37 protein-coding genes and 1 pseudogene (1 of these 38 running past the window's edge) are annotated in these 57,671 nt (G+C 49.7%); 13 read left to right on the forward strand and 25 right to left on the reverse strand.

The features are described 5' to 3' along the window. Positions 1–456: 456 nt before the first annotated feature. From ACYVF1_RS25515 to ACYVF1_RS25525, 3 genes are all read left to right on the forward strand, one after another. Positions 457–1,683 (forward strand): metallophosphoesterase family protein, encoded by a 1,227-nt coding sequence (locus tag ACYVF1_RS25515; protein ID WP_461084286.1) that lies wholly within the window; start codon positions 457–459, stop codon positions 1,681–1,683. After that, positions 1,680–4,769 (forward strand): SbcC/MukB-like Walker B domain-containing protein, encoded by a 3,090-nt coding sequence (locus ACYVF1_RS25520; protein ID WP_461084288.1) that lies wholly within the window; start codon positions 1,680–1,682, stop codon positions 4,767–4,769. The genes ACYVF1_RS25515 and ACYVF1_RS25520 overlap by 4 nt, the downstream gene beginning before the upstream one ends. 185 nt (positions 4,770–4,954) lie before the next feature. Continuing rightward, positions 4,955–5,890 (forward strand): sugar phosphate isomerase/epimerase family protein, encoded by a 936-nt coding sequence (locus tag ACYVF1_RS25525; protein ID WP_461084290.1) that lies wholly within the window; start codon positions 4,955–4,957, stop codon positions 5,888–5,890. Positions 5,891–5,896: 6 nt separating this feature from the next. Here the strand turns inward: ACYVF1_RS25525 and ACYVF1_RS25530 are convergent, their stop codons facing one another. The 3 genes from ACYVF1_RS25530 to ACYVF1_RS25540 form a co-directional block, all read right to left on the reverse strand. Further along, positions 5,897–6,424: an ABC transporter permease gene (locus ACYVF1_RS25530; RefSeq protein WP_461084292.1), complete on the reverse strand. Its 528-nt coding sequence runs from the start codon at positions 6,422–6,424 to the stop codon at positions 5,897–5,899. Between the two features lie 126 nt (positions 6,425–6,550). Continuing rightward, entirely contained in the window at positions 6,551–7,483 is a 933-nt protein-coding gene (locus ACYVF1_RS25535) for a sugar phosphate isomerase/epimerase family protein (protein WP_461084294.1), read from the reverse strand. Positions 7,484–7,624: 141 nt separating this feature from the next. Then, positions 7,625–8,476, reverse strand: coding sequence for a M23 family metallopeptidase (locus tag ACYVF1_RS25540; protein ID WP_461084296.1), 852 nt, complete (start codon positions 8,474–8,476; stop codon positions 7,625–7,627). Between the two features lie 171 nt (positions 8,477–8,647). Between ACYVF1_RS25540 and ACYVF1_RS25545 the strand changes: the two genes are divergently transcribed. After that, the gene (locus ACYVF1_RS25545) at positions 8,648–12,187 is read left to right on the forward strand and encodes a ThuA domain-containing protein (protein ID WP_461084298.1); all 3,540 of its coding nucleotides are present in this window, start codon (positions 8,648–8,650) and stop codon (positions 12,185–12,187) included. Between the two features lie 85 nt (positions 12,188–12,272). On the opposite strand, the gene ACYVF1_RS25550 is transcribed toward ACYVF1_RS25545, so the two are convergent. Then, positions 12,273–13,181: a Nif3-like dinuclear metal center hexameric protein gene (locus tag ACYVF1_RS25550; RefSeq protein ID WP_461084300.1), complete on the reverse strand. Its 909-nt coding sequence runs from the start codon at positions 13,179–13,181 to the stop codon at positions 12,273–12,275. 136 nt (positions 13,182–13,317) lie between these two features. On the opposite strand from ACYVF1_RS25550, the gene ACYVF1_RS25555 reads away from it, so the two are divergent. Further along, positions 13,318–15,213: a YgiQ family radical SAM protein gene (locus ACYVF1_RS25555; RefSeq protein ID WP_461084302.1), complete on the forward strand. Its 1,896-nt coding sequence runs from the start codon at positions 13,318–13,320 to the stop codon at positions 15,211–15,213. Positions 15,214–15,267: 54 nt separating this feature from the next. Here the strand turns inward: ACYVF1_RS25555 and ACYVF1_RS25560 are convergent, their stop codons facing one another. The 3 genes from ACYVF1_RS25560 to ACYVF1_RS25570 form a co-directional block, all read right to left on the reverse strand. Continuing rightward, complete coding sequence (locus tag ACYVF1_RS25560; protein ID WP_461084304.1) at positions 15,268–16,380, reverse strand: AAA family ATPase; 1,113 nt, start codon at positions 16,378–16,380, stop codon at positions 15,268–15,270. Then, entirely contained in the window at positions 16,377–17,075 is a 699-nt protein-coding gene (locus ACYVF1_RS25565) for an RNA ligase family protein (RefSeq protein WP_461084306.1), read from the reverse strand. Before ACYVF1_RS25565 ends, ACYVF1_RS25560 begins: the two co-directional genes overlap by 4 nt. Before the next feature lie 210 nt (positions 17,076–17,285). Next, on the reverse strand, positions 17,286–18,827 hold the full coding sequence (locus ACYVF1_RS25570) for a YifB family Mg chelatase-like AAA ATPase (protein ID WP_461084308.1): 1,542 nt from the start codon (positions 18,825–18,827) through the stop codon (positions 17,286–17,288). Positions 18,828–19,065: 238 nt separating this feature from the next. On the opposite strand from ACYVF1_RS25570, the gene ACYVF1_RS25575 reads away from it, so the two are divergent. Together ACYVF1_RS25575 and ACYVF1_RS25580 are read left to right on the forward strand one after the other, a co-directional pair. Beyond that, complete coding sequence (locus ACYVF1_RS25575) at positions 19,066–20,439, forward strand: PrsW family glutamic-type intramembrane protease (protein WP_461084310.1); 1,374 nt, start codon at positions 19,066–19,068, stop codon at positions 20,437–20,439. Positions 20,440–20,458: 19 nt separating this feature from the next. Continuing rightward, positions 20,459–22,114 carry an FAD-binding dehydrogenase gene (locus ACYVF1_RS25580; protein ID WP_461084312.1) on the forward strand — a complete coding sequence of 552 codons (1,656 nt, stop codon included), beginning with the start codon at positions 20,459–20,461 and terminating at the stop codon, positions 22,112–22,114. A 61-nt stretch (positions 22,115–22,175) separates the two neighbouring features. Here the strand turns inward: ACYVF1_RS25580 and ACYVF1_RS25585 are convergent, their stop codons facing one another. Next, positions 22,176–22,715: a nuclear transport factor 2 family protein gene (locus ACYVF1_RS25585; RefSeq protein WP_461084314.1), complete on the reverse strand. Its 540-nt coding sequence runs from the start codon at positions 22,713–22,715 to the stop codon at positions 22,176–22,178. Positions 22,716–22,866: 151 nt separating this feature from the next. Between ACYVF1_RS25585 and ACYVF1_RS25590 the strand changes: the two genes are divergently transcribed. Then, a complete protein-coding gene (locus ACYVF1_RS25590; protein WP_461084316.1) occupies positions 22,867–23,874 on the forward strand; it encodes an AraC family transcriptional regulator in 1,008 nt (335 codons plus the stop codon). Positions 23,875–23,882: 8 nt separating this feature from the next. Here ACYVF1_RS25590 and ACYVF1_RS25595 read toward each other — a convergent pair whose 3' ends face one another. Then, positions 23,883–24,722, reverse strand: a complete 840-nt coding sequence (locus ACYVF1_RS25595; RefSeq protein ID WP_461084317.1) for a ThuA domain-containing protein — start codon at positions 24,720–24,722, stop codon at positions 23,883–23,885. Positions 24,723–25,612: 890 nt separating this feature from the next. Between ACYVF1_RS25595 and ACYVF1_RS25600 the strand changes: the two genes are divergently transcribed. Together ACYVF1_RS25600 and ACYVF1_RS25605 are read left to right on the forward strand one after the other, a co-directional pair. After that, positions 25,613–26,005 carry a RidA family protein gene (locus ACYVF1_RS25600; RefSeq protein WP_461084319.1) on the forward strand — a complete coding sequence of 131 codons (393 nt, stop codon included), beginning with the start codon at positions 25,613–25,615 and terminating at the stop codon, positions 26,003–26,005. Positions 26,006–26,154: 149 nt separating this feature from the next. Next, positions 26,155–26,826 carry a hemerythrin domain-containing protein gene (locus tag ACYVF1_RS25605; RefSeq protein ID WP_461084321.1) on the forward strand — a complete coding sequence of 224 codons (672 nt, stop codon included), beginning with the start codon at positions 26,155–26,157 and terminating at the stop codon, positions 26,824–26,826. A gap of 228 nt (positions 26,827–27,054) precedes the next feature. Here the strand turns inward: ACYVF1_RS25605 and ACYVF1_RS25610 are convergent, their stop codons facing one another. Together ACYVF1_RS25610 and ACYVF1_RS25615 are read right to left on the reverse strand one after the other, a co-directional pair. Beyond that, positions 27,055–27,801: a LytR/AlgR family response regulator transcription factor gene (locus tag ACYVF1_RS25610; RefSeq protein ID WP_461084323.1), complete on the reverse strand. Its 747-nt coding sequence runs from the start codon at positions 27,799–27,801 to the stop codon at positions 27,055–27,057. 11 nt (positions 27,802–27,812) lie between these two features. Further along, positions 27,813–28,973 carry a sensor histidine kinase gene (locus ACYVF1_RS25615; RefSeq protein WP_461084325.1) on the reverse strand — a complete coding sequence of 387 codons (1,161 nt, stop codon included), beginning with the start codon at positions 28,971–28,973 and terminating at the stop codon, positions 27,813–27,815. A 251-nt stretch (positions 28,974–29,224) separates the two neighbouring features. On the opposite strand from ACYVF1_RS25615, the gene ACYVF1_RS25620 reads away from it, so the two are divergent. Then, entirely contained in the window at positions 29,225–29,566 is a 342-nt protein-coding gene (locus tag ACYVF1_RS25620) for an RING finger protein (protein ID WP_461084327.1), read from the forward strand. A gap of 80 nt (positions 29,567–29,646) precedes the next feature. On the opposite strand, the gene ACYVF1_RS25625 is transcribed toward ACYVF1_RS25620, so the two are convergent. After that, on the reverse strand, positions 29,647–32,301 hold the full coding sequence (locus ACYVF1_RS25625) for a S8 family peptidase (protein WP_461084329.1): 2,655 nt from the start codon (positions 32,299–32,301) through the stop codon (positions 29,647–29,649). A gap of 366 nt (positions 32,302–32,667) precedes the next feature. On the opposite strand from ACYVF1_RS25625, the gene ACYVF1_RS25630 reads away from it, so the two are divergent. Together ACYVF1_RS25630 and ACYVF1_RS25635 are read left to right on the forward strand one after the other, a co-directional pair. Beyond that, a complete protein-coding gene (locus tag ACYVF1_RS25630; RefSeq protein WP_461084331.1) occupies positions 32,668–34,128 on the forward strand; it encodes a Gfo/Idh/MocA family protein in 1,461 nt (486 codons plus the stop codon). A gap of 111 nt (positions 34,129–34,239) precedes the next feature. Next, positions 34,240–35,298, forward strand: a complete 1,059-nt coding sequence (locus ACYVF1_RS25635; protein WP_461084333.1) for a class I SAM-dependent methyltransferase — start codon at positions 34,240–34,242, stop codon at positions 35,296–35,298. Positions 35,299–35,324: 26 nt separating this feature from the next. Here the strand turns inward: ACYVF1_RS25635 and ACYVF1_RS25640 are convergent, their stop codons facing one another. From ACYVF1_RS25640 to ACYVF1_RS25700, 13 genes and pseudogenes are all read right to left on the reverse strand, one after another. Continuing rightward, positions 35,325–36,107 (reverse strand): DUF2490 domain-containing protein, encoded by a 783-nt coding sequence (locus tag ACYVF1_RS25640; RefSeq protein ID WP_461084335.1) that lies wholly within the window; start codon positions 36,105–36,107, stop codon positions 35,325–35,327. Between the two features lie 118 nt (positions 36,108–36,225). Continuing rightward, positions 36,226–36,666 carry a hypothetical protein gene (locus ACYVF1_RS25645; protein ID WP_461084337.1) on the reverse strand — a complete coding sequence of 147 codons (441 nt, stop codon included), beginning with the start codon at positions 36,664–36,666 and terminating at the stop codon, positions 36,226–36,228. Further along, positions 36,663–39,791: a fibronectin type III domain-containing protein gene (locus ACYVF1_RS25650; RefSeq protein ID WP_461084339.1), complete on the reverse strand. Its 3,129-nt coding sequence runs from the start codon at positions 39,789–39,791 to the stop codon at positions 36,663–36,665. The genes ACYVF1_RS25645 and ACYVF1_RS25650 overlap by 4 nt, the downstream gene beginning before the upstream one ends. Positions 39,792–39,809: 18 nt before the next feature. Beyond that, a complete protein-coding gene (locus ACYVF1_RS25655) occupies positions 39,810–41,807 on the reverse strand; it encodes a fibronectin type III domain-containing protein (protein ID WP_461084340.1) in 1,998 nt (665 codons plus the stop codon). Positions 41,808–41,838: 31 nt separating this feature from the next. Beyond that, positions 41,839–46,224 carry a hypothetical protein gene (locus ACYVF1_RS25660; protein ID WP_461084342.1) on the reverse strand — a complete coding sequence of 1,462 codons (4,386 nt, stop codon included), beginning with the start codon at positions 46,222–46,224 and terminating at the stop codon, positions 41,839–41,841. Beyond that, entirely contained in the window at positions 46,208–47,902 is a 1,695-nt protein-coding gene (locus ACYVF1_RS25665; protein ID WP_461084344.1) for a hypothetical protein, read from the reverse strand. Before ACYVF1_RS25665 ends, ACYVF1_RS25660 begins: the two co-directional genes overlap by 17 nt. 478 nt (positions 47,903–48,380) lie before the next feature. Further along, positions 48,381–49,106 (reverse strand): annotated as a pseudogene (locus tag ACYVF1_RS25670) (S8 family serine peptidase); the annotation flags it as partial. A gap of 12 nt (positions 49,107–49,118) precedes the next feature. Next, positions 49,119–50,000, reverse strand: a complete 882-nt coding sequence (locus tag ACYVF1_RS25675; RefSeq protein ID WP_461084346.1) for a hypothetical protein — start codon at positions 49,998–50,000, stop codon at positions 49,119–49,121. 112 nt (positions 50,001–50,112) lie between these two features. Further along, positions 50,113–52,782, reverse strand: coding sequence for a beta strand repeat-containing protein (locus ACYVF1_RS25680; RefSeq protein WP_461084348.1), 2,670 nt, complete (start codon positions 52,780–52,782; stop codon positions 50,113–50,115). A gap of 39 nt (positions 52,783–52,821) precedes the next feature. Beyond that, the gene (locus tag ACYVF1_RS25685; RefSeq protein ID WP_461084350.1) at positions 52,822–54,465 is read right to left on the reverse strand and encodes a tail fiber domain-containing protein; all 1,644 of its coding nucleotides are present in this window, start codon (positions 54,463–54,465) and stop codon (positions 52,822–52,824) included. Positions 54,466–54,590: 125 nt separating this feature from the next. After that, positions 54,591–56,789: a S41 family peptidase gene (locus ACYVF1_RS25690; RefSeq protein ID WP_461084352.1), complete on the reverse strand. Its 2,199-nt coding sequence runs from the start codon at positions 56,787–56,789 to the stop codon at positions 54,591–54,593. 107 nt (positions 56,790–56,896) lie between these two features. After that, on the reverse strand, positions 56,897–57,523 hold the full coding sequence (locus tag ACYVF1_RS25695) for a response regulator (protein WP_461084354.1): 627 nt from the start codon (positions 57,521–57,523) through the stop codon (positions 56,897–56,899). Between the two features lie 82 nt (positions 57,524–57,605). Beyond that, positions 57,606–57,671, reverse strand: the final stretch of a protein-coding gene (locus tag ACYVF1_RS25700) for a tetratricopeptide repeat-containing sensor histidine kinase (RefSeq protein WP_461084357.1). 1,845 nt of this gene lie beyond the right edge of the window; 66 of the gene's 1,911 nt are visible here — the last part of the coding sequence; its start codon lies beyond the right edge, outside the window; it ends in the stop codon at positions 57,606–57,608.

A 57,671-nucleotide genomic window follows, 5' to 3' on the forward strand; every position in this document is an offset into this window, starting at 1 on the left:
AACAAGTTGCCCGGCCCGTTGGCCTGCGGCAAGGTGAGAAAAGTAGAGCAAGAAACTTATCTTGCGGTGTCTTTCTCTGAATGCGGATGCAAAATTAGTAATTCTTTATCCGTTTGTCAAGTGAAAGTGAAAATATTTTTTCTGGTTCACTTGTCCCGCCTGACTGGTTAACTGCTTCACGCTGAGCGGGTTACCGCTGGTTTGTGAATTGTTTTAGTGAATTGGGACTGCAAAGGTAGGGGGCTGAGTTGGCTTTGTCAAGGGGTGGGTTGAAAATAGTTGGGGGGCCGCCAAAGAATATTTGGTAAGCCCCCCAACGTCAATCACTTACCGCATCAAAATATTTTAAACTTTTTTCAGGCAACTGATAATAGTCCAAATTGTTCGTGCGATGCGGAGGCAATGAGTTATATTGCATCTTTCTTTTGTCTCAATTTTGAGGCAACATATTCGACAATGAAAATTTTACATACCGCCGATTGGCATATCGGAAAACGGCTTCAGGATTTTCAGCGGCTTCAGGAACAACGCGACGTATTAGCAGAGATCGTCCAGCTTGCCAATCAGGAAGACGTTGATTTGGTTTTGGTCGCCGGTGATTTATTTGATACGTTCAATCCCGACCCGCTGGCTGAAGACTTATTATATAGTACGCTTAAAGATCTCACTGCTGGTGGGCGCCGAACCGTTGTAGCGATTGCCGGAAATCATGACAATCCAGACCGCATCGAAGCGCAGGACCACTTCGGGCGGGAGTGCGGGATTATTTTTGCTGGTTTCCCAAAGACGGAAGTCAAATCTCACGCGCTTAGCTGCGAAGCGAAATTACTTCATTCAGCACCGGGTTTTATTGAATTGAAACTACCCCGCCAAACAGCACCAGTACGTATTATTCTGACGCCTTACGCCAACGAAACCCGTATGCGTTCGTATTTCGGCACGACCAGTCTCGACGATGAGCTTCGGCAAAGTTTACGTGGGCACTGGGAAACGCTGGCCAATATATATATGGATAAGAAAGGCATCAATTTGCTGATGGCTCATTTGTTCGTGATGAAACGGGGTGGAGAACAGCCCGAAGAATCGGACGATGAACGTAGCATTTTGCAGGTTGGCGGGGCCTCAGTGATTTACACGGATATGATTCCGCCCCAGGTTCAATACGTAGCATTGGGCCATTTGCATCGCTATCAGGAAATGGCGGGCGGCCCTTGTCCAGTAATATATAGTAGCAGCCCGTTGGCATATAGTTTCGCGGAGGCCGACCAGCAGAAATACGCAATGCTGATTGACGCTCAGCCCCAAAAAGACGTAACGGTTACGCCAATTCCACTGAAAACGGGAAAACGGTTGTTACGTCCACGGTTTAAGCGCGTCGAAGAAGCTGTAGACTGGCTCTCTCAGAATCCGAACTGCTACGCTGAAATTACCATGCAAACTACTACGTATCTTACTAGCGAAGAACGGCGGCAGCTTCAGCAGGCGCACGAATCGCTGGTGACCATCATTCCCGACGTGCGGGATGTAGAAGCTGAAGTTGAAGAAACGGCGCCAACCATCGACCTCACCCAAAGTATGGAAACGCTGTTTACGAACTACTTCAAAAACCGGAACAAAGGACAGCAGCCCAACGAGCGGCTTCAGCAATTATTCAAAGAGATTTTAGCAACTGACCCCGAATGATACCCATTAAACTGTCGATTCAAGGGCTTTATTCGTACCAGGAATTACAGGAAATTGATTTCCAACGACTTATCGGTGCAAGCGTATTTGGTATTTTCGGGAAAGTGGGAAGCGGAAAAACTTCACTGCTCGAAGCGATTAGTTTTGCGCTTTATGGAAAGGTGGAGCGGCTCAACGACCGCGACAACCGACAGTACAACATGATGAACCTGAAATCGAAACAGTTACGTATTGATTTCGAGTTTCAGGCCGGTCCTGAGCAGCAACTTTACAAATTCATTTACGAAGCGAAGCGTCATCCTAAAAAACACCACGAAATAGCTACCGGTGAACGTCGGATGTTTATCCGGCAGGAAAACGATTGGCTTCCCATCGGTTCTGAAAAAGAAGATGTCGGCATCCTGTCAAAGCAGATTTTGGGGCTGGATTACGAAAATTTCAAACGGACGATTATCATTCCGCAGAATCAGTTCCGGGAATTTCTGGAGCTTAGCCCCGTCGAACGTACCAGAATGATGAATCAGCTTTTTAAGCTGGATCAGTACGATTTGGCCGCTCGCGTTGGTAAACTCAGTAAAATTAACGACGATCAACTGGCTGAGTTACGTGGGCTGTTATCTCCTCTCGCTAACGTAACGCCCGAAGCCATTGACGAGGCTAAGGCCAACCTCGAAGCTATCCATCAACAGGTGCTACGTACCGCTGATCAAATTGCCCAACTCGAACCGGCCGAGCAGCAGTTGCTTCATCTTCAAAAACAGCACAATTCGTTACTCTGGGCGCGCGAAGAGTTAACACAATGGCTGGAAAAGGAACCTCAGTTTCGTAAAATTCAACGCGACATCGATCAATACGAACAATGTCGGCTGGTTTTTCAGCAGGATTTTGCTACACTCGACAAATTAAAAAATCGACGTAATGAATTAGCAACTTCAACGTATCAGTCTAAGCGTAAGTTAGATACGCTCGTAGAGCAACTTCCTGTTCTTCTCAAAACATACAATACGGCCAAAGAAGCGTACGAGAATCGGGGGTTGATTTTGAAACAAATAGATGAGCTGGATACGGTTCAGAATATCAGGACGGTACAGGGTTCAGTAGAACAACTAAGCCGAAATAAGCTACTGCTGGAACAAAGAAGCCTACAGCAAAAATATCAAATCGACCAGCTCAGAGCAGAGCGCAGAACCCACCAGGCCGTGGTCGATACGTTGGCTAAAGAGGAGTCGAAACTGGAACGACTCTATAAGGTACAGACTTGGTTCGGTACCTATAAACCGCTGAAAAAACAGGCGGATGGCCTGCGTGAGCAACTTGAGCAGCATGATGTAAAAGTGGCTCAATTGAAACAACGTAAAGACGATGCTCTGGTTGGTTTTCCGTCTGAATGGGCGTCGCTTACGCTGAAAACACTACCTCCATACATCGAACAGGAACTAGGTCAATTAAAAACGATTCAGGAACAGCGACAGACCATCCATCAGGAAACTTTGTTGAAACACGAGCTGCAACGCTACGTTCAGAATCTGATCGAAGGAACACCCTGCCCGCTCTGTGGGTCGACTCATCACCCATCTAAACACAGCGACAATTCTGAAGAAATCGACGTAGTAAAAACTGAAGATTTACTGACTCAGGTTCGGCAACGTATCGACGAAACCACTACGTTACGTTTGACTATCAAAGGTTTAGAAGCCGAGTTACGTACCGTTCTGGAAAATGGCAAGCAGTTGACCAACGAACGTAGCGACGTAATACAGCAGCTTACTGCACATGAAGACCTGTTTGTGTGGCCAGAATTTTCGGTCGAACACGAAGAAAACGTAACAGATGCCATTCAACAGGAAAGTCAATCACAAAAACAGCTTCACGACGCCCGAAATGCGGTGCAGGAATATACTCGGCAAATTGACGATGCCGAAACGTCGCTAACCAAGCTGAGCGATACGCTAGCCAAAGCCAACACAGACATTGCCGGCCTCACTGCTCAACTGGAGGTACACGTATCGTCGCTTGAGCACTACAAACTGAATGACGTAACATCCTGGAAATTAGATCAGATTGACGAAGCCCGCGAACGGTTAAATCAGTCATTTTACCAAACCAAAGCTGATTTTGAGGAAGCCGAGAAGCAACGTAGCGACGCCGAAAAAGAACAGGTTGTTTTACAGGAGCAGATTCAGCAACATGAAAAACAGGCAGTCGGCCTCACCGACGATATAAACGCGCTGGAAACAACCATCGTCCAGCACCTGACAGACAATGCGTTGACGCGCGAACAAGTCGAGCAACTGTTACGTAGCAATCTGAACGTAGAGCAGGAAAAACAACGTATCAACGAATACCAGAACAAACTGCGCGATTTCCAAAAACTGGTGGCTGATTTAGAAGCAGAGCTAACGAATCAGTCGTTTGATGCTGATGCGCTGGTTGCCGTCCAGGAGCAACTTGAAATGCTTCGGACTCAGCGAGATGCACTGAACAAGGACGTCGGTAAAGCGGGCAACGTAGTAGCAACGCTAGAGCAGCAATACGTTGATAAACAGGCCCACCAGAAACGCCACGACGAACTTGATTTACGTCGGCAGGATTTGAAGAAAATGGACGAAATGTTTCGGGCACAGGGTTTCGTTAACTACGTATCGGCAGTTTATCTGAAAAATCTCTGCGAATCGGCTAATGAACGTTTTTTCAAATTGACCAACAATCAGTTAAAGCTAGAGCTGGATGATAAAAACAACTTTCTGGTACGTGATTACCTCAACGGTGGCGAAGTTCGGAGCGTGAAAACCTTGTCGGGAGGTCAGATGTTCCAGGCGGCTCTGTCACTGGCACTGGCCCTTTCCGACAACATCCAGCATCTGACCAAAGCCAAGCAAAACCTGTTTTTCCTGGACGAAGGTTTTGGCACGCTCGATAAAGATTCACTGCAGACGGTTTTTAAAACGCTGAAAGCGCTACGTTCCGAAAACCGTGTGGTGGGCATCATTTCGCACGTAGAAGAGTTGCAACAGGAAGTTGATACGTACATCCGCGCCGAAGCTTCCGAAAACGGCAGCCGCATTGTGGGAAGCTGGCAGGAGTGACAGCATCACCCCAACCTAAATTTTAAAAGAGAAGGTTATAGGGTGGGAATTAGCTTACCAGCATGCATTTTGGGCCAGTTTTGGGTTAGCAATAATGCCGCCCGTTAAGACCGGGTAATAATGGTTTTTATCCGCGAACTTCCGGTGAAGCAAATTGCTTTGCAGATCAGATTTACTACGTTTCCATGACTACGTTTTCTCGTCGCCGTTTTCTACAATCATCTGCTACGTTGGCGGGCAGTGCTTTTCTGTCGCCCGTTTTAGCAGCTTTCGACGTAGCGCAAAAGTCACTACGTTTGGGTGGACCTATTTTCCTGAAAAGTGATGATCCTGAAGAGCTAGCGCGTGAGCATCGCCGACTACGGTACAGTGCGGCCTACGTACCAACTGTAGAGCTAAAGGATACGACGAAAATTGATGCTATTGGAAAGGCATTTGCCGCTCAGAACGTACTGATTGCCGAAGTAGGCGCGTGGGTGAACATGCTGGATCAGGATGCCGAAAAGCGACGAAAAAATCTGGACTATGTAACTGAACGTTTAGCCCTGGCCGAAGCCGTTGGCGCTTTGACTTGCGTAAATATCGGTGGCTCTTATAACCCAACTCGCTGGGATGGACCCGACCCCCGCAACGTAACGCAGGAATACTTTGACGCCACTGTCGAAAATTGCCGTAAAGTGATCGATGCCGTAAAGCCCAAACGGACCAAATTTGCTCTGGAGATGATGGGCTGGAGCCTGCCCGACGGACCCGATTCATATCTGAAGTTCATCAAAGCCATTGACCGGCCTGCATTCGGTGCCCACATCGATATAGCCAATATTATCAACTCGCCAACGCGCTATTACAACAACACGGCGCTCATCAACGATACGTTCAAAAAGCTAGGCCGCTGGATTGTGTCGTCGCACGCGAAGGACGTAGTAGGGCGCGATGTTCACTTTGCCGAAACCATGCCCGGACGCGGTGGCATGGACTACGTAGCATACATCCGCAACGTAACGTCGCTGCCGCAGGAGGTGCCGCTATTGCTGGAGCACTTACGCACACCGGAAGAATATGACGAAGCCCGGCAATACGTTATCGGTCAGGCTGAAAAAGCGGGGGTGTCGTTGGCGTAATTAATACTACAATTCCGGAATTTCCCGTATTCTGACTTTCATAACGGGCTTTTCGCCATCGGGCACAATGGCAACGAACGTATTACTTACCGTTTCGCCGTTACGTAGCATGTGCCCCGCCTGCACGTAGGTTGTCGTATTTACTTCTTTACCCTCCGCATTTTTGATACGTTGCTGATAAGGCACGGTGAAGGGACGCGCCATGATTTTAGCCCCCTTGGATGTCAGGCGTTTGCCGGTGGCATTGACACAATCGAAAAAAGCGAGTTGGTTGAGGTCTTCCTGCCCTAAGAGGGTTTGTTTGGGCAGAAAAAGTCGAGTACAACTGCTCTTATTACTTACATAAATGGAAATTTCGTAACGCATAAACGGCTCTCCGCTAATGTCGATACGTCGTTCGTTATTGATCTCGTAGCCATAGTCCATACCGTTGAGTTGCACTGGCTTACCTGACTGGACATCCTGCGCCTGTTGGGCAAAAAGAGGAAAATGAAATAGTGCCAGTAATAGGCAACTGGCTAACAATTGCTTCATAATGACTGATTAACAGTTAGTAACCTAAAAAATACAAATTACGAAGAGTGAATATATTAACAATGTAAACTGAATAACGCCCGGCTTTAGCACATTATTCAGTTTACACTCTGCATTATTCATTAATTACGCCATCGCCTTTCGCATCAGGTCGAGGCTTTGGCGGACGCCAGATTCGGCGGCTTCTTTGCCCTCAAACTCCAGCGACACGTAGCCTTTGTAATTTGCTTTTTTCAGAATGTCAAAGATGCGTTTATAGTCGAGGTCGAGCGAGTACCATTCACCACCACCATAATAGGTTTTGGCCTGAACAAACGACGCATACGGCGCAACCTGTTCGAGCTTCTCGTATGGGTTTTCGAGGAAATTACCCGTGTCCATCAGTACGCCCATCCACGGTGAATCGATTGCTTTGCGGATACGTAGCAGCCCTTCCGGCGTTGACGACAAGCCCCAATGATTTTCGAGCGCCAGCATCACCCCACACTCAGCGGCTTTGGGTAAGCATTTTTCAATACTATCGATAACCCATTTAAATCCTTCATCTTCTGTATGACCGGGCAGAATCGGTTCGATACCACGTTTGGTCATCAGTTCGTCGAACGATTTAATGGTATTCCAGCGCCCTGTATTAAGGCGCATACACGGAATACCAAGTTTATAGGCCATTTCGATACCCTTGATGGTATGCTCTATATTTTTCTGGCGTTCGGCAGCATCAGGAAACACAAATCCTTGATGTATAGACAGACAAATCAGGTCGATGCCGTTTAAAAACGCGTGCCGTTTAATTTTTTGCAGGTACGCATTGTCTTCGCCTTCCATCTGCCGGTGCAAAATGTCGACGCCCTCAAAACCTAGTCGGGCCGCTTCGTCGATCACCGTTTCGATGGGTACTTTGGTCTTTTTGAAATGCCAGTACGAGTACGACGACAGGCCCAGTTTGATACGTCCCGGCGAGGTAGGGGCAGTTTGTGGCAACGTACTAACAGCAGGTAATGCAGGCGAAACCGCAGCGAGGGCACTGCTGGTCAAAAAGGAGCGACGAGAGAATGACATGCAAAAGCGAGGTTTAGGTTAAGAACGGACCGGAATTACGGAAAAAAGTGGATTTTGAGCAAGTTATCTTGCGTAATGAATAAAGGTTGATGAATAATGCGGCTGGCGAGCATTATCCATCAACCTTTATTCATCAGAAACTTACTTTACTTCAGGAATATCGGACGGCTCAATCAGCAGATAACCGGGGTTGATAATCGCACCGTGCCAGCGCACACCCAGATGCATGTGTGGCCCCGTCGTGCGCCCGGTTTCGCCAACAGCCCCTATTTTCTGGCCTTTCGTAACGGTTTGATTTGGCTTGACATTAAGTGTTTTAAGGTGAAAATATTCACTAATCAGCCCGTTACCATGGTCAATGTATATCGAGTTGCCGCTAAAAAAATGATTGGCAGCCAGCAGTACCCGGCCATTGCCAATACTCAGCACCGGTTCGCCACCCGTAACCGGGTAATCCTGACCCGTATGACGGTCGCGGGCTTGTCCGTTGAAGGTACGGCACGTACCAAAATTACCTTCACCTTTCGGTAACGAACTGGCAGGTTTACCCACCGGCAAATCGAATACAGGAGGGCGTTCGTCACTTTTGTAACGTAGTAACGGCAGCACGGTCGCCATCTCTTTGCGGTGACGAGCCAGATTGGCCTTTGATACGTCGATGTATTCAGTCTTGGTGAAATTTTTAATATCCTCCTGCACGCACGGTTTTTCGATTACTCTCAGTTTGGCACTTTCGAGTTTACCGCCAGTCGTTCGGCGCGAAATGGTGTAAGTAGCCGGTTTCATTTCCATATCGACCGGATAATAACACGTACCGTTGACTGCTTTCCAGGCTTGCTTCCCAAAACTGCACCGCAGACAATTGCCCGGCCAGCGAACGAGTTCTCCTTGAGCAACCGTGACGGATTTAGGAGTGGTCGATTTCTGGGCATAACTATAGCTGCCAATACTGTGTATCAGCACAAAAAACAAAAGGAATGGAAAAGTTTTCATCGGGAGTTGGGCCATAATTTGTGTGCTATTCTAACCCAATCAATCCGGAAATGTTCGGTAATTGGCCGGGTAGTTTAAGCCGTTGTTTTCCTTATTATTCAATTCAATAAATAAGTTTGGACACCCGGCGGATGCGCCGGAATTTTGATAAATGCTCAACTTTTGTGTCGCATGATTGCCTTACCAACCTCGCCTAAAACTATTCTCCGTTCGTTTGTGACTCTTGGCTTTATGGCTGGGCTATACGCCTGTGCTACGTCTCCCAGAGCTGTTACCCAGACATCAACGGCTACTACAACCGACGTAGCAGAAACGTCGCCAGCGGCAGCACCTGTTGCGCCAAAACAGGCCACTCCGGCGCGTATTCTTGTATTTTCGAAGACAAAAGGCTGGAACCATACGTCGATTCCGGCTGGAATTGCCGCTATTCAGAAGCTCGGTCGTGAGAATAATTTTCGAGTCGATACCACGAAAAACGCGAATTATTTCGTCGATGATAGCCTGAAGCATTACCAGGCCGTTGTCTGGCTAAGTACGACTGGCAACGTATTGAATCAGACACAACAGGCTGCTTTTGAGCGATATATACAGGCTGGTGGCGGCTATATGGGTATCCACGCGGCCGCTGACACCGAATACGACTGGCCGTGGTATAACAAACTGATAGGCGGTTATTTTTCGAGCCATCCGAGCCAGCCCAACGTGCGCAAGGCGATGGTCGACGTACTGAACAAAAAACACATCTCGACCGAACACCTGCCCGACCGATGGGAACGTACCGACGAATGGTACAATTACCGTTCGCTCTACTCTGACCTGAACGTACTGGCGAATCTGGATGAAAATACCTACGACGGTGGTACCAACGGCAGCAATCACCCGATTGCGTGGTATCACGAGTTCGACGGAGGGCGGGCCTATTATACAGGCGGTGGACATACCGACGAAAGTTTTACCGAACCACTGTTTGTGAAGCATATGTTAGGCGGCATCAAATGGGCAATGGGTGACGGTAAACCGCTGGATTACAGCAAGTCTTACGCCGTAGTGATGCCCGAAGAAAATCGCTTCGTAAAAACCGTACTCGTTAATGATTTGAACGAGCCGATGGAGCTCGCCGTAGCCAAAGATGGCCGCGTATTTTTCACCGAACGTAGTGGCAATCTATCAGTTTATAACACACGTACTAACAAAAGCGCCCTTGTCCATCGGTTCGACGTACCGACGAAAGTTGGTCATGGCGTTCAGGGTATTACGTTAGATCCAAACTTCGCGACGAATCACTGGCTGTATATTTACTATTCGCCCCAGTTCGAAAAAGACCCGTTTTACAACCTGTCTCGCTTTGTAGTAAAAGACGATAACACGCTGGACGTAGCATCGGAGAAAGTGCTGCTGAAAGTGCCCAGCATTGATGCGCCGGGTTCGCACCACGGCGGGTCAATTGCGTTCGACAAAGAAGGTAATCTCTACCTGTCCACTGGCGATCACACCAATCCGTTCCCATCAAACGGCTACGCACCAATCGACGCCCGCCCGGACCAACTAGCCGCCGACGCCCGCGCTACGGCAGCCAATACGAACGATTTCCGTGGAAAAATACTACGTATCAAGCCGCAAGCCGACGGTACTTATACTATTCCTGAAGGAAACTTATTTCCGAAAGGCACAGAGAAAACGCGTCCTGAAATTTACACGATGGGCCTTCGGAATCCGTATCGAATTGCGCTCAACCCTAAATCGTCGGTGCTGTATTGGGGTGAAATCGGGCCGGATGCGGGCAAAGACAGTACGTTAGGTCCACGCGGCTACGACGAGTTTAATCAGGCGAAAAAAGCCGGGAACTTCGGTTGGCCACTGTTCATTGGAAACAGCCAACCTTACGCAGCCAATAACTTTGCGACAAAAGAAATCGGCACTCGTTTCGATCCAAAAGACCCAGTTAACGATTCACCCAAAAGCACTGGCCTTCAGCATCTGCCGCCGGTGAATTCAGCGATGATCTGGTATCCGTACGCGGCTTCCAAAGAGTTTCCCGAATTGGGTCAGGGTGGACGTAGCGCGATGGCGGGTGAGTTTTATAGTTTCGACAAAAACTCAACGTCGAAATCCAAATTCCCGGAATATTACGATGGCGCACTGTTCATTTTCGACTGGATGCGTAACTGGGTAATGGCTGTTCGCGTCGACAAAAACGATAATTACCAACGTAACGAACCGTTTATGGCGGCCGCTGGCGATTTCCGGCGACCTATCGACTTAGCATTTGGCCAGGACGGCGTGATGTATATGCTCGAATACGGTTCGGTATACGGCGCTGATAATGACGATGCTCGATTAGTGAAAATCGAATACAATACAGGTAATCGCCCACCGGTTGCCCGCGCTCAGGTGATTGATTCGGCGGCAGTAGCACTACGTAACTCCCGCGCTTATCTGACATCCGATGGACGTAACGCTCCCGCTATTCACGAAGTTGTTGGACAGGTTCCGCTACGTGTGCAATTTGGTGGACGTGGCACGGACCTGGACGAAGACGCGCTAACGTATCAGTGGCTGTTTGATGGAAAAACGGTTGGCGCGACCAAGCTGAATGCTACGTATACCTACACGCAACCCGGTATTTACAAAGCCATCCTGAAAGTAACTGACCAAACCGGACAGGTCGGGATGGACACGATTCAGGTGAAAGTCGGCAACGCCAAACCCGAAGTTGCGATCACCTCAACGGGCAACAAGTCGTTCTACTGGAATGGAAAACCCTTCAACTACGTAGTGAAAGTGAGCGATAAGGAAGACAAAAAGATTGACCCGAAACGTATCAAGGTTGCTTACGAATACAGCGCGCAGTCAGGTGCCGCACCGACTACGTCTCCGCAGCAGGGGCATCAGGATTTGGCGATGATTGGAAACGGTTCGCTCGGTAAAACGCTGGTTACGAACAGCGATTGCAAAGCTTGCCACACTATTGATAAACCCTCTGTAGGACCAACGTTTCTGGCGGTAGCAACCCGTTACAAAGGTCAACCCGGGACGGTGGAGCGGCTCGCCAGGAAAATCATCGAAGGCGGAGGAGGAGCCTGGAGCAAAGACCACCTGATGAGCGCTCACCCGCAGATTCCGGTGCAGGACGCGCAGGAAATGGTGAAGTATATTTTCTCGCTGACCGACGCCCGCAAACAAAAAGCCGTGCCGCAACAAGGAACCCTCGCGCTGGACGAACATAAACCTGAAGACGCACGCGGTCAGTACACACTAGTCGCTTCGTACACGGATAACGGCGACGCTGGCAAACGAGTTGGTCCACTAACCGGCACCGACGTAGTGACGCTACGTAACGCCAAAATCAAAACCATCAACGCTGATGCCTACGTTGGTTTCCCTCGATTCGGCAATCGGCTGAGTGCCGGAAATCACAAAGCTTACGTACTGATCAAAGACGTTGACCTTACCAACATCAAATCGCTTACTTACGAATATTCGTCCCAGAATAAAGATGGCGAAATTGAAGTCCGTTTAGATTCCTACGCAGCACCGGTAGTAAGCCGAACCGCCTACAAATCCACCGGCGACTGGAAAAATATGAACGAAGTAACGGGCCAATTCGATAAGCCGATTACCGGAAAACACGACGTATATATTGTAGTCATCAAGCGTGATAAACCGAATGAGGGCATTATTCAACTGAGCAGTATTCAGTTTAATGAGTAAGAAGGCCCTGACAGGCTCTGGCTGTCAAGATTGCGCGAGCGATTAATCCGGTAGCTACGACTGACAGCCGGAGCCTGTCAGGGCCTCAGACATACTGAAACGGATTGCCGGACGGGATGTACGTAACGGGAATGCCGGGCACTTTGGGTTTCAGCCAAGATACCAGCCAGTCCATCCCGGCGGCTTCGCTCAGGATGTGGCCCATTAGCACCAGCGATAATTTTTGCCCCTGAATATGCGCATCTCGCACGTATTCAGGGGTTTCCCATTCGCTGGATTCTCCACAAAAAACGACGTCAGGTTTCGCCCGTTCAATCGCCATAATCTGATTTCGACCGCCCGCTGCTCCCGGTAATAGAAGGACTCGCTGACAGGATTGCGCTAAATCGCCAACCACACGTACTTGCTGGATGCCCAGTTTCTGTTTGACGTGGGTAATCAGTTTTGCTACGTTCGTCGCTGGCAACGTAATGATTTGTGGATTTTGGGGATCTACGTTGTTCGTCCAGTCAAGTGCTGATAGCATTCCTGTCCGAATACCATCGGGCCGATGCGAGTGCCAGTAATCGTGGAAACGCCAGACCGCAATGCCGTTTTTGGTAAGCAGTTCGTTTTTTTGCTTAAAAACAGGATCATTGCTGAGCCAGTCGGTTTCGTCAAGATGATTGTAGAACGTGGGCTCGTGGGCAATGATGAAGTTGGCTTTTGCGGCAACGGCTTTTTCGATGACTTCGGTAGTCGTAAACATTGTCGACACAATGCCCGTAACAGTCTGCGACGCATTACCTGATTTTAACGTATCGACGGTTTTCGGGAAAGGCGCGTTAGGAATCGTCTTTAGAATCAATTCCATTACCTGACCGACTGTAATGGATGCCTGATTAGATTCCAAAGAACTTGCCTGACTAAGAAATGGCGTATTGAGAAACATCGACGTACTAACCATCTTGGTTGCATTAACTAAGAATTGCCGTCTTCCGGGAAGTGTAGTCATGGTTGTTTTGGATTTGTAAGACGATACTACGTAATTTTAGTGAGTTACAATAGCTTGTTATTGGGTATCAGGCTGAATCATTTAAACGTTTCGGTGGTTTTAAAATAATAGCTAACTTGTAGTAACGCGAGTGCTCATGACAGAAAGACCCCTAACCGATTGGTTGCCGCTGACGAAACAGGAAGTTGAAAAACGCGGCTGGGATGAAGTAGATATTGTGCTGGTATCGGGGGATGCCTACGTTGATCATCCGGCCTTCGGGACTGCCGTGATTGGACGTATCATGGAAAGTGAAGGTTTCCGGGTGGCGATAATTGCCCAGCCAAACTGGAAAGATGACCTGCGTGATTTCAAAAAATTTGGTCGGCCAAAATACTTTTTTGGTGTTACGGCTGGCTGTATGGATTCGATGGTGAACCACTATACGGCCAACAAACGACTACGTTCCAACGACTCGTATACGCCCGGTGGCGAAGCGGGTTTCCGGCCTGATTACGCTACAATTGTTTACTCCAATATCCTGAAAACGCTCTATCCCGACGTACCAGTACTGCTCGGGGGTATTGAGGCTTCACTACGTCGGGTAACCCACTACGATTACTGGCAGGACAAACTCATGCCGTCGATTCTGGTCGATTCGGGGGCTGATATGCTGGTATATGGTATGGGTGAGCAACCCCTCCGCGAAATTCTGAAACTGGTTCGGAAGAACGTACCGTTTTCGTCGATGCGGAACGTCAACCAGGTGTCTTTTCTGCACGACGCCAGTACACCATTACGTGATTATAACAACTGGAATACGGTTGAACTGGCTAGTCACGAGGTATGCCTAGAAGATAAAATCAAGTATGCGGCCAACTTCAAAATTGTTGAGGTAGAGTCGAATAAATGGCAGGCGAACCGCATTACGCAGCAGGTTGGCAATCAAATATTGGTAATTAACCCACCGTTTAAAACGATGGATGAAGCCGAAGTTGACAAGTCGTTCGATTTGCCGTATACCCGGATGCCGCACCCGAAATACAAAAAGCGTGGGCCAATTCCGGCCTACGACATGATCAAGTTTTCGGTCAATATGCACCGGGGCTGTTTTGGCGGCTGTAGCTTCTGCACGATCTCGGCGCACCAGGGCAAATTCATTGCGTCACGTAGTGAAAAGTCGGTGCTGAAAGAGGTCGACGAAATCACGAAACACCCAGAGTTTAAAGGGTATATCTCTGACTTGGGTGGACCGTCGGCGAATATGTATAAGATGAAAGGCAAAGATGAGTCCATCTGTGCTCGTTGCCAGAGTCCAAGCTGCATCCACCCGGTCATCTGCTCCAATCTTGATACGTCGCACAAGCCGCTGACGGAGCTATACCGGAAAGTAGATGCGAATCCGAAGATCAAAAAAGCGTTTGTGGGATCGGGCGTCCGTTACGATTTACTGGTCGATGATTTCAACAAAAACAACGAAGACGGCAACCACGACGAATACATGGAGCAACTCACGACGCGCCACGTTTCAGGTCGGTTGAAAGTGGCCCCTGAACATACTGCCGACGATACGTTGCGGATTATGCGGAAGCCGTCGTTCAAGTATTTTAAGCTGTTTAAGAAGAAATACGATCAGATTCAGGAGAAGCATAACCTCAAACAGCCGCTGATTCCGTATTTCATTTCGTCGCACCCAGGCTGTGAGGAGCAGGACATGGCAAACCTGGCCGCCGAAACAAAAGACATGGGTTTCCAGCTCGAACAGGTGCAGGATTTTACGCCAACACCCATGACGGTGGCCGAAGTGATTTACTATTCCGGCGTTCATCCATATACGCTGAAGCCGGTAAAAACAGCTAAAACCCGCGACGAGAAACAGGCACAGAACCGTTATTTTTTCTGGTATAAGCCCGAATACAAAGACTGGATTCGGAACCGTCTGAATAAACTCAACCGCCCGGATTTAGCGGATAAACTACTCGGTAGTCCGAAGAAAGATAATTTTGGTAAACCGAAGTTCAACCGGAATTACTCAGGAAAGAAAAAACGATAAGTTCATAAAGCAGTTAGGCCAAGTTTTCAGACTTGGCCTAACTGCTTTATGAACTTACTCCTCAACGGCGTAAACTACTTCATGCGCTTCCCAGAGGGCAGGCACATCCAACTTTTCCAGCATTCGACTAACGGCCGGTTCGGGTACGGGATATTTCCGATTCGCATTCTGTTCAGCGCGACGCGCGTTTGGAACCTCTACATAAACCAGTTTTACCCGCGCCCGGTACGTAACGAATAAGTCGATTAGCTGAGCGCGCAGATTTCGACTAATATTAGTAGCGTTCCAAACAAACGACTGCTGATTGCGCAAATACGCTCGCGCCTGTTCTTTAGCCATTTGCACGACCCGGCCGGTACCCCTTCGGTCAGTTGGGTCAATACCGAGTTGGCGCCGGTAACCATCCAGACTGACCACAGGCCAATCGCGATAGTTTGCCAGAATATGAAAATCCTTACCTACACCCGGTAAACCGATCATTAAAACGACCGTCGTTTTCGTTTCATCAAACAACGGAAAATCGGGCGCTACGTCGTCGCGCCGGAAATACTGAAATCGGGTCAGGTCTGAGGCAAACGGATACGGTTTTCCGTAGCAATTCTGTTCACGACAGAACTCCTCAAACAAATCAATTCGATACAGTAACTCGGCCTGATCATGGCAGATACGTCCCAACACGTCGGCACGAGCCAGAAGCGCCAGCCAGGACGTATTCACTTCCAGACTGGCCTTTAACAACGTTTGGCGAGGGTTTTCTTTTTCAAAAACCCAAAGCGGTAGTCCATGATGGCGTACGAGTTTAGCCACTGCTTCGCGCTGAAAAAACGGCGTTGGTATGGTGTCATACAACAGCAGCCGGGCGGTATGTTCGCCTTTCTTGGCATGTCCTCTCGACGTAATACGTCCGTCATCTTCCAACACGGTAGTCGAGCGCTTTTCGACGTCGTGCAGGAGTGCGGCTGCCCATAAAATAGCCTGTTCGTCAGGCGATAGGGCTTGATAACCAGGTAATGACGTTAGCGCATCGAGCACCATGCGGGTATGCGTTGCTACGTCCCCTTCGGCGTGATGGATCGGATCTTGCGGAACACCAACCATGTCGCGCACAAAATCAAATTGACGTAGCAAATCGGGCCAGTCGGTACGTTTGGTTAATTGCCAGTTCATACGTTCCTCCTTTCCCACGCCAATGGCGCGCGTTTCCAGGTACGTGTCCAGTGCTCATCTGTCTGGACATGCCCCTTACGAACATACTTAAATACGCGATGCGGAAACTCCGTTACTGCATACGATCCTACGTCTCGCGAAACTACACCTTCCATAGTGCAGGTTGTACCGGTGGACGTATCGACAGAGCCAAATCGGCTGGGCTGACTAGCCCATGAAAGTATCTCTGCTTTAATCGTTTCGGTTTGCAAAGGAGCGGTCGATTTTCCTAGTTCAGGTACGGTTGGAAAATCGAGCAGGTTAGCGTAAAACTGCGTTTCTTCCCAAGATAGCCACGTATCATGCTCTCGGACGGCGAAGACGAAAAAATGGTTTTCGAGCCGTTCGTAGCGGATGGAGTGAATGGCAAACAGGTTTTCGCCAAAGATTTCCAGATCGCCCAGTTCATGCCGAATCTGTTCCCAACGCTGACGTAGCGCACTGGTCCAGGGCGACGTAGTGGGTGCTACGTGCGAGCGCGCAAAAACGCCGTGACGACTCAGACAGTTGTTTTCACCGTCCAATTTTTCGGTATGAATCAATACGTTGATACGTGACAAATCTGATGCGTAGTCATGATTGATACGATCGTCGCTGGTGGTGCCGGGCGAAAACGGGTAATGGTACGTTCGCCCGTACTTGGTTGATAAAGCCATGTTTAGAAAATTTAGGTAATACAATAGACACAAGGACTTCGGGGAGAAGTCTCTTCAGCAATAGGCAGTGTCGATACGTATTACATGGCTTTTCAAATAATTTTGCGTGTGCTTTATGCTTTCACGTTGCGCAAAGTTAGCGAAATATCTACCGTTCACTAATTCTGTTCCTGCTACGCATATCGTTCCCGAATAACTACCAGCGAGGCTTCAACCTGCCCAATTCTCCCGGTCCAGACTCCGGTATTGAATGGCCTCGGCCAGGTGCTCGATTTTGATTTCATCGCTGGTTGCCAGGTCGGCGATGGTACGTGCCACTTTGAGAATTCGGTCGTAGGCGCGGGCTGATAAACCCAGACGGGTCATAGCAGTTTTGAGTAATGCGCGACCGGCGTCGTTAATGGCGCACACTTCTTTTACCATTTGCGACGGCATCATGGCATTGCAATAAATTCCCGGTTGATCGGTAAAACGGGCGGTTTGACGTTCCCGCGCCCGAATGACGCGCTCCCGGATGACTTCGCTGGGTTCGGCGGGTCGGTTGGAGGTCATTTGGTCGAATGATACGGGGGTTACTTCCACGTGCAAGTCAATACGGTCGAGGAGGGGTCCGCTGATTTTAGCCAGGTATTTCTGCACCACGCCAGGGCCGCAAACGCATTCTTTTTCGGGGTGATTGTAGTAGCCACAAGGACAGGGGTTCATGCTGGCAATGAGCATAAAACTTGCCGGGAACTCCACGGCCCATTTAGCCCGCGAAATACTCACTTTCCGATCTTCGAGCGGCTGGCGCATTACCTCCAACGCCGACCGTTTAAACTCGGGTAACTCATCCAAAAAGAGTACGCCGTTGTGCGCTAACGATATTTCGCCTGGTTGCGGAAAACTGCCACCACCCACCAAAGCCGCGTCGGAAATGGTGTGGTGCGGTGCCCGGTACGGACGAGTAGCCATCAGATTAGCTCGTGTGCCAAGCTTGCCTGCTACCGAATGAATTTTTGTGGTTTCCAGCGCTTCCTGCAACGTAAGCGGGGGCAGAATGCTGGGTAATCGCTTGGCCAGCATGGTTTTGCCCGCGCCCGGCGGACCGATCATAATAACGTTATGCCCACCGGCAGCGGCAATTTCCAGAGCCCGTTTAATGTTTTCCTGCCCCTGAACGTGTGAGAAATCGGCATCGTACGCATTTACCTGCGATAGAAACAAATCACGGGTGTCGCTCACCAAAGGCGTAATGTCTTTTTTTCCTTCGAAAAACTCGACCGCATCCTGCATGTTCGCTACGCCAATTACGTCCAGATTGTTCACAATGGCCGCTTCCTGCGCATTTTCGAGCGGAAGAATAAACCCTTTATAACCCTGTTTTCGTGCCTCAATAGCTATCGGCAGAACACCCTTGATAGGACGTAACGTACCATCGAGAGCCAGTTCTCCCATAATTACATAGTCTTCAAGGCTGCGCTGGGTGTTTATTTGCTCAGATGCCTGCAATACGCAAAGAGCAATGGGCAAATCATACGCCGAACCCTCTTTGCGAATGTCGGCTGGCGCCAGATTGACCACGACTTTCTGACGGGGCATTTTGTAGCCAAAGAACTTGAGAGAAGCTTCGACTCGCTGCTCACTCTCTTTAACAGCGCTATCGGGTAGACCAACCATATTGAAATGAAGCCCCTGACCTACGATGACTTCAATAGTAATAATGCTCGCATTTACGCCATAAACGGCAGCGCCAAAGGTTTTGGCTAACATAAACGGGTTCGATAAAAGAAAAAGAAACTAGCTGACAAAGCTATAGACGAGTAATTGATAAAAGGTAATTCGTCAACCAGTTTTAAGTGGCAAATTGTACTATCAAATATACGTAGTCAGGAAGGTTTTGTAACCATTGTCCCAGGTATTAATAAGTTGACAGTTGAATTGCTACGTAGGTGTACGGTGTATATTAACATTCTGCTTATTTTCGAATGAAAACAAACCCTTCCGCCCAATGACCACTACGTTAAATCGGCAACCTGTTTTTGAATGCATCAGTGGGCCCGACGAGGGGCGAACAGCTATATTACTTCCGCAAACCCGTTTGATACTTGGACGTAATCCGGGGTCAAATATTCCATTAACTGATCCGCAAACGGCTGACCGGCACTTATCCATTTTATACGACGGACAACATATTTATTTTCAGACGATTGATGCCGAATCGGTTGAATTAAACGGACGTAACGTAACAACGGGAGAACTCAATCCGGCGGCTGATCTACGTATCGGTTCTTCGCATTGGCGACTTCGTATCGCATCCGACTCAACCAATTCAAGTTCTGGTAACCCCTTCGCTAATCTCGATTTTTCAAGCTCGGTCAACCGGATCAGTACGTTAACGGGCGTCGATACGTTGGACAGCGATTTCAGTCTGAAAAGTATCTTTGCCAAAATCGGCGAACAACGTACGGATGAAGATATCGAGAGTGCATTTACAGTAGGAACACGTGCAACAACGCCCGTTGTCGGTACAATTGCTTCGCATTGGCCTCAGCCCTGGCTTTTTCTCCGGTTTGGTGGCAGTGCGGTCCTGTTATTCATTGCGTTATACATAGCAGTGAATCAGTTCAACAACGTATTACTGATTCCCGGACTGATCTTCGTTGGCTCATTTGCGGTACCATTCGCCAGCCTGATTTTTTTCTGGGAAATGAATGCTCCACAGAATATTTCCCTCTATCAAACCATTAAACTGTTGTTTTTGGGCGGCATGGTATCGCTGTTTATTTCCCTGTTTTTTTTCAGCAATACTGCCTTTTTGGGTACGTTTCTAGGCGCTTCGAGTGCGGGTATTGTGGAGGAATCGGGTAAGTTGCTGGCGGTGCTGATGCTGATGCGCAACAAAAATCAGTACCACTGGATTCTGAACGGATTGTTGTTTGGAGCGGCCGTTGGAACAGGTTTTGCTGCTTTTGAATCGGCGGGCTACGCATTTGTGGTGCTCCTGCAGGGTGGCTTCGGGCCGGCGATCAGTAATATTTTTCTACGGGGTGTATTGGCTCCATTCAGTCATGTCGTCTGGACGGCCATTACGGCAGCGGCTATCTGGCGCGTGAAAGGCGAACGCAACTTTGACTGGGATATGCTGAAAGATCCTCGCTTTCTGCGGACGTTCATTGCCGTAATGCTGCTCCATATGGTCTGGAATTCACCCTTCGATTTCCCCATTTTCCCGGTAATCTGGTTTATTCCAACCAAACAATTGATACTCGGTACGATTGCCTGGATTATGGTATTGGGTACTATTCAGAGTGGTTTGAAGCAGATTAAAAAGGCGCAGGAGGCCGTACTACAGGCAGCAACTCCTGTTGATGCTACGCCCTAAAACTGTTGCCAAAACTTTTATGCAAACGGATACTGACGTATTGATTGTGGGCGCTGGTTTGGCCGGTCTAGTAGCCGCTGCTGAATTGGCCGATGCGGGTAAACGTGTCACTGTGGTTGATCAGGAGCCGGAGCAGAATTTGGGCGGACAGGCATTCTGGTCGTTTGGAGGATTGTTTCTGGTCGATACGCCGGAGCAACGTCGACTCAAAATCCGGGATTCTTACGACCTAGCTCTGGCCGACTGGATGGGCACAGCCGCCTTTGACCGCCCAGAAGATCACTGGCCCCGAAAATGGGCAGAAGCCTACGTAGCATTTGCCGCTGGCGAAAAACGTAGTTGGCTTCATCAGCAGGGCGTTCGTTTCTTTCCGATTGTCGGTTGGGCCGAGCGCGGTGGGTACGGAGCTATCGGTCACGGAAATTCGGTGCCGCGCTTTCATGTTACGTGGGGCACAGGGCCAGGCGTGCTGGCTCCCTTTGAATTTCGCGTTCGGGAAGCAGTAAAGAAAGGATTGATTACGCTGAAATTCCGTCATCGGGTCAATGAGTTGATAACAAAAAACGGCGTTATTGAGGGAATTGAAGGCGATATTCTGGAACCGAGTAACGTAAATCGGGGAGAACGAAGCTCGCGGACTGTTGTTGGAAATTTCTCGCTACGTGCTCAGGCTGTTATTATTACGTCGGGTGGTATTGGCGCGAATCATGAACTGGTACGTCAGAATTGGCCTGATCGTCTGGGAGAGCCGCCTAAGCACATGCTGTCGGGTGTGCCGGAGCACGTAGATGGACGAATGTTGGGGATTTCCGAAACTGCCGGAGCCAACCTGATCAACCGCGACCGGATGTGGCATTACACCGAAGGCATACAAAACTGGGCGCCCATCTGGAAACAACACGGGATTCGCATTTTACCCGGACCTTCGTCGATGTGGTTCGATGCACGGGGAAATCGACTGCCAGTGCCGTTATTTCCGGGTTTCGATACGTTGGGCACGCTCGAACATCTTCGGAAAACAGGCTACGATTATTCCTGGTTTGTCTTGAATCAGAGCATCATTCGTAAAGAATTTGCACTTTCTGGCTCTGAACAGAATCCAGATTTAACAGGAAAAAGCTGGCGGCAGGTAATGGGTAGAGCTGTTGGCAAAAATGCACCTGCCCCCGTAGAAGCATTTAAGCAGAACGGGGTCGATTTCGTTATAAAAAACAACCTCGCCAACCTCGTTGCAGGTATGAATGAACTAGCAGGCGAGCCGCTCATTGATCTCACTACGTTGGAACGTGAAATTATAGCCCGTGATCGTCAGTTGAGCAATCCGTTCTGCAAAGACGCCCAAATCACGGCCATTCGTGGGGCACGTAACTATCTCGGCGACAAGCTTATCCGAACGGCGAAACCGCATCCTATTCTCGACCCTAAAGCGGGGCCGCTCATCGCCGTTCGCTTACATATTTTGACCCGTAAAACACTGGGCGGTCTGCAAACAGATCTCTCAGCCCGCGTTCTGAACGCTACCGGTGAACCGATTCCTGGCCTGTATGCAGCCGGTGAAGTGGCTGGTTTTGGCGGTGGCGGCATGCACGGCTATCGCGCGCTGGAAGGAACATTTCTGGGAGGTTGTATTTTCTCTGGTCGCGTGGCGGGCAGGGCTGCGGCAGAAGCAATTTGAAAGCAGTGAACTCCAGCCTAAATCACTCGCCGGAAGGAAGTGATTTAGGCTGGAGTTTATTCTATTTCCCCCAGAACTCATCTTCTTGAGCGATATCTTCTGAGTAAATCGTCGCTTCAACGATTTTGCCATTTTCGACCGTGTACACATCGATGTTGTGCACATCCAGCACACCGCCACCGGGCATCACGGCTTTCCAACGAACCACACAGGCGACTTTATTACCATTGATAGTCAGTTGTTTGATATCGGCAAGACTTAAGGTTTGCGACGATGCCTGAATCATACCGCCCACCATGTGCACAACCGCATCGTTTGACTTTTTAAGCCCCGAAAAACGATTCGTACCGGGCTGGTTCCACTGAATCTTCGGATCAATCAATGCCGTTGCGGTTGGAAAGTCGCCCTTTTGTACGGCGGTCAGGAAAGTTTTAATGACTTGGGCAGGTTGATCGATCATTACACTAGATGCATTCATGGTTGATAAATTGGTTTTGTTTGACATTGAGGTAAGACTTTGGGCTTTTGCGGACGTAGCAGATACAAGTAGAGCCGATACGGCGAGGGCCGAAAACAACGTAGTAATTGTGGGCTTTTTCATAGCATTTCAATTGATTATCAGTGTTTGACTGCTGCAAAACTAGGGCTGACAATCGGGCTGGATCTTACCTCAATCCGCCAATCGCTTACCATTTCACGCCAGTCTATGACACGTGTGGCGTATTCCGTTTACCTTCGTAAAAACTACTGTCATGGACGATTTCCAACTACGCTTTATCGGTACACTGCTTAGCTACGCTGCCCAGCGCGACCTATCGCCGGAGCAACTTTGCCAACTTTCGGGACTTGATTGGGAGGGAATTAAGCAACGTAACGTATCATCCATTACACTCCAGCAATTTGATGACCTTTGGCTACACGCCAGTAAGCTTAGTAACGACCCACTTTTTGGGCTGCATTTTGGTGAATCGCTGCAACTAGCGGCTTTGGGAATCGTAGGACAAATTGTTCAGACAAGCCAGACCGTTGGGGATGCCCTCACGCAAGCTGCTGACTTTATTCAACTGTTAACCAATCTGTTTGATATGGACGTATCAAAGGGACATGATGCGTTTACTGTTCGATTTATCCCCTACCCCAACCAGGCGGCCGAAGCACCTTTTGCCCTGCAACAAATGCTAGATCTGGCCATGGTGTTTGTACTTCATGAAGTTGATGGACTGGTGCTGACCAAGCTAAAACCGGAAGCCGTTTACCTACCCTACGTAGCGGAAAATGAGTCGGAATACGCTCGCGTGCTACGTAGCACGCCCAGCCGAAGCGACGATACCTATCAGTTAACATTCGCAGGGCGCTACTGGAACGTACCGATCTTGACAGCTAACTATGATATGCAGCAATTTCTGGTACAACAGGCCACGGCGTTGAGTATACCGGCCGATGCCGAGCCGTCGCTAAAAGAACGTATCGAAAACTACCTGATTACAAACGCTTATCTGGGAATTCCAACCCTGGAAGGAATGGCGGCTAATTTCAACACCAGCGCTCGTAGCCTCCAGCGAAAACTTCAGGACGAGGGCGTTACGTATCAGCAACTGGCAGATTCTGTCCGGAAATCGCTGGCCATGACGTATCTGAAATCTGGGCAATATCCGCTTAAGGAAATTTCCTATTTATTAGGCTACAATGAGCTTAGCGCTTTCAGCCGCGCGTTTAAACGCTGGACGGGCGCGGCACCAGTAACGTATCGAAAAGCTTAAGCAGTGATTTACTTTTTATGACTCCCAAGCCACAGCAGCGCATTAATCATTAACTTATTCTGCGTTTCATTTTCGAACGTAAAGGAAAGTTCTTTGTTGGTTTTGCCCTCATAATCAATATCGTTGTGACCCATGTTGACGTAGAGCATTCGGTATTTTTTATTCGTCCAGACTACCGGATAATCGCCACTGTGCCAGATTTCGTGGGGTTTTGGGCCCGTTCCGAGGGGAAAACTGGTCGAGTCGATGGACGCGAGAACGGTAATATCTGGATTGTTGCGTAAGTCGTTGGTCCACCGATACCATTCGTTCGGAGCCGTTTTGAACGTAACGGGTATCTGCTTCATAACCGGATGTTTTCGGTCTTCGACGCGAAGAATAGCCGATGTTGGTCGCCACGTATTGCTTTTGTAGGAGCCCGAACCCAGAAATTCATTGTGATACCAGTCCCAGTTTTGCGGATATTTCGATGGCGTCAGCGCAAATCCGGCGAAATGGCAGCCCAGCCATCCCCCTCCATTTTCCATGTATTTCTGGAACGCTTCCCGCTGTGCAGGTTCTTCGGGGCGGGTATCCAGGAAAATAACAACCTGGTAGTTCTTCAGGAAATCGGTGTTCAGGTTATTCCAGTTATTGGTTGAGTCATAGGCAAATCCATACTGCTCGCCCATCTTCGGAAACCACCGATTGGCTTCGTGAACGTAGCTGATATGTGCCCGGTCGTTCTGCGCCGTATAAAACGCAATAACCTTGAATTTAGGATTCTTATTCTGCGCCTGAACATTGACAATCAGGCCAATTATAGCGAAAACAACGAGATAAATGTATCGTCGGCGGGCTTCGTACATGGGTATAACGTAAGTGATTGTTACGTTGCCAAAGCATTAATAGGTATGCACATACTACGTTTGCTACGTCGAAAATAGGTGCTGGCGTATTTTATCGCTACGTGGCGTAACTTATCCGGATTGCGTACTAGACAGATCGTCTCCTTATCCATTTCAAAGCGTATCATCGTATTAATCTTACTGGAATCGTCAGTAAGATTCCATTCAGCTGAATTGATTCAACACTTCGGGTGATACGTTCCAGTAGTGGATTTCTCGGTTAATGTTTGCTCGGTTAACCGTTGGTTTCTGGTATCTGCGCCCCGCAAATCGCCGTATCAAATCCCAAACGTCTTCAACAACTATCCTTTTATTGATGTCTGTTACGGTTAGCCAGAACGTAGCGCTTCATTTTGTTTAATCTTTAAGAGTGAACGGATTAATATTGAATTAAAGCTTTTTAGAGTAGGTAATTCCCCAAAAACAGAGAATATACGGATCAATGCCCACTTTTTACGGTTGATACGTTGCTTCTGTCAACCCGGCCCATTCATCGTTGAAACCGTTCGAGGCACGAGCCACCTTTGCATTGTCAAATACAGACACGAACAATGCAATGAACACACAACGAACCGTTCACACGTTTGCCGCTACTTTCCTACTTCTCTCGAGCCGTAGGCTTGTGATTTCTGCTTCCGATACATTCGGCGGTATACACCCACCGGCGAACACCTCCTCGTATGCGATGCCTGAAACGGAGAATACGACTATTATACGTCGATAACGCTTGACTCTATAAAGACCGAATCGGCGGCACGCGCCAATCAGACGGGTATTGCCTTTACTAACCGTCAATAAGTTTTTACCTCTTTTTTAATCCGGGTTCACAGCCCAATTCAACAACAATACTCATGACAAAATCAGTAATCAACCCCTGGGAATGGCAAAATCAGCTTGGCTATTCTCAGGCCGTAGAAGTGGCCCAGGCAACTCATACGTTGTACTGCGCTGGGCAAGCGGCCATGACTGCCGAAGGACAACCCATAAATGCCGACATGGGCGAACAAATCAGCCTGAGTTTCGACAATCTGGAAGCAGTTCTGCAACAGGCTGGCTACTCGCTGGAAAATGTCGTTCGGCTTAACATATACACGACATCCATTGAGCAATTCTTTGCGAATTATGGTCAGGTAATCGGCCGGTTGAGCGCTAATAACTGTGCTCCTTCCAGCACGTTGACCGAAGTAAAAGCGCTCGCATTTCCGGAGTTGATGGTCGAAATCGAAGCCACGGCTGTTAAATAAATCCGAAGCAATGGAAACGAAACGCTGCTCCCGATGCGCACTCTGTTCTTTGTGCGCAAGCAAGCAATCTCAACCTCGAACAACCGCTATACCTGCTCAGGTACGTCAACAATCACTACGTAAATCACTTTTAAATCAGACAAATACCAATGCAAGACCAACGCTATAACGTTTTCAATCAGATTCATAAAGGCCTGCGGGGCATGCTCTACGATACGGCCATTCGTTTACAACAAACCGATTTCACGTCATCCGAAGCGATTGCTACCATCGATCAACTGGAGCAGGCATTACATTTCTTCGACGAACATGCCGAAAATGAGGATCAGTTTATTCTGCCACACATCCGTAAACACGATGCTCAACTTATTGACGAGCTGGAGAAAGACCACGATGTAGACCATCAGCTGACCCAAACCCTGTTTGCTTCTATTCAGGAATGGCGGCAGGCTACCGACGCAGCACAAAAAGGCGCAATTGGACAACGTATTTTACTGGCTTTCAACGAGTTTATTGCGTTTAATCTCTATCACATGAATAAAGAGGAGACGGTGTTGATCGACCTGCTCTGGAAGCATTACACGGATGGCGAGATTTTTCAGATGGAAGAACAAATTATACATTCCATTCCCATTCAGACGCTGATGGTAGAGAGTCGCTGGATGATGCGCTCGATCAGCGATCCAGAAGTAATCGGGTGGTTGTCAGGCGTGAAGCAGGGCGCTCCGGCAGAAGTATTCAACAATTTTCTGCAAATGGCTACCGAAGAACTGCCAGCTAACCGCCTGTCCAAAGTAGAAGAAGCATTGGCTCTGGTTTAATCGCCGGCTAATTCGGTAACGTTGACCTGAAAAAATGTATAAGTCTATGAAACGCCTGTTTAAAAAAATTCGCACACAAAAAGCTGTTCGTCCTAAACGGCCAGCAGCCCGCTCCCAGCATTGGTGGGGCAATGAGTAACGCATAGACCCTGCTAAAATGACTTACCAGTCGCAACTATTTGATTTCTAAAACGTTGGGAGTGGTAAATCGTTTTAACAGAAGCAATTTCACTCCATTCCAATTTTCAATACGCGGCCAACTTCTTTATGATACAGCCGGCCGATGGGTAACTCCTGGCCGGCAACATCAACGTAGCTGGGCGTATATGCAGCGATTTTATCGACGGCCACGATAAACGAACGATGGATGCGCAGGAAACTCGTTTCGGGCAGCATTTCTTCCAGCGAACTGATGCTTTGTTTTACCACCAATGGCCGCCCCTGCGACGTAACGATTTTAACGTAATCTTTCAGGCTTTCTACGTATTGAATATCGTGCAGAAACACCTTCACCATTTTCCGGTCGACCCGAAAATATAGAAAGGTGTTCTCTGACGTAGCAACTTGGTTTTCAGCAGAAATTACGGGCAATTCTACTGAATTAGGCGATACAGATAACGTATCAACCCGCATAACTTTGGAAATAGCGCGCAGAAAACGCTCGAACGAAATGGGTTTTAGCAGATAATCCACTACGTCGAGTTCGAAGCCATCCAGCGCATAGTCGCGGTAGGCCGTCGTAAAAATGATCTTAGGCGGATTACGCAGGCTCCGGACAAAATCGGTACCCAGCAGTTTCGGCATCTTAATGTCCAGAAACATCAAATCCACGGGTGTTGCCTGCAACACGCTAAATGCCTGAATGGCGTTGTGGCATTTACCTACAATTTCCAGATTATCAATGCTGTTTATGTGCGACTCAATGACCGCCAGCGCCGGGGGTTCGTCATCAACAAGCAGGCAACGTAGCGGCATACAAATTTCGATTAAGCAGCTTCAATTAGTTCATTTACTGGCAAACGTAACGGTTCCATCGTAGCAGCCAGTTCCAGCGTGAGCGTGACCATAAATGTTTCCGGTTCTGTCACGATACGTAGTTCATGCCGATTCGGGTATAACAATTGCAGACGTTTTGTTACGTTCTGCAAGCCAATACCACCAACGGGCGCATCGCCAGAATCGGTCAACTCGCAGCTATTTATAACCTTGAATTTCAACGTATTATCCTGCACTAATAGATCGATATGCATCCAGGCTTGCTCCAGTTGTTCGCTGGCTCCGTGCTTGAATGCATTCTCCAGAAACGGTATAAGCAGCAAAGGCGCAATCTGTTTATTGCCATAGTCGCCTGTTATATTGACCGACATATCCAGTCGTTCGCCATACCGGATTTGTTCCAGCCCAATGTAATTCCGCATAAACGTAATCTCTTTCTGAAGCGGCACTTCCGCAGCATTGCATTCATACAGCATATAACTCAGCAACTCCGAGAGTTTCAGCACGATAGCGGGCGAGCGGTCAGATTTATGCAGCGTAAGCGCATACAGATTATTTAACGTATTGAACAGAAAATGCGGGTGAATCTGCGATTTCAGTAACTGCAACTCGGCCTGCAATTTTTCCCGATCAATCTGCTGGTAAGCTTCCTGTTTCAAATACCAGGCTTTCGCTAGTTTGACAGCCCCCCCAAAACCACCAATGGTCAATGCCCCCCGCATGCCCGCCATCATAGCAAAAAAGAAACTATTTCCGGATGGGCGCAACCCCAGACAGATGTGCATAGGGTCGACGACGAATGTGGTCAGCATAGCCGAAAAAAAGGCAGTCAATACCATCAGTCCCAAAATAACCGGCACCGCCCATACGTAGCGGTCTTTCAGCAGAAACGTCGGTACCAGCCAGTACGCAATGCTATACGTAAAAAAAGCGTGGGCAGGCATAAACAACGTAGCATCAATGGCTGCCCAGCCAAATCCACGCAGGAAAGCCATTGGCCAGTCGATGCCCTGCCGCATTAAGGAACTCGCTGGTAAGAAACCATACGTTAGGGCAAAAAACAGCATCCAGGCCAGCCAGAACAAACCATGCCTGGCCAACCGATAGCGGGGCTGATTGGAGAAGACAAATTCTTTGTTCAGATGTTGCATACATTCGGCGATTACCCACCCGAAAATAGCTAAACAGGGCGGGTTTGCCTATTAACCGGCCTCTTTATCGACAAACAGCACGAGACCATCGCCGAACAACTGAATCCACCGCCGAACAGCCGTTTGTCGACAATTTACTGCTGTCTGCTGGCTGCTACGTACCAATGGGCGATTATCCTGGCAATCAATTGCGTAGGCTTATACATTTGACCCGGTAATGAACAAATACCACCTCAAAAAACACAAATACAATGAAAACTACCTCAACAATTCGCCTGGCCCTGACGGCCTTCCTCCTGACGTTTGCTACGTTCACCACACAAGCTCGTAAAGTCGACGAACCGCTACTACCCCGCGACGGATTCTGGGTTATCGAAAGCCAGCCTAAAAGCAAGCAATGCACAGTTCGGTTTTATAGTGAAAATCAGACATTGATTTATCAGGAAACCCTGAATTGTCGCCTGAACATAGCCCGCGCCCGTGTTAAACGACAACTCAACGCGGCCCTCGAACAGGCCATGTTTGTCTGGAATGCTACGCACAAAATGCCAACCGAGCGCCAATGGGTGGCGGTTCAGCTAGATGGAAAGTAGCAGCCTGCCCCAAACATAAAACACCAAAGCCCAGATTTGCGTCTGGGCTTTGGTGTTTTACTACGTTGGTAGTGAATCAATTACTGCTTCATCAGCTTGATGGTTTTACGTTCGGATGGCGTGCTGACGTTCAGCATCAGCAATTCTTTACTACCGCTGATTGGTATACGTACCCGCTCAACCGAAGCGGCTTCGCTGATGGTATGCTTGTGAAGCACGCGGCCTTGTGTGTTGACCAGATTCAGGCTAACGGGTCCACCAGCGGCACCCGAAATTTCTACTTCGGCCACTTCGCCAGCTACGGGATTGCCCAGCACACGTACCGCCAGGTTCAACTCAGCACTTACACGCGCTCCCGATGTCTGGCTACCACAAGCCGCCAGCCAGTTAAAGCTATAGCTACCCTGATCTGGCGTGCCCTGTTGAATAGCTTTCAACGTAATAACCGGGTTATCAGTATACAGCGTTAATGAATATGGGCCTGATGCCGTCGTGGGCAGCATTTCATTCGCAACCGAGAAACTAATCGGCTGACCGTTCGTTCCACTATACTGGGGCGTAAAGCTGATTGCTTTAGAGTTTGGTCCGGCAGGATTACAGCTAAACAACGTAGCGCCTACAATAGCAAATCCGATCGGAGCGGGTGGAGGAGTTGGATTGCCTCCGCAGGCACCCAGCCAGTTGTAATTGAACGTAGATTGCGCCCCACTTTGTTCTGCGCTCAGCACAATAACCGGATTATCGGTATATAAGGTCAGCGAATAAGGGCCAGAATTGGTGGTTGGCAACATTTCATTGACAACCGAGAAACTAATCGGCTGGCCGTTAGAACTGCTATATGTCGGGTTGAACACCAACGCGCGCCGACCAGGGCTGACGTTTGTACAACTGACGGTGGTTACGCCCGTAATCGAGAAAACACCCGCTGGCGGTGGCGTATCGGTTATCGCTTCAAGAGCGCGGTTGGCCTGAATAAAGCCAAAACCCGTGCCATAATCAAAGCCTGTGTCGAACCCTGGCGTAGACGGATCATTCATATCCAGGGCCGTGTTTTGCAGGGCAGACAGGATAGCAGCCGGTGTAATGGAAGGTACTTTTTCTTTCATCAAAGCAGCCACAGCCGCTGCGTGCGGAGCAGCGGCCGACGTACCGAAAAAGTTCGGATATGTGTCGGGGTCTACGCTCGAATCAGAATAGAAAAATGTTGTGTTGGTTCCATCTACGGCAGTTATCTCAGGCTTAGGCCGCGTTACAGGAGCGGGCAATCGAGTGCCCGTTGTGGTGAAATAAGTAGGAACGCCCCCGGCCGATGAAAATGGTTCAATGACAGCCGTAGTCAGGTTATTGTTATAAGCGGGCGTATTGTAGTAGGGCGCAGCTCCTACACTAATGCAACGGGTAGAGTTGGTATGCCCAACAGCCGTTGAACTTTTGGTGTCATATTCTACCGAAACCTGACTATCGAAATTGACCCATTTTACAATGTTTGGATCCGGACCTGACCATTTGACCAGCACCAGTTCAATATCAACTGCCGACGTTCCATTATTGACAATGCCAATCAACTCGACTGGGTCTAAACCTGTATTTTCTTCAATACCTGATAGGTTCCCCCGATACGTTCCTCCAATAAAAACGAGGATATCCATGTCTGTCTGCGCACCCGCACCACCACTAACTGAGAAAAACGGATCATCCCATTGAAAACTAAGAATCATTGACTGTCCGTTTGGTCCTAATCGGAAAGTTTGGCGAAGATCCCCTCCTCCAAAATTATGGGCGGGTCGTGCTCCGTTACTGTAGCCAGTAAATACAGTTGCCGGGCCAGGGCTATACGTACTTTGGTAGGATTGACGGGCCGAGTTACCGGCAGACGAGAAATACGTAACGCCATTGTTATTCACTACGTCGTCAATAGCCTGAGCGATAACGCCATCCTGAAAGAAAGGCTCAGCAAAATAACTGACATCGTCGGTAATTATTTTACAACCAGCGGCTGCCAAATCACGGATACCCTGGGCAAAATCCGTTTCTGATACAAATGCAGTATGAAAGGCAATGGGCGATCCTGGCGCTATATCATGCACCAACTCAGCCATAGCGCGCCCTTCATCAATAAGGCTGGAGCCTGTCAAATCGGACAGGACTTCTACGCCAGCTGCGGGCAGATCGCCTGATGCGACACCAGCGGCTGCTCCTCCACGAGCGTTATAGGAATCAGACAGGATGCCAACCTTAACACCTGCTCCGCTCACGCCATACGTAGTACGAGCCACGGAAGCCCGCATTGCCAAATCGCCTTCGGAGGTTACTGAGCCAACGTTATGCTTTGGCCGATAGGAAGGGCGAGCAAATCTCAGCGACGTAACGTTTTTCAAGTTACCCAGTTGACTGATAGGCAGAAAACCCGATACCCGTTGCTTACTTACTGTTCCCTGCTGAAGCCCCATTCCCTGTAAAGCCTGGAGAAGCTCTCCTCCATCTGCATTGGCTACGGCATCAATGGCAATCTTATCACCATCTGTCGTAAACAGATTCATACGCTGTATCCCATCTTTGTCAGATTCCGCAACAAGGTTTCCTCCATTGTTGATAACCGTCAATAAAGATGTTGATACTTTAGCGTTTCTGGCGGCCTGTTTTAAATCTTGCTGTGCATAGGTAAGCACGGAGAAGCCGAATGCCAGCAGAGCTGTAAAAGCAATCGTCCTGTGTACTCGTAGCTGTTTTAACATAGTGTAAAATGAGTTAGTTGTTTAGATGAACTTAAGAAAAGAAAGAAAAAATAGGAACATAGCGCATGATTTCCGGGGTCATTCGCACGCTAGTGTTAAAGGGAGCAAAGTATATAAAATAACTGAAACAAGCACATATTCTTTTGTATAATCGGTCACCCCCAAACGCAATACTTTGTCTACCAAAGCGGTTACATTTTATTCGTTCGGCAATTATTATTTGCGCTACTAGCCAATTAGGTAAATCCGGGTGTCGACGCGCTTTTACAAACAGGTTTTCGTTCGATTTTACGTTCTTGTTAAGAAGTCTGAACAGACGAAATCAATCGGAATCAATTCTGCTCATCTACTAAAACGTATGGCCCTATGCCCTCAAACAGACGTACATTTATAAAAAGCCTGTCAGGCGTTTCAGCACTGGTGGCTACTCAGGGCATGGCCCGACCATTGGTGTCTGCACCAGCCTATATTCCGAATCTGAAAAAAATCAGTCCGAATGATAAAATACGTATCGCCACCATCGGTATGGGCATTCAGGGCAATATGGATACGCGGGCTGCCCTACGGAATCCCGACGTAGAACTAGTGGCCGTCGCCGATTTGTATAATGGCCGACTGGAACACGCTAAATCAGAATACGGCAAGAATACAGATCTATTTACCACCCGCGATTACCGCGAGATCCTGAACCGGTCTGATGTCGATGCCGTGCTCATCGTTACGCCCGACCACTGGCACGATCACATTACCATTGCGGCTCTTAAAGCCGGTAAGCACGTGTACTGCGAAAAACCGATGGTGCAGCACCTCAACGAAGGCAAAGCCGTGATCGACGCCTGGAAAAAGTCGGGTAAAACCATGCAGGTGGGTAGCCAACGAATCAGTAGTGCCGCGTTTCAGGAAGCCAAACGGCTGGTGCAGGCAGGCGAAATTGGCGCCATCAACTACGTCGAATCGAACAACGACCGGTTCAATGCTATTGGCGCCTGGCAATATTCCATCCCACCCGATGCGTCAACCGCAACCCTTGACTGGGACCGTTTCCTCGGCGATGCACCAAAACGGCCCTTCGATGCTACCCGTTTTTTCCGTTGGCGGAACTACAAAGATTACGGCACGGGCGTAGCGGGCGATTTATTCATTCACCTCATCACCGGTGTTCACTTCGTAACCAATACGTTGGGACCAACCCGTATTTTCTCGTCGGGCAATCTGGCCTACTGGAAAGACGGCCGCGACGTACCGGATGTGATGTCGTGCATCATGGATTACCCCAAAACCGATCAGCACGAAGCTTTCCAGATGGTGCTACGTGTGAACTTCGCGAATGCGGGCAAAATCAGCAACGTAACGCGGATCATTGGTAACGAAGGTCAGATTGAGTTTTCGGAGAACAACCTCATTATGACCAAAAAGAAACTTCCTATTGCGCCCGGATATGGCAACTATGACAGTTTCTTTACGTTCACGGAGCCCGTACAGCAGGAATTTGTGCGGCAGTATGATGCGAAATATCCACCCGATACGCGCAAAGCAGAACCGGCTCAGGAAATTAAATTCGACGCCCCAAAAGACGACGACGCCCACTCCAAACACTTCGCCGATTTCTTTGACAACGTGCGCAAAGGCAGTCAGGGAACGGTTGAAGATCCGGTGTTCGGTTTCCGGGCAGCCGCTCCTGTACTCGCCTGTAACGAAAGCTATTTCGAGCAGAAAGTGGTGTATTGGGACCCGGTTACCATGACGCAGAAAAACCCATCGGCTCCCGGTGCGAAATCGCCGAAAAAGAAACCAGCAACGGTTACTAAGGCGGTAGCCAAACAATAGGAGAAACGTTCTGCAAAACTATTGGCGCGGTGATACGTTGAGTTTATGGCTTCCGCCAACGCGGTGTAAAATCCTAAACTCAACGTATCACCGTGCCCCTTTTTACGACCTATGCAACTTACCGTTACGCCCGAAAATCTGCTTGAGTGGATAGCGCTACGTACTAATCTGGTACCCATTCCCCTACTCCACGCCCAGATTATGCCCGTACTGGCCAAAGCTGTTCTCGAAGCGGCCGATAAAGGCATTTTCGAAGCGGCTCGTTCCGGCGCCAAAACACTTGCCGAGCTTAACGAAACGCTTCAGTTAAATGAGAAAGCGCTCGGCGAAGTAATGGGGCTGCTAACGGCGATGGGTTATTTTACGTATCGGAAGGAGCGATTTAAACTCACACGTATGGCCCGCCGGTTCGCCCTCATCGACGACCCGCGATCCGTACATGGTCTGATTGTATTTAATAACCGCGTTACGTGGGATTGGATGAATCATCTGGGCGAATACCTCCAAACCGGCAAAGGCATTCAGTACCACGATACGTTCACGCCCGAACAGTGGCACTATTACCAGCAGGGCATGGTAGCGGCCAGCAACGCCGAAATTCAGGAGTTTGGCCGACGGGTTCCGTTGCCTAAATCGATACGTTCCGGTCAGGCTGCTACGTTGCTCGACATCGGCGGTTCGCACGGAAATCATGCGGTGGCGCTGTGCCGAAAATACCCGAATTTAACGGCCACGTTACTCGATCTACCGCAAGCCATCGAACAGGCCGCTCCGGTGCTGGCGAAGCAGCAAATGGGCAGTAGAGTGCAACATCAGGTTGGCAATGCGCTGACCGACAACTTCGGCGAAAACGCGTTCGATCTGATACTTATGTCGAACGTAGCGCATCACTTCACGCCCGAAGAGAACCAGCACGTAACAAACAAAGTTGCCAGGGCACTACGTCCAAATGGGCTGTTCATTATCAATGAGTTTATCCGCCCCGACATGTCGGCCCCGCCCGAACTGGTGGGTAGTAGCACGAATCTGTTTTACGGGCTAAGCAGTACCGCTGGTAATTATTCCGTCGCCGAAATTCAGACGTGGTATCGAGTAGCTGGACTTACTGCCTACAAGGAAGTTTGGTACCAAACCATACCGGGCCGGGCAATGGTTGTGGCTAAGAAGTAAACTGACCCAGACAGCACGATGCTAGTTTACTTCTTAGCGAAATCCAGATTGTAATTGACGTTTAGCCGGAAACCAGTGTTGTACTCAAACACGGCTTTCCCGTTGGTCAGATCGGGTTGTTGGTAAATCTGATTCAGGAAGTTCAGTTCTATCTGGAAATCGCTACGTATCTGATAGCCGATACCGGCCGAAATTCGGTTCTGATCGAAGATATTTTGCGCTACGTTCGGGCCGAATCCGATGAACAGTTCGTCGAAAAAGTTGAGATAAAGTTTACCATCGTCAGTTTGCGCTCCTTTCAGCGGAATCTCGCCCGAAATCTGGTAACGCGCCCGATTCGCAAAATCCCAACTCGCGACGTTCCGGGGATTTTCTTCGCTCAACTCTCCCAGAAATCGTTGTTCCAGCCGAAAACGGTGCGACAATTTTACTCGCCCGTATTGCTCCGAAAACTGCACATCTTCGTAAATCCGATGTTCGGGATACGGTACCCCCTGATCAGCGCGGGGATAATTACCGAATGGATACGTAATCAAATTCGTATAGCCACCCGCCAGTTTTACCTTATCTGATACGTTGTAAGTCAGTCCTACCCGCGCCAGCGACTGTTGCCAGCTTTGGATGAAATTGATACGTCGCCACTGATATTCGGTATGGAGTTCCCATTTCTGAGTGAGCTTATGGTCTCCGTTGTAGACGTACCAACCGATGGCGTTATAATCAGCCAATCGCCCATCCTGCCCGTAACTGTATAGCGACAGCAAGCTAGCGATGATAAACCCCGCACTACGTAACGAGTTGTTTTTCATATGAGATCAACCAACAACGTAGTAATTGCTACGTTCCTGATTAATCGGTTAGGCAAGGCTACTGTTCAAAAATAGAACTTAAGGCCCCGACAGGCTCCGGCTGTCGGGGCCTTTCCAATCACTCCGGCACAAGACCGTATTGGTTGACGGTATTACCCGTTTTACGGCTTTCGGCGGTACGTTCCAGATTGAGCGACGCGCCGTCAGCTTCCGACAAAATATAGTACTCAATCATGCCACCCGTGTTGGTTGGCTTCGGAACCAAGTCCGATAGAATCAGGCGTTTGTTGTCGGTCGATACGGTCCAGGTGCCGGTTATAGTTTTCCCATCTATATCTTTTAAAACGGCTTTTCCTGGCTGACTCAGGTCGAGTCGAAAATTGGTATAGCCCGGTTTGATATTCGACGTAGCCCCCAACGTATAAACCAGTACGTCAGCTTCTTTCACGGTGTTGGCTTTCCAGATTTTACTAACAAGATCAGTAATTGGCGTGACGGTTTTAGGTTGGCAGCTACTCAGCCCGATGAGCAGCAAAAAGAGCAGATTTAGTTTGTTCATGGTAGTATGATACGTTTGGTGAATAGCCGTCCATCGGCCACAATAGCAAGTACGTACATGCCCGATGCAGGCTGCGCCAGTGAATAAGACCAGGCATCGGTTACGCCCACACGACGGCTATCTTTGAATTGCACCCGACCATCCAGACTGTGCAATTGCACCTCCGCCGGAACCGATCGATACCATTCGGTGCGTATTTGAAGCGTACGATTTTCGACAAAAACCTGCGTCTGCGTAATCCATTCGTCTTCCACGCCAATGACCACTTCTTCAATCCGCGCCGACGCTACGTTCGAATAGTTCGAATTTCCGGCGGCATTGATGGCCCGAATCCGGTAGTAATACGTAGTGAACTCCTGCAAACCTGGGTCGACGTAATTGGCCTGTGCGGCTGGAACCTGTTTGATTTCCACAAATGGCCCGTTCGGATTAGTAGACCGCTCAATACTTACCGTCACCGCTTTTGACGAAACGGCAGCCCAATTCAATTGAATCTGGTCATAATCAAACACCTTTGCGACCAAGCCAGCGGGTGTGGACGGTGGTGCTAAAGGCGTAGTAGCGCAGGCGGGATCAGTATAGGCCGATGGACCAGCCGCATTCACCGCCCGAACCCGGAAGCAATACTGCGTGGCATCGGTCAGGTTTTTGACTTCGTAGGTCGTCGCATTTGCGGGCAACGTAGCGATTTTCGTGAACATACCAGTGGCGTTAGTGCTCTGTTCAACCTCAAAACCACTCTCGTTCGCAGACAGGTCGGCCCAAGCCAGATTGATCTGCGAGGGCGATGCTGGCGTAGCTGTCAGACGAGCCGGAGCCACGGGTGGTACGTCGGGCGTAGCCGAACACGCTACGTTGGAATAAGCCGATGCGCCGATGGTATTTTTAGCCCGAATCCGGTAGCAATACGTTGCCGCTGGCGTCAATCCCTGATCCTGATACGTAGTTGAGTTAGCCGGTAAATCAGCGATTTTGGTAAACGTACCCGTTTGGCTATTTCCCCGTTCAACCTCAAACCCGGTTTCATTGGCGGATTGGTCGACCCAGGTCAGGTTGATTTGCGTAGCAGAACCGGGTGCAACAGACAGATTCGCTGGAGCGGTTGGTGGCACATCGGGCGTAGTTGCATCCGCTACGTTCGAATACGCCGACTGGCCAGCCGCGTTCAAGGCTCGAACGCGATAGAAATAGCGGGTGTTGGGCGTCAAACCAGTGTTTTGGTACGACGTAGTGTTTGCAGGCGCATCCGCAATTTTAGACCAGCCTGTATTTCCGTCAGGACTTCGTTCTATTTCGAAACCCGATTCATTGTTAGATAAGTCGGCCCAGGCCAGATTGATTTGTGTTGCCGATGCCGCTGCTGCCGTCAGACGGGCAGGGGCAGCGGGTGGCGCGTCGGGAGTAATGGCATTCGCTACGTTGCTAAATTGGCCATTACCGCTAGTATTGGTAGCCCGAACCCGGTAGTAATAGCGCGTATTCTGACTTAGATTTTTGTCTTCATACCCAGTGGTGTTACCCCCTAACTGCGCCAGCTGCGCCCAGCCGTCGCTTCCGTTGGGACTACGTTCAATCAGAATGTTCGTTGCATTGGGTACAAGTGTCCAGGTCAGGTTAATCTGCGTTGTAGACACTGCCGTAGCAACCAGATTCTGCGGAGCTGCGGGTGGGCCAACAGGTGTAGTGGCATCTGCTACGTTGGAAAATCCAGACAGTCCGGCAGCATTAACGGCCCGGATTCGGTAGTAGTAGCGCGTCTGCGGTTGCAGATTTTTGTCTTCGTAACTGGTTGCGTTTGCGCCGACATCTGCGATTTTAGAGAAAGTCGAACCGTCGGTGCTACGTTCGACCTGAAATCCGCTTTCATTATTACTCAGGTCAGCCCATTGGAGATTGATTTGATTATAAGCGACGGCAGTAGCTGTCAGACGGGCGGGGGCTGCGGGCGGAGTGTCTGGCGTCTGAGCATTCGCTACGTTCGAGTAGGGCCCCGATATCACAGCCGTTCCAGAAATTATGGCTCGAATACGGTAGTAGTAACGAGTGTTCGGCGACAGGTTTTTGTCTTCATAACTGGTGGTGTTTCCAGCCAGGTCAGCAATTTTAGTCCAGTTGTCGTTACCGTTGGGGCTACGTTCGAGCTGATAACCGGTGATATTGGCAACACCTGTCCACGACAAGTTAATCTGCGAAGTTGAGGCAGCCGTAGCAACCAGATTCTGCGGAGCACCGAGCGGAGGTGCCTGTGTGGTAGCGCACTGAATGTCTGTATAGCCACTATTTCCGGCGCCGTTTACTGCCCGAACCCGGTAACAGTATTGTGTGCTGGCCGAAAGATTTTGGTCAGAAAACGCAGTGGCGTTCGCTCCAACATCGGCAATTTTTGTAAACTGTGCCGTAGCGCTGCTAGTCCGTTCGATTTGAAAACCCGTTTCGTTATTGCTCACATCTGCCCATTGCAGGTTAATCTGACTGCTCGATGCAGCTTGTGCAGCAAGTCGGGCGGGTGATGTTGGCGGAGCTTGCTGAGTCGTAGCGCATGCTACGTTGGAGTAGCCCGCAGTTTCATAACTGGCATCGTATTGCACACGATAGCAGTATTCCGTACCCGGCGATACGCTGTTGTCAGTATAACCAACTCCCGACGTAGCGATGCGTGTAAAGTTACCCGACTGCCCCGTTCGGCGTTCCACAAAATAACTGCCCTCCTTGACAACGTCTGTCCAGACGAGTTGAATCGACGTAGTGCCTTTTGTTGTCGCAGTCAGGTTATTGACAACGGGAGGAATGTTATACGTACTGGTAGACGCTACGTTCGAGAAGTTCGAAGTGCCGGTAGCGAATTTAGCCCGCGCCCGGAAGTAATAAAGTGTAGCGGGCGACAACCCCGTAACCGTGAACGAGGTAGTATTTGCATTGACATCAGCGATTTTAGAAAATGTCCGATTATCGGTGCTACGTTCAATTTCAAATCCGGTCTCATTAGAAATATTTTCGGTCCAGGTAAGCCGTATTGATGTGCTGTTCTGGGCTGTAGCCACCAGATTCGTAGGTGCGTTGGATTGCCCTAATACTGACAAATGCAGAAACATGGGCAGCAGAACAAAAAGAAAGTGCTTTATCATGGTCGATGAACGTGTGACTTAGTTATTGGCTTTCGCCTTGACAATTTCGCTACGTAGTTGCCGCCCCGTCTGGCTCACAGCCACTACTGCGATTTCATAATCAGTGCCGGTTTCCCAGTCGGTCAGTACGGCGCGCGAGTCGTTGAGCAGTGGTGTAACAGCCCGGAAGGTTTCGCCAGCATCACGGGCCAGCACGCGGTAACCTACAAAATCGTTGGGCTGTGAAGCACGGTTCCAACTGACGGTCAGTCGTTTACCGCGTTCATCTAGTTGTACGTTGATGTTGGCGGGCGTTGTAAGGTCACTTTTCCCAATAACCTGTACCGGGCGCGGTATTGACGGCTCCGACGAATTACCAGTGCTATCGACGGCCTGCACAGCGTAGCGATACGTACCGTTTACTACGTTTCGATCCGAAAAACGGCTAGCGGAAGTGCGGCCCACAATCTGAAACGTTGGTTTGGTATCATTTACATTTTGGCGCAGTACGTGGTAAATACGCACATCCTCCGACGATGATGCCTGCCAGTTCACCTGCACCGAATCGCCAATGGCTGTTAGCGTTTGCAGATGAGGAGCCGTTGGGGGGCGATGGTCGGGCAGACGTACCGTCAGCAGTGCGGGCTTACTTTCGTTACCCATCTTGTCCACCGCCGTTACGCGGTAGTAAAAGGTGTTGCGATTATTACGGAGCAACGTATCGCGGAAAGTGGTCAGCTTATGCGGGGCCAGTTGAAGCTGTGCATAGTTGTCGTCTTTCTGGGTCAGTCCGCGGTAGACGAAATACCCGACGAGGTCTGGCTCAGTATTTCCCCGCCAACTCAACCGCACGTGACCGGTCGTATCGGTTTGCGCCACCAGGCCGGTGGGCGATGTGGGTGGCGTCAGATCAGGATGGCTAACCTGAACAGGTAACGTATTAGCCCCATTACCAGCCTGATCCTCAGCCCGCAGGTAGTAGTAATACGTTTCGCCTTCATGGGCTGTTTCGTCGGTGAACGTAGTGTCTGATGCGGCCAGCAAGCGGGGCAGTACGGGCTGATATGGCTTGTCCATCGACGTACTGCGGAACAGCCGATAGCCAATGCAATCGCGCGAGGACGAAGGTTTCCAGCCCAGCCGAATACTCTTTTTATCAACCTGGCCGTGCAGAGCCGTAGCTCCGGCAGGCGGGTCCATGTCTTTGATAGTGAGCCACACCGGCTGGCTGAACTCGCCGGGATTCACGAACGGGTCAAGGGCTGCAATGCGGTAGTAATACGTTTCGCCGATACGTAGCGTACTGTCGGTATCGGTGAACTGCGAAGCGGGTGTTTTACCTCCCACGGCTTCGATACCGATCACTGGCTGGCGGTTGATTTTTTCTTCTGTACCACCTGTGCCACGCCGACGGTAGACATTATAGGCTATTACGTTTGGCAGGATGGGCCAGTTCAATGCTACCCGACTAGTGGCCTCCTGGGTGATTTTCAGGCCAACGGGGGCCGGTTCTGGCTTATAATTTCCTGCCCGAACGGGTAAACTCTGTGCCCAATTATATTCCTTGCCATTATAGACTGCGTTGATGGCATAAACGTAGGTTTGACCAGGAATGGCTGTGTTATCCTGAAAAAACATACCAGCGGCCTGAGCAAAAGCATTATCTACGTAAACTGTTGTAGCAAAGAGCTTTAGATAGAATTTAGCTTCGTTACGTTTTGGCAGAGCCTGGATGGTCTTCAGGTAGTTGCGCTGACCTTCCTGCGCCAGGAGTGACGCTTTTGCGTCAACGGCAACAATGGGACGCAGGGGCGACGTAGTCAGGTGTGTGAAAGTCTTTTCGCTGACATTTCGGCGCAGAATATGAAACTGAATTTTCTGAGGTAACAGAATGAGCCACTTTACCTGTATGGCCTTACCGTCGGGCGTAACGGAAGCAAATGCTTTCGTAGAGGTGGCCGTTGTTGCCTTCTGGGCCCAAATGGATGATAAGCTGATCCAGATGAGCAGTAGTATACTTATTAGAATCGTTTTCATAAGATCACCTATTTTGTATTAAAGGGTCTGTCTACCAGGGAATCCAGCCTGTGGCGGCATCCCAGGCATCTTCTGCCAAGCCAGAGACAGCGTCCCAGGCCGCTTTACCGGCCTCGGTAAGCACTCCTCCTATATCCACCAGAAGTGTCATGGCCGAATCATAGACCTGACCCAATGCACCAATGATCACGTCAAGCCCTTTCAACAGCCAGCCCAGTATACCGTTGCACTCGCCTTCGAGGGTGCCATCGTCGTAGCACATATCACTGACTTCTCCATTAGTTTTCAGGATTGGAGATGCGTTTTTAAGCCCAAGGATGAAGTTGTAGCCACCTAGTACAGGCACACAAACGCGTCGGTTGTAGGCAACGCAGAACGGGTCAGGCAAGGAAAATTGAATATCGCTGCTGGCACTAATCAGGTCGAGACTGTAATCAGAATAACCGGCCGAAAGGTCGAGGGAAGCATTAATGGTACTCTGCATTTTGATGGGACGAAGGGACATTAGAAGGTCCGAATTAGCGCCAGCCTTCAGGTGAACCCATGCCCCGAACGAATCCGATGTTTTCAGGTCGAACAGTTTGGCGGAGAGATGCATTTTTAAACCAACACCTACTGGCACCCAGCTCATTGTAGGAATTTTTTCGGTAAGGGCATGCACCAGTACGTAACCGTAGGCTTTAGGTGTCAGATCACCCCATGCACCACACATGGCTTTTACTTCAATGGGTTTGCCAGGGCTACCTGCCGACGCCCAAAAACCTTTGGGACTTAAATACAGCGTTGCTTCGCCCGTAACGCAGGCGGCTACCAGATTGCCTTTAGTTATGTTGACGGTACCCAGCATTGTCTTACTAGCTAGATCAAATTTAACCGTAGCGTAACCCTGTATACGCGATGTCTCCTCATCGCCCGTACCGTTTAGCTGCTCAATATTAACGTCACCACGTATGATGGTTTGGGCAGGAACAAAACCGTTGAACGTGATTTCTGTGGCTGTTTTCCCCCATAGAAATCTGCCCTTATCAGCTACCGACTGGATGGGCATGGCTGCAAACAGACCAAAGCTGGTGTTGGCGTCGGGAACGTAATTGCCGTCGTTAATATCTATGTCGTTACCGACGTGCTTCATGTGGCTGTAGAGCCGACCTTCGAAGCCGTAGCCCTCCAGGTTCAGAAACAGCGGAATTCCGGGGTTATCTTTACTCTCATACTTAAATCGGGCAAACCAATACGTTACACCCTGCATTTTTCCGGCCCGGATTGTACTTTCTACAGTAATCGCCGACGGACTTTTCAGATTCATTCCGCTAATGGCCAGGAAACCGTTACCATACGTAGCATCGTCGTTGAAGAGCGTAAACTGAGCATTAATAAACGATCCTGTGCTGGTCTGGTAGCTACCGCCGTATGTCTTGTTGGCAGTAGGAATTATAGCCGAAGCCGGGGCCGAGCGTTCGAGGAAGTAGCCCAGACTGGCTGGAGCAAATTCGGCTGCGTAGCGTTCGTCGTTGGGGTCGTTATAAGGCCCGCTGCCTTTTTTGCCACCGCCAAAGCCCGAACCCGCCGGCAACTTAGGCCCACCGTTGATAGGTTTGTAAGGAATCGTACCGTCGAACTCAAAGGTATCTTTGCCGGGTTTGGCGAAAACGATATCGTACTCATCCTGTGATTTTGTGACGATTTTATCGCCCAGCACCAGCTTCCCAACAAACGACAGCCGCGCGTTTTTCCCGCCCGGTTCGTCGGCAAAAACGACCCGCGCCAGTTGGTAGTCGAGGCCGTTGAGGTAAGCGGTTTTCTGGCTGCTACCACCGTAATAAGCTTCGGCGTTCTTTCCAACGTAATTGCTGACGAGCTCTCCCTTGGGCGTAATCATTATATCAACGCCGTCCATGTGAATGTCGCGGGCGTCGATGCCGCGTGTGGAGTTGGTCGGATTGTAAGCCGAAATCCACATATCGGGGTGGAAAAAGCTGTCTTCGAAACGACCGCCCGTTACTTTCAGCGTTACCTGATCGCCTTCGGGCGTTTGCAGCAAAGTCCGTTCAGAAGGTTTGGAGAAAAACACATCTGCGTCGCCCAGACCCCATTTCTCGAGACTAATCTGCAAATCGCCAACCGCACCCACGAATGGGATGTATACCTCGCCCGCTACGAAACCCATTGTCAGTTCGGTGTTCTTGATGAAGGCAACAGCATGGGTAATCTTGCCTTTATAACCCAGGTACGGTGATTGAATATTCAGATCATCGCGCCCGCCTATTGTCGATTCGTAGCCTTTACCCCGGTTCACAATCGGGTTCAGTGGAATGGTCATCCAGTCCAGATGGTCCTGCGAAGTCGGATGGTATTCATCCTGCATGTAGACCATCTTACCGGCCCACAGATCCACATTGGTGCACGAGATACCTTTCACCCACTTCGGATACGGCAGGTCGTCGGCTTCAAACAGATCGCCCAATTGAACGTTCACGCTCTGAAAACTCAGAAACAATCGCGCATAATCGTCAACCGTTCCCAGTACAATTTGTGGGTCTTCAATCTGTTCTGTGAACGTAATGCCATCGCTGTTCTGAAAAGGAATCAACAGATCGGGTTCGTTTTTCTTTTTCCCTGTCACTTTCAACGACCCGTTCAGGTGGGCTTTCAAAACGTTGTTCTGAATCTCTAAATAAGAATCTTCTTTAATCTCAAGCCGAAAGTTGGGCAGGTCGCTCATTGACCCACTGAAGGATTTTCCAAACGGAATTTTCAGGGTTTCCGACGATGCCTGACCAGCCGATGCGATAGGGCGCCACTCGCCGGGAACTTCCACTGTTACGTTGCCATCATACGTATTGAGCGACCCAACCGACAACGGCCCTTTATTCCCCGAACCCGGATTAATGGCACCAACTGACGTTAGGGTAATCGGGCTGTTCCAGACAAAGCCGGTTTTGATTGACGCTTCTTCACTACCGCCCTTATTGAGCGAATACGTATTGAGTTTCTGATCTAACGCAGCAGTATGATCGGCAACAAGCCGGATGGATTCGAACGTAGCAGAGGCCGTTCCACCCGTGTGAGGATGGGTTTTAAATTTCGCATCCCGTCCCATTTGCCGCACGCCTTTAAGATTACTTTCGAGCTTTCCTTTAACGACAACGTAGCTCTCAAAACTGCTTTTCCCTTTCTTGTCCGCCTTATCAACGCTTGTCGGCCGAATGACCAGATTTGTAAAATCAACGTCGGTACTCAGGCTCACCGGCGACGTAATAGTCAGCGTTCCACGGCCCGAAAAATGGTCCTGATCGGGGTTGGTTACTTTCTGGATAGTAATGGTTTGGCCGGCAAAAACTAGTTCGCCCAGACCAGTCTTTGGCGTAGCAGGTTTAACAACTTTGGGTGGCTCAATAATCGAAGCAATAGCCGTTTTCTGACCGGGTACCGACGTAGTGCTTGAATCCATGGCAACAGGCGCCATCTTGATCGGCGTCTGCGTCAGTTCAATTCCAGGTTTCAACTGCTCTTTCGGAACAATGCCATACGTAAAGGCGCACACTGGACTCTTGCCATCGTTCTGAAAAACCAATTTTCGCGACCGGTCGATGGCCTGCACGCGCCAGGCGTAACGTTTACCGACAACCAAAGGCGGCTGCGTTGGGCTATACAGGAACGTACTGGTACGTAGATTACGCACTTCCACACCCGATTTTGGGAGCGCCACCGCATCAATAAACACATTTGGGTCAACGTCAACTTGTGGCAGTTCAACGACACGTAGCACGTATTCAACAGATGCCGGTGAAACACCCGCCGGAGGTGTCCAGGTGAACACAAGTGATTGTGGTGTAGTAGCCATTACGTCTGCATCACAGAGGGGCGCAATCAGAATGGGCGGCTCGACCGATCTGACGACGATGGGCGCGGAACAACCAATTGGAAACTCTGCCGACAAGGGCTGACCGAACGCAACCGCAGCCGTATTGGTGGCCGTTTCATTGAAAGCCCGTACGCATAGCTGATACGTACCATCGGGCAGGGGTAGTCCACGAGCGAGCAGGTTTTTGTCGATGCCCGTTACGTCGATCTGGTTTAAATCGAACAGCCCTTCAAGATCGTTGCGGGTAAGTAACGTCTGGCCAGGCGGAACGGCCAGGGGGCGCGGGGGCCGGTAATTGGGCGAGGTTTTGATCTCAATACCGTTGTCGCCGGTCAACTGGCCCGACAGCCGGATTTGATACGTAGTGCGGCTGGTGTTGATGATGAACACCCGCACCTGTTGCCCCGTGCCAGGATAGTCCTGCAAATAGGCGCTATAGGGCGGCATTACGTTCACCTGAATCTGTAGCGGGAACGTTTGCGCCCAACTGCTCATGCAGAGCAGCATAAAGCATAGTGTGCATAAAATGAGTGTGTTAGAACGAGATGCCATAGCCGAGGTTGCCTCTTAGTTCGTTGAATTTCTCCGTCTGAATACCTGTGTTTGAATTCAGGTAGTTGAGTGATACGTTGATTGTCTGCTGTTTAGCCACCTGGTAACCTGCGTTGGCCGACACGGTCAATACGTTGCCCGTGATGCCGGATTGCTGATTGATGAGGTAGCTGGCGTTGGCCGACGTAGTCAGTTTCTTGTCCAGAAAAGATTGAGTTGCGCCGAGCGTGGGGCCGAAGAAACGTACCGTCCGATTGGTGTCGCCAAACACAATCGGCAACTGGGTTTGGGTGTACGACAGCATTCCGTTGATGCCCCAACCGGTAGTAGTTTGCTGGTAGAAATAGCCCAGATTCAGGTTGATGTTGTTGTTCTCGGTCTGATTGGCCGTATTCGCATTCAGGTCGCTGAGTTTCTGATACGTAGTGGTCAGGTTGAACACCTGTATTACGTCCTCTTTCTGAAGTGTGTAGCGCCCATTGACCGTAGCAGACAGGTTATTCTGCGCCAGTTTCAACGTATCGATAATTGGTCGCAGTCCCGCCTGCTGGCTGATGCCGTAATTGGATAGTTGCAGGTCGATTCCGAACTTGGTTTCGGGATTGTACGATGCCACCAATGAGCCAATCTGCCGACCGGTGCGGGCACTTTTATTGTTCGCCAGATTATCGTACTGAACACCATAACTGCCTGACAATCGCAATTTTCCTTCCAGCAACGTAACGTTTGGCGCGATGGCGTAGCTTTCGATGTCGCTCTGGAAATAGTACGCACCCATCGTCTGAAAATTGGGATCGATACGTTTGTACTGAAGTTTGATACCCGCATTCCTGCCTTTGTAGCCAACTGCAGCCTGCGTTGCCTGCGTGAGCTGAGTAGACAAACGTGGGGTAAACAACCGACCAAAAAGTCGCGCTACCGGATTGCTGCCTTCGGTCGAAACCATCGTGGCCCGCACATCACGCGTGTAGGCGCTGACGGCTTCGTCCAGTTCAACGGTGATATACTGTAAAATCAGTAAACGAGAAGTAAGGCCAACCACCAGATTTTCGGCGGGCGATACGGTTTGTGTGGCCGATTGCGGAACGGAAGCGATGGACGCCGAATCGTCTTTGGCACGTAGCATGATCAGGTCTACGTAGTTGCCGGGTTTGCCGTAACCCACTTTCACCGCATAACCGGTACGTTGGTAAGCCGGAATAATGTCGGGTTCTGCGATGTTAGTCGAGATGGCTTTATTGAACCGGCCGTAAACCGCACCCAGCCGCAATTTACCGGGATTTAACTCAACACCACCACCCAGAAACGTATGCCCCGCCAGCGTGAACGGTGAGAATGATACGTTGCGATAACCCGCGTGAACGGTGGCCCATTTATAGGTAGGCGATATGCCAAACTGGTTGAACGGCTGCCGAAAACTACTGCCCTGATTACCCAGCACCGCCGAGAATGGAATGGCGATTCCACTGGGTAGCGATACCGTCACCGAACCGCTCAAACCAAATGGCGAAGGCTGGTTACGTAACTGAATGCCACTGGCGGAATAAAAGCCCGCATACGCATTCAACCCACCCGACAGCTTCACGGGCGACGATTTGCCGGGAGCAGCATCCGTCTGAGCCCAGGTGGGAGAACTCACCCAAAATCCAAAAAGGAGAAGTTGTAAAAATGAGCGCATTTCTGACACCGTTTTAATGCTAAAAACTTGTGTCAAAACTACCTAGCCCTCTAAGGGCAATCAATCGGATAAATGTATGAGGAGGAAACTACGTAGCAACCCAACCCAAACACAACTCACTTATAGACAATAACTTATACACTCACAAACAAAAAACGACTGTGAATCAGATTGCGTATAACTACGTACTCATCTACGGTTATCCGACCTATAATACAGTTAAATCAGCCGCAAAACTTACTATCAATTACGTACTGTCTGAGTTAACGAATCGTCGCGTAGCGACCCAACGTTTGTAGATAATGATGTCCTCGGCTTAACTCCGTCACGTAGTGACCAAACAAATTATTAACGTAGTTTGGTCGCTACGCGACGGGACTCTACCTGACTACCCTAAATTTCTACAAGCATTAGGTCGCTACGCGACGATTCTGTTAACTGAAATGATTTACAAAATTTTCTTTCGCAGTCGAATCAGCTATTTTTTGACCGTCATCGCCAATTTCACCGCTTCATACAGATTCACAATCGCACCGGTTTTCGACAACGTAGCGAAATCTACTTTTCGCTTTGTTCCGGGCTTAAGCACCTGCGTATGGTACGTTGCCGCCGATTGCAGAATGATACGTTTCAGGTCGGCGGGACTGAGGTTGGGGAAGTACGTTTTCAGCAATGCCGCCATACCGGCCACTACGGGTGTAGCCATGCTGGTACCGCTTCCCGGCCCGTAATTTCCCTTGGGCGTGGTTGACATAATCATCACTCCCGGCGCAAATACGTCTACGTTACGTTGACCGAAATTAGAAAATGACGCCACCAACGTACTGTCGTTATCGCGACTGCTGGCACCTACCGTTATTAAGTTCGGGATGATCTGCCCATTCAGATACGTGTTCGACGGATATTGTGCGGCTGAGTCGAGATCAACGTGGTCGTTTCCGGCTGCGTGTACGAGCAACACCCCTTTCTGATTGGCGTATCGCATGGCTTCATCCACCAATCTTTTCTCAGGCGAGAAGTATTTTCCAAAGCTCATAGAAACCACGCTTGCCCCATTATCGACGGCGTAACGAATGGCATTTGCTACGTCCTTATCGTATTCATCGCCATCAGGAATGGCCACTATACTCATAATTTTCACATTATCCGCTACACCTTTAACGCCCAGACGATTCGTACGATCGGCGGCAACAATGCCTGCTACGTGCGTGCCGTGTCACGTCCCACGTTCGGTATAATCGCCAATGGCATCGGCGTTACCATAGATACGCTCAGTCAGGTTTGTCGGATTATCGCCCCGAACCGTGCCTGGGTTATAATCAGGATTGTAGGCATAGGAAAGCCGATCTTTCAACTTGTCGTTAAACGACGTGTAATAGGCCAGCGTACCATCCAGATCAACACCATTATTCCGCTTTAAATCCTGGTAATAACCTTTGGCATAACGTAGCAGGGTTGTATCCGCAAACGAAGGTTTCGCCAGCATAGCCGTATCGACCCGGTTAGTCCCAAACGCTTTTTTTAGTTGGTCAATGCGGCCTTTATCTTCTTCCAGTAATTGAGAGTCTTTGGCGAAATCCTTCTCGATTTCGGCTCGTTTCTTCGTGTAATACGGCTTCACAATCTGATATAAATCAAACTCGGCCTGTTGAGCTGGCGGCAACGCTGTTCTGGATTTTCCTTCATACAACGGCTTCAGTCGGGCATAAAGCCGGGTTTCTTCTTTCTGAAGCTGCGCCACAGTATGTCCGTCTTTTTTACCCAGAAAATTCCATCCGTGTACGTCATCAACATAACCGTTGCGGTCATCATCTTTACCGTTTCCCGCCACTTCCTTCGCATTCGACCAGATCACTGATTTCAGGTCTTCATGATTACTGTCCACGCCCCCATCAATCACGGCCACGATAACTGGTTTACGGGGAGTTGATGGCGTCGGTAGTGTTTTCAGTAATTCGTACGCCCGTTCAGTACTGATACCGATGCTTTTGTCGGTTGCGGGATCGAGATGATGCCATTGCGCGGGTGGTAAAGTTTGGGCCTGCGTAGACATACTAACCAGCCAACAGATTGATAAGGGAAGCAGGGTGGATTTCATGAATAATTTAGTGTGAAAATGGGAAGGCCTTCACAGGCTCCGGCTGCGGAAGTCGCGCCAGCGACTAACTCTGTATCTACAGCCGCAGCCTGTCAGAGCCTTCCTTTGAGCATCAATCTGGACCAAAATAGAGCCGTGCTCCATTCATGAACCGTAGATTACCGCCTGCTGTGTAAATTACTTTAAGCGTATAGTTCGGACCTTGGCCAGGCTTTACAGGCACATCGATCACATGGCCGATACGTACCACTTCATAGCCCTGCGGTACGTAGCCGCCCGACCAAACCGTTGGATCTGTCCACGTACCGTTTTTTACGGTTTGCAGGAAAGTCGGCACTACCGTTATAATCTTGGTTCCGGTTGCCGAAACAAGACTGTTGCTGGCCGTAACGGTAATAGTATACGTAGTGGGTTGCATTACGCCTGGAGCCGTTTCACTTTTGGTAGGGTCCGTGCTATTACTCGCAAACGTATACGGCCAGTCGGGGCGGCTGCTCCAGGAATAATTTGTTGGCGTAAACAAACTCGCTACCGCCGTAAACGATACGGGCTGACCTGCCGTGTAGGTTTGTGGCGCCGTTGGCAGGATAGTCACGGACGGGAACGTAGTACAGTTGTTGATGATGGATAATGTGCGATCAATTGCGTTACCAACAACCAGGTCCGGGCGGGCGTCGCCAGCCAGTTGACTTGCTTTCAGAACAGTCGGATTTACGCCTGTCGATACCGTAAGGGTGTTTGTAAAACTCATAGTCCCTGTGTTATACAGGATTTTTACGGCATTGTTGGCTGCTTGTGTCACCGCTATATCAAGTCGACCATCCCCGTTCAGATCCACTATTTCTACACCGTATGGAGTTCCACCCACAAACTGGTTTGTGCCCACCATAATAGCTGCCCCGGATGGTGAATTTCCTACGTTACCGTTGTTTTGCAGAATGCGAATTTCGCCGGAATTGGGCAACGTAACGACCATATCGGTTCGTCCGTCATTGTTTAAATCACCAGCCGCAATCCTGCCGGGAGACGCCCCAACGGTACGGGTCACCGACCCTCCGAACGTACCATCGCCATTGCCATAATACTCATAAATCGCTCCGTTAGATTGGCTCAACGTAACCAATTCGACGGCACCATCTCTATTGAGGTCGGTGACTAACATATCGACAGTACCACTCCCACTCCCCTGAGTGGCGGGCGTTCCCAGACCCGATCCCGTACCCAGAAACACCGACGTTGACGCATTACTGGAGTTCAGTACAAGTACGTCGAGCCGGGTATCACGGTTTACGTCAGCAATGAACAATCTGGCTGGATCACGGCCAACGGCCACGCTGGTAGGATTGGCAAACGTACCATTTCCGGCGCCCAGCATCGTCAGCAATTCGCCGTTCGTCGTGGTGCCATTATTTTTGACGACCAACAAATCATTATTTCCATCCCCGTTTACATCCATAATACCGATATCAGACAGATTAGCCGAAAGGGGCAGCTCAATGGCTGGCGCGTAGGTATTGTTCGCATTCGCCAGCAACAGGCGAACGTTGTATAATGACGTTATGGCAATGTCAGGCCGCCGGTCGCCGTTGAGATCGCCGACTGCGATACCGTTGACCGAGTTTACCGTGTTATAGCTGAGAAAACTACCGTACCCATTATTTAGCAACACGCCCAGGTTCACCCCATTACCATTAGGCGTCACCAGATCAAACTTGCCGTCACCCGTCAGATCAGGCGTAGCAACCATCGGCGGGGCCGAACCACCCTGAGTAGTAGCGTAAATCTGCGACTCGCTAAAACCACCTATACTGTTACCCAGTTTGACCGTTACGTTTCCGGCGTCGCGCATGGCCATGACAGCGTCGGGATACGTATCGCCGTTAATGTCGACCACCGTCAAAAAGTAGGGATTGTTATTAACCTCATAATTCGTTCCCGTATTAAAACCGCCCGAGCCATTATTGAGCCGCACGGTCAGGTTAGCCGAGTTTGTATTGGCGCTTAACAGGTCATTGAAGTTGTCGCCGTTTACATCAGCAAGAACGGGATTAACTGGGCCGTCGCCCACTGTGTACGCGCCACCCGTAAACGTGAACGTACCTGTACCGTTGTTCAGACCACGTAACACGTAGTTGCTGCTGCTACTGGAAATCACTACGTCCATTGACGTATTGTTGTCAATTTTACCCAGCCCAATTAGGGGAGCAGGTACGTTGAAAGTCGTTGTGACAGGCGCACCAAACCCACCGGTGCCATTACCAGCCGAAACACTAATCCCCTGTGCATCGGAATTGGCTGTTACAATGTCTACCCGACCGTCGCCCGTTACGTCGCCAAGAGCCGCCGATGCGCTGGACCCGTTCAGCGTCACCGACGTAGCAGCGCCAAAACCACCCGAGCCGTTGCCCAGCAATACGTTAGCGGTATGGGTGCTGAAATCGATGGAAACGATGTCGAGTCGGCTATCTCCGTTGAGGTCGGCTAAGGCGCTGAACTGGCTGCTGTGAAGGGTCGTTACGTTGGTCGGAGCCCCGAAACCGCCCGCACCATTGCCCAGCAAAATAGCTAACGTTGAGTTACCTTTACTCACAACGAGGTCGGCTTTATTATCACCGTTGAGGTCGCCGGCTGATACGTAAACAGGACCATTGGCTGATAAGCCAGCAATGGTCAGCGAAGTAGGTGGCAGGCTTTGTGGCGCAAAACAGGGCGTTTGCGCGTCAACCGACCCAACCAGAAAGGCCAGTAGACCACCAGTCAGAAAACGAAAATGTGTATTCATTGAGTAGTACTAGAAGGAAGAGGTAATAGAAACGTTGATTTACAATCGGTTTTTCCGGCGTCGGTTGGCATGAGTAACGGTATGCGAAGGGCGAACCAGCAGGGCCCGTTCGAGAGCTTCCAGCCGGGTGGCGGTTTGTTTCCGTTCGCGTTCGGCCTGCTGTTTTAACTCGGCAATCTGGGATTTCAATTGTTCATTTTCCAGCGCCAACGCCTGCACGCCACTCAACGTAACAGCCGTGAAATCGTGGCTGTTGAGCAACGTATCACAACCGATCGTGCCTAACGCATCATGACCAAACCGGGCAAAGAAATCCTGCGCCATCGGGCCATAATGCCGTTCGCTACGTTGGCCTTTGTAGTTCCAGGTACCCAGACGTAGCGTGCGGATATTCGCCAGCAAGTCAGTGTGATTAACGGGCAGAAATCGTTCTTTTTTCGTTGAGTCGGAGATGGACGACCAGGCGTTACCACCAGCGGGCACTTGTACACCAATACTAGCCACTGTATTCGTGAATAATCGGTATCCCCCGATAAATCGGGCGGTATATTGGTTAACCCCTGAACTGGTCACTTTGGTAAGGGTGCTGTTATCACCTAAAGCAAACGAACCGGAGTAGCCATTGGTTGATGCCGAACTTCCCAGCGCAACCGAATTGTTACCACTAGCTATAGTAAAGAAACCCATAGCAACCGAGTTATTACCACTGGCAATATTGTTGTAACTCAGTGCAATCGAGTTATTACCACCAGCCGTACTGTTGCTTCCGATCACCACCGCGCCTGTTCCAGTTGCAGTATTTGAATACCCCATCGTCACGGCGTACCCTCCACTGGTAATATTACGCCCACCCATAGCTGTGCTATACCCACCACTTGATCGATTATATGTCCCCATAGCAATAGAACCTTCCTGGGCTGCTACGTTGTTGTACCCTGCAGCAAACGAATAATCTCCAGTAGCCGATTGGAGCGCTCCTAAAGCAATGGCACCAGTGCCCGTACCACTATTCTGATTCCCGGCGATAAAGCTCCCGTAGCCAGCCTGAGGAATTGTAGAGAAACCGTGAAAACCACTGACCAGCGATGCTTTGGTAATATCATAGACCAGCCCCGAACCAACTGGGTCATAATTTCTCGTGTCTAACTGATATAAACGACGCCAACGTAGCCTAAATCCGGCGCCTACATTGGCATCATTGTCGGACTTGAACCTAACCAAGACTCCATAACCCGGTACTACCAGCGCCGAAGCAGGCTGTACGTTACCTGAGTAGGCCGCCCGTCCCCCATATTGATCCTCAATGATAACCGAATCGCCATTGGCTTCGGTATCCAGCAGCTCGAAGGTCAGTTCGTAACCCGCCGTAACATTGGCATCATCATATAAAGAAACTGTACAATTCAGATTAGGCGCGTAGTTTCCAGTACCGCCCGGATCGAGCAATACGCCGGTCGTTGTTTCAATTGCTGAGTTTGAACAGTCCATTGTGTACGTACCCGAAACAGGATCAGTTGTAACCCGGTATCTGGTCTGTACCTGAAATTTATTTCGGCTGTACATGTCAATATCCTGTTTGGGCGGCACACCCGTCGGCGAGTTAAAACCCATCTGAGCCCGTACAGAAATTGACAGGACGACCAGCAATCCAAAAGTCAGGAAACGTTGTAGTTGTATTTGCATCGATAGAAAAGCTTTTTTGTTTATGATTGGTAGTCAGGCGTTAATCTCGTGGCTTTGTTCTGTCACCGAAACAGTAACTATACGCAGCAAAAATGCCTCATACGTTAATTCTTAATTAAACTTCTTTATTTACCGGTATTGAGGTAAAGAAGCGCCCGATCAAGTACTTCATCTTTACCAGATCGTATACCTTTAATCGTCGGACGCACCAGAATTTTAGGCTGCAAACCTACCTGCTGCAACTGTCGCCCATCGGCATGACGTACATCGTGCCCACTGAATGTCAAGCCGATATCCCCTGGAATCTGAAAACTCGTTACGTCGCCGTTGGCACCGGCAGTCGGGCTACCGATGAACTCCGTGCCGTTGGCCGCTTCAAAAAACAACCCCGAATGTTCGGCCTGACTCTGGGTACGTTCGTCGATGAGCATCACCGTTTTGCCTTTGTAAACCGGCTGGCCCGTGTTAGGTGGAATTTGCTGACTGAAGAAATATTTCTGTGTCGCATTCTCAGAATCACCGACAAGAATATCGGGGGCATTAGGCGCGTAACGGAAGAACTGTGCGGCCACTACGTTAGGCTTGTTAGTCAGGTAAGGCGCTATTGTCCAAGCCGTTCCCTGTGGGTAGTTCCGCATGTCGAAGATGATCGCTTTTGTATTTTTGAACTTCTCGAACATCCCCGCTACGTCCTTGGTCTGTAGCCGGCCCATGTGCGCGTAACCGATGTTACCCGGTAACAATTTGTATACTGCCGACGTATCATTCGGGGTACGTAATTCGCTGGACGATTGCGCCATGATCGTTACGTTTTTTTCACGACCATCAGCACCGATTAATTTCAGTTGAATGGGCTTTCCAACAGGCCCACGAATAAGCCGCCAGGAAAGGTCGCGCTGGCGAACCCACTCGTTCGACGCGGGCTGAATGGCGGACATACGGGCGATACGTTCCCCAATCTTTTCGCCATTTACTTCCGTCAGCACGTCCCCCGCCTGAATGCCTTTGGCACGTACCGAATCCGCCCAGACTTTGGTGATAACGGGCTTATTTTCAATGAATCGAATGTCGATCAGGCTACTGCCCGCACCGGCATAGTAACGTAGTGGCGATGCGTTAATAAAGCCATGACTGTCCTGAATATTCCGGTAAAACCTAGCTACCGCAATTGCATAAGTCGTCGAGTCTGACGCAGCCGCCAATTGCCCGACTGCCGTGCGCAAATTCGCCTTCCAGTCGGTTGGCATTAGTTCTTTATAGGCAAAAAAGTAGTTAATAACCGACCAGATTTTCGCACCGGCCAGCAGTCGGTAACCAAGCGTCGGATATTTATCGGCAGCATATTTGGTTGGCGGAGGGGCCACTGGCAACGTAGCAGGTACGTTTTTCACACCCAGCGTTCCGTCGGAGTTGACCAGTTCGCCCGTTCGGAACTTCACCTGAATACTATTGCTGAATGGGAACGTAACGGTGCTGGCCAACTGACCATCGGTCAACGTATCATCGCTTCGGAACGTAACGTGTGGGCGATTTTTCAAGGCATACAGAGCCGGAGGCAGCGCTGCGTTTTTATTGACCAGCAACGTAATTGGACGATTTTTGGCCGATGGCCGGGGCTGAATGGACTGGCCGCTCTGTAGATAAAATCCCGACCAGTAGCCATTCGTTCCTCCTCCTTCGGTAGCAAAACCGCTGTGGTTCCGTCGGCGCATACCGGGCGTTGTGTACGGTTCAGTCGACAGCACACGAGCCAGTCCTACGTAATCCAGTACAAAGCCGAACCCCTCCAGCTCCATTTCGCTAAGGGGTCGGGCACTACGTAGATCAAGCCGGAGCGACCGGGCTTTTGGTAACTGACTGGCGAAATAGCCCAACTTATCAATGAACGGTTCTACGTCGGCCACGCCCCCGTAGCCGTTCATTTTCAATACCAACGTACTGTCGGCATCGAACAGTACCTGTACCGTATCGCCCATTGTCGGCTGACTCACGGGTTTGGTTTTTAGTGACACTGTGGTTGCCTCATCGTTCAGCACAGCCAGCATCTGGCGGATGGCAGTCACGGTTTCTGCGTCGGTTTTGGCTTGCGCAACCAGCGGAGCCGCTACCGCAAATGCTGAATCCCAATTGATGGGTTTATAGCCGAGGTAGGGATGAAAAAACTTGATGTGGCCGTATAACTCCGAAAGCTTGGCCACTCGCTCGATTTGAGCGGGCGTGTAAGGTGTGGTTTGGGCGGAAAGCGCAGCAGAAAATAATAGTATGACAACTAAGCTACGTAGTACGGCAAAGGCGAACTTGGCAAACGTAATGTTCTGCAACATTGATATCGAGCAAAGTGAAAATTGAGGCCCCGACAGGCTCCGGCTGTCGGAGTCGCGTTAGCGACTAACTCTGTTGCTACAACCGACAGCCGGAGCCTGTCGGAGCCTTACTTAAATAGCCCCGTTTTCAAGGCTTTAGCTACGGCCTCAGACTTTGAGTTGACGTGCAGTTTTTCGTAAATATTTACGATGTGCGTTCGCACCGTGCCCATGCTGATGCCGCAGTGATGCGCAATGAGTTTATAACTGTCGCCCTCGACCAACCGTTGCAGTACTTCCTTTTCTTTATCAGTCAGCAGAAAATCGTTGGGTTTGGGCTGATGGAAGGCTTCCAGCACTTTCAGCGCAATGGAAGGCGTCATAGCGGCTCCACCCGATTTTACCTCCCGGATAGCGTCCATGATTTTGTCGGCGGGTGTTTTTTTGAGCAGATAGCCCACCGCTCCAGCCGAGATAGCCGCAAAAATGCGCTCTACGTCCTCAAAGACGGTCAGCATCAGAATTTTAGGCTTGTCGGTCTGCTGCCGAATGAGCTTTACTGCTTCAATCCCCGTCCGGCCGGGCATGTCGATGTCCATCAGAATTACGTCGGGTTGGTCCTGCCGGACATATTCCACTACGTGCAGGGCATCGGCGTACTTTCCAACGGTGAGCAGATCGTCTGTTGCTTCAAAAATCAGTCCCAGCGTTTCGCGCAGGGAATCGTTATCATCAAAAATAGAAACTCGAATCATAAGAATGTGGAAATCTACACGCTATAGTCTGACAAAAATAAGATAGCTATTGACGTCAGTAAATCGGATAAACGTATGACCCTTACAAGCCAACAACCAATTGCAAACTGGTTCCCTGCCCCGGTGCCGACTGGATAGCCAACGTACC

The sequence above is a fragment of the Spirosoma flavus genome, assembly GCF_054778555.1.

Coding starts and splice junctions, on each gene's coding strand:
- ACYVF1_RS25570 (WP_461084308.1), bottom strand. CDS start 18,827: ATGTTAGCCAAAACCTTTGGCGCTGCCGTTTATGGCGTAAATGCGAGC.
- ACYVF1_RS25565 (WP_461084306.1), bottom strand. CDS start 17,075: ATGGCTTTATCAACCAAGTACGGGCGAACGTACCATTACCCGTTTTCG.
- ACYVF1_RS25650 (WP_461084339.1), bottom strand. CDS start 39,791: ATGATAAAGCACTTTCTTTTTGTTCTGCTGCCCATGTTTCTGCATTTG.
- ACYVF1_RS25610 (WP_461084323.1), bottom strand. CDS start 27,801: ATGCCGCTACGTTGCCTGCTTGTTGATGACGAACCCCCGGCGCTGGCG.
- ACYVF1_RS25545 (WP_461084298.1), top strand. CDS start 8,648: ATGATTGCCTTACCAACCTCGCCTAAAACTATTCTCCGTTCGTTTGTG.
- ACYVF1_RS25575 (WP_461084310.1), top strand. CDS start 19,066: ATGACCACTACGTTAAATCGGCAACCTGTTTTTGAATGCATCAGTGGG.
- ACYVF1_RS25690 (WP_461084352.1), bottom strand. CDS start 56,789: ATGTTGCAGAACATTACGTTTGCCAAGTTCGCCTTTGCCGTACTACGT.
- ACYVF1_RS25520 (WP_461084288.1), top strand. CDS start 1,680: ATGATACCCATTAAACTGTCGATTCAAGGGCTTTATTCGTACCAGGAA.
- ACYVF1_RS25550 (WP_461084300.1), bottom strand. CDS start 13,181: ATGACTACACTTCCCGGAAGACGGCAATTCTTAGTTAATGCAACCAAG.
- ACYVF1_RS25560 (WP_461084304.1), bottom strand. CDS start 16,380: ATGAACTGGCAATTAACCAAACGTACCGACTGGCCCGATTTGCTACGT.
- ACYVF1_RS25540 (WP_461084296.1), bottom strand. CDS start 8,476: ATGAAAACTTTTCCATTCCTTTTGTTTTTTGTGCTGATACACAGTATT.
- ACYVF1_RS25685 (WP_461084350.1), bottom strand. CDS start 54,465: ATGCAAATACAACTACAACGTTTCCTGACTTTTGGATTGCTGGTCGTC.
- ACYVF1_RS25555 (WP_461084302.1), top strand. CDS start 13,318: ATGACAGAAAGACCCCTAACCGATTGGTTGCCGCTGACGAAACAGGAA.
- ACYVF1_RS25660 (WP_461084342.1), bottom strand. CDS start 46,224: ATGGCATCTCGTTCTAACACACTCATTTTATGCACACTATGCTTTATG.
- ACYVF1_RS25630 (WP_461084331.1), top strand. CDS start 32,668: ATGCCCTCAAACAGACGTACATTTATAAAAAGCCTGTCAGGCGTTTCA.
- ACYVF1_RS25535 (WP_461084294.1), bottom strand. CDS start 7,483: ATGTCATTCTCTCGTCGCTCCTTTTTGACCAGCAGTGCCCTCGCTGCG.
- ACYVF1_RS25620 (WP_461084327.1), top strand. CDS start 29,225: ATGAAAACTACCTCAACAATTCGCCTGGCCCTGACGGCCTTCCTCCTG.
- ACYVF1_RS25600 (WP_461084319.1), top strand. CDS start 25,613: ATGACAAAATCAGTAATCAACCCCTGGGAATGGCAAAATCAGCTTGGC.
- ACYVF1_RS25615 (WP_461084325.1), bottom strand. CDS start 28,973: ATGCAACATCTGAACAAAGAATTTGTCTTCTCCAATCAGCCCCGCTAT.
- ACYVF1_RS25645 (WP_461084337.1), bottom strand. CDS start 36,666: ATGAACAAACTAAATCTGCTCTTTTTGCTGCTCATCGGGCTGAGTAGC.
- ACYVF1_RS25580 (WP_461084312.1), top strand. CDS start 20,459: ATGCAAACGGATACTGACGTATTGATTGTGGGCGCTGGTTTGGCCGGT.
- ACYVF1_RS25655 (WP_461084340.1), bottom strand. CDS start 41,807: ATGAAAACGATTCTAATAAGTATACTACTGCTCATCTGGATCAGCTTA.
- ACYVF1_RS25675 (WP_461084346.1), bottom strand. CDS start 50,000: ATGAAATCCACCCTGCTTCCCTTATCAATCTGTTGGCTGGTTAGTATG.
- ACYVF1_RS25515 (WP_461084286.1), top strand. CDS start 457: ATGAAAATTTTACATACCGCCGATTGGCATATCGGAAAACGGCTTCAG.
- ACYVF1_RS25640 (WP_461084335.1), bottom strand. CDS start 36,107: ATGAAAAACAACTCGTTACGTAGTGCGGGGTTTATCATCGCTAGCTTG.
- ACYVF1_RS25665 (WP_461084344.1), bottom strand. CDS start 47,902: ATGCGCTCATTTTTACAACTTCTCCTTTTTGGATTTTGGGTGAGTTCT.
- ACYVF1_RS25530 (WP_461084292.1), bottom strand. CDS start 6,424: ATGAAGCAATTGTTAGCCAGTTGCCTATTACTGGCACTATTTCATTTT.
- ACYVF1_RS25595 (WP_461084317.1), bottom strand. CDS start 24,722: ATGTACGAAGCCCGCCGACGATACATTTATCTCGTTGTTTTCGCTATA.
- ACYVF1_RS25635 (WP_461084333.1), top strand. CDS start 34,240: ATGCAACTTACCGTTACGCCCGAAAATCTGCTTGAGTGGATAGCGCTA.
- ACYVF1_RS25590 (WP_461084316.1), top strand. CDS start 22,867: ATGGACGATTTCCAACTACGCTTTATCGGTACACTGCTTAGCTACGCT.
- ACYVF1_RS25695 (WP_461084354.1), bottom strand. CDS start 57,523: ATGATTCGAGTTTCTATTTTTGATGATAACGATTCCCTGCGCGAAACG.
- ACYVF1_RS25625 (WP_461084329.1), bottom strand. CDS start 32,301: ATGTTAAAACAGCTACGAGTACACAGGACGATTGCTTTTACAGCTCTG.
- ACYVF1_RS25680 (WP_461084348.1), bottom strand. CDS start 52,782: ATGAATACACATTTTCGTTTTCTGACTGGTGGTCTACTGGCCTTTCTG.
- ACYVF1_RS25605 (WP_461084321.1), top strand. CDS start 26,155: ATGCAAGACCAACGCTATAACGTTTTCAATCAGATTCATAAAGGCCTG.
- ACYVF1_RS25525 (WP_461084290.1), top strand. CDS start 4,955: ATGACTACGTTTTCTCGTCGCCGTTTTCTACAATCATCTGCTACGTTG.
- ACYVF1_RS25585 (WP_461084314.1), bottom strand. CDS start 22,715: ATGAAAAAGCCCACAATTACTACGTTGTTTTCGGCCCTCGCCGTATCG.